Annotated in this window: 35 protein-coding genes (1 of these 35 cut by a window edge); 22 read left to right on the forward strand and 13 right to left on the reverse strand. The window is 63.5% G+C overall.

The window, feature by feature from the left end; translation table 11 throughout:
- The 7 genes from htpG to BN1118_RS08090 form a co-directional block, all read left to right on the forward strand.
- Positions 1–1,643 carry the 3' portion of a molecular chaperone HtpG gene (gene htpG, locus BN1118_RS08055; RefSeq protein ID WP_043555428.1) on the forward strand. Its footprint begins 271 nt before the window's first position, so the window shows 1,643 of its 1,914 coding nt (coding positions 272–1,914); its start codon lies off the left edge, out of view; its stop codon occupies positions 1,641–1,643.
- A gap of 257 nt (positions 1,644–1,900) precedes the next feature.
- A complete protein-coding gene (gene adk, locus BN1118_RS08065; RefSeq protein WP_043555429.1) occupies positions 1,901–2,545 on the forward strand; it encodes an adenylate kinase in 645 nt (214 codons plus the stop codon).
- Positions 2,546–2,658: 113 nt separating this feature from the next.
- Positions 2,659–3,633, forward strand: a complete 975-nt coding sequence (hemH, locus tag BN1118_RS08070) for a ferrochelatase (RefSeq protein WP_043555430.1) — start codon at positions 2,659–2,661, stop codon at positions 3,631–3,633.
- A 40-nt stretch (positions 3,634–3,673) separates the two neighbouring features.
- Positions 3,674–4,066: an MAPEG family protein gene (locus BN1118_RS08075; RefSeq protein WP_043555431.1), complete on the forward strand. Its 393-nt coding sequence runs from the start codon at positions 3,674–3,676 to the stop codon at positions 4,064–4,066.
- 185 nt (positions 4,067–4,251) lie between these two features.
- Complete coding sequence (locus BN1118_RS08080; protein WP_043138387.1) at positions 4,252–5,556, forward strand: inosine/guanosine kinase; 1,305 nt, start codon at positions 4,252–4,254, stop codon at positions 5,554–5,556.
- 182 nt (positions 5,557–5,738) lie between these two features.
- Positions 5,739–6,101 (forward strand): DUF2750 domain-containing protein, encoded by a 363-nt coding sequence (locus tag BN1118_RS08085; RefSeq protein WP_042034251.1) that lies wholly within the window; start codon positions 5,739–5,741, stop codon positions 6,099–6,101.
- Between the two features lie 170 nt (positions 6,102–6,271).
- On the forward strand, positions 6,272–6,766 hold the full coding sequence (locus tag BN1118_RS08090; RefSeq protein WP_043138390.1) for a hypothetical protein: 495 nt from the start codon (positions 6,272–6,274) through the stop codon (positions 6,764–6,766).
- Here BN1118_RS08090 and BN1118_RS08095 read toward each other — a convergent pair.
- Positions 6,729–8,369, reverse strand: a complete 1,641-nt coding sequence (locus tag BN1118_RS08095; RefSeq protein ID WP_043555433.1) for an EAL domain-containing protein — start codon at positions 8,367–8,369, stop codon at positions 6,729–6,731. The genes BN1118_RS08090 and BN1118_RS08095 overlap by 38 nt on opposite strands.
- Positions 8,370–8,557: 188 nt before the next feature.
- On the opposite strand from BN1118_RS08095, the gene glgC reads away from it, so the two are divergent.
- Entirely contained in the window at positions 8,558–9,832 is a 1,275-nt protein-coding gene (gene glgC / locus BN1118_RS08100; protein ID WP_043555434.1) for a glucose-1-phosphate adenylyltransferase, read from the forward strand.
- Between the two features lie 95 nt (positions 9,833–9,927).
- Here the strand turns inward: glgC and BN1118_RS08105 are convergent, their stop codons facing one another.
- Positions 9,928–11,928 carry a hypothetical protein gene (locus tag BN1118_RS08105; protein ID WP_043555435.1) on the reverse strand — a complete coding sequence of 667 codons (2,001 nt, stop codon included), beginning with the start codon at positions 11,926–11,928 and terminating at the stop codon, positions 9,928–9,930.
- Between the two features lie 134 nt (positions 11,929–12,062).
- Complete coding sequence (locus BN1118_RS08110) at positions 12,063–12,614, reverse strand: lipoprotein (protein ID WP_043138398.1); 552 nt, start codon at positions 12,612–12,614, stop codon at positions 12,063–12,065.
- A 325-nt stretch (positions 12,615–12,939) separates the two neighbouring features.
- Between BN1118_RS08110 and BN1118_RS08115 the strand changes: the two genes are divergently transcribed.
- The 7 genes from BN1118_RS08115 to BN1118_RS08145 are packed head-to-tail and all read left to right on the forward strand — an operon-like array spanning position 12,940 to position 28,440.
- A complete protein-coding gene (locus BN1118_RS08115) occupies positions 12,940–14,103 on the forward strand; it encodes an isochorismate synthase (protein WP_043555437.1) in 1,164 nt (387 codons plus the stop codon).
- A complete protein-coding gene (locus BN1118_RS08120) occupies positions 14,100–15,785 on the forward strand; it encodes a (2,3-dihydroxybenzoyl)adenylate synthase (protein ID WP_043555438.1) in 1,686 nt (561 codons plus the stop codon). The genes BN1118_RS08115 and BN1118_RS08120 overlap by 4 nt, the downstream gene beginning before the upstream one ends.
- Positions 15,786–15,789: 4 nt before the next feature.
- A complete protein-coding gene (locus BN1118_RS08125; RefSeq protein WP_043555440.1) occupies positions 15,790–16,704 on the forward strand; it encodes an isochorismatase family protein in 915 nt (304 codons plus the stop codon).
- The gene (gene amoF / locus BN1118_RS08130; protein ID WP_043555441.1) at positions 16,701–19,805 is read left to right on the forward strand and encodes an amonabactin biosynthesis non-ribosomal peptide synthetase AmoF; all 3,105 of its coding nucleotides are present in this window, start codon (positions 16,701–16,703) and stop codon (positions 19,803–19,805) included. Before BN1118_RS08125 ends, amoF begins: the two co-directional genes overlap by 4 nt.
- Positions 19,806–19,834: 29 nt before the next feature.
- Positions 19,835–20,584, forward strand: a complete 750-nt coding sequence (gene dhbA, locus BN1118_RS08135) for a 2,3-dihydro-2,3-dihydroxybenzoate dehydrogenase (RefSeq protein WP_043555848.1) — start codon at positions 19,835–19,837, stop codon at positions 20,582–20,584.
- Between the two features lie 21 nt (positions 20,585–20,605).
- Entirely contained in the window at positions 20,606–26,842 is a 6,237-nt protein-coding gene (gene amoG / locus BN1118_RS08140) for an amonabactin biosynthesis non-ribosomal peptide synthetase AmoG (RefSeq protein ID WP_043555443.1), read from the forward strand.
- Positions 26,839–28,440, forward strand: coding sequence for an amino acid adenylation domain-containing protein (locus BN1118_RS08145; RefSeq protein ID WP_043555445.1), 1,602 nt, complete (start codon positions 26,839–26,841; stop codon positions 28,438–28,440). The genes amoG and BN1118_RS08145 overlap by 4 nt, the downstream gene beginning before the upstream one ends.
- 77 nt (positions 28,441–28,517) lie before the next feature.
- Here BN1118_RS08145 and BN1118_RS08150 read toward each other — a convergent pair whose 3' ends face one another.
- Positions 28,518–29,462, reverse strand: coding sequence for an amonabactin ABC transporter substrate-binding protein (locus tag BN1118_RS08150; RefSeq protein ID WP_043555447.1), 945 nt, complete (start codon positions 29,460–29,462; stop codon positions 28,518–28,520).
- 158 nt (positions 29,463–29,620) lie between these two features.
- Between BN1118_RS08150 and amoD the strand changes: the two genes are divergently transcribed.
- Entirely contained in the window at positions 29,621–30,346 is a 726-nt protein-coding gene (amoD, locus tag BN1118_RS08155; protein WP_043555448.1) for an amonabactin biosynthesis phosphopantetheinyl transferase AmoD, read from the forward strand.
- 81 nt (positions 30,347–30,427) lie between these two features.
- Here the strand turns inward: amoD and BN1118_RS08160 are convergent, their stop codons facing one another.
- The 5 genes from BN1118_RS08160 to BN1118_RS08180 form a co-directional block, all read right to left on the reverse strand.
- Positions 30,428–31,231, reverse strand: coding sequence for an amonabactin ABC transporter ATP-binding protein (locus BN1118_RS08160; protein WP_043555449.1), 804 nt, complete (start codon positions 31,229–31,231; stop codon positions 30,428–30,430).
- Positions 31,231–32,298, reverse strand: a complete 1,068-nt coding sequence (locus BN1118_RS08165) for an amonabactin ABC transporter permease subunit 1 (RefSeq protein WP_043555451.1) — start codon at positions 32,296–32,298, stop codon at positions 31,231–31,233. Before BN1118_RS08165 ends, BN1118_RS08160 begins: the two co-directional genes overlap by 1 nt.
- A 13-nt stretch (positions 32,299–32,311) precedes the next feature.
- The gene (locus BN1118_RS08170; protein WP_005315288.1) at positions 32,312–33,328 is read right to left on the reverse strand and encodes an amonabactin ABC transporter permease subunit 2; all 1,017 of its coding nucleotides are present in this window, start codon (positions 33,326–33,328) and stop codon (positions 32,312–32,314) included.
- Between the two features lie 70 nt (positions 33,329–33,398).
- On the reverse strand, positions 33,399–35,372 hold the full coding sequence (locus BN1118_RS08175; protein ID WP_043555452.1) for a siderophore amonabactin TonB-dependent receptor: 1,974 nt from the start codon (positions 35,370–35,372) through the stop codon (positions 33,399–33,401).
- A gap of 57 nt (positions 35,373–35,429) precedes the next feature.
- Positions 35,430–36,665 (reverse strand): siderophore amonabactin export MFS transporter, encoded by a 1,236-nt coding sequence (locus tag BN1118_RS08180; RefSeq protein WP_043555453.1) that lies wholly within the window; start codon positions 36,663–36,665, stop codon positions 35,430–35,432.
- Between the two features lie 256 nt (positions 36,666–36,921).
- Between BN1118_RS08180 and BN1118_RS08185 the strand changes: the two genes are divergently transcribed.
- Positions 36,922–37,674 (forward strand): hypothetical protein, encoded by a 753-nt coding sequence (locus tag BN1118_RS08185; protein WP_043555455.1) that lies wholly within the window; start codon positions 36,922–36,924, stop codon positions 37,672–37,674.
- A gap of 15 nt (positions 37,675–37,689) precedes the next feature.
- On the opposite strand, the gene BN1118_RS08190 is transcribed toward BN1118_RS08185, so the two are convergent.
- The 3 genes from BN1118_RS08190 to BN1118_RS08200 all read right to left on the reverse strand — a co-directional run bounded on the left by BN1118_RS08190 (position 37,690) and on the right by BN1118_RS08200 (position 41,496).
- Positions 37,690–38,151, reverse strand: coding sequence for a DUF2919 domain-containing protein (locus tag BN1118_RS08190; protein WP_042871506.1), 462 nt, complete (start codon positions 38,149–38,151; stop codon positions 37,690–37,692).
- A 153-nt stretch (positions 38,152–38,304) separates the two neighbouring features.
- Positions 38,305–39,252, reverse strand: coding sequence for a magnesium/cobalt transporter CorA (gene corA, locus BN1118_RS08195; RefSeq protein WP_011705843.1), 948 nt, complete (start codon positions 39,250–39,252; stop codon positions 38,305–38,307).
- Between the two features lie 594 nt (positions 39,253–39,846).
- Entirely contained in the window at positions 39,847–41,496 is a 1,650-nt protein-coding gene (locus BN1118_RS08200; RefSeq protein WP_043555457.1) for an electron transfer flavoprotein-ubiquinone oxidoreductase, read from the reverse strand.
- Between the two features lie 126 nt (positions 41,497–41,622).
- On the opposite strand from BN1118_RS08200, the gene BN1118_RS08205 reads away from it, so the two are divergent.
- The 5 genes from BN1118_RS08205 (at position 41,623) to aroG (ending at position 47,426) form a co-directional block, all read left to right on the forward strand.
- Complete coding sequence (locus BN1118_RS08205) at positions 41,623–42,375, forward strand: electron transfer flavoprotein subunit beta/FixA family protein (protein WP_043555459.1); 753 nt, start codon at positions 41,623–41,625, stop codon at positions 42,373–42,375.
- Positions 42,376–42,469: 94 nt separating this feature from the next.
- Positions 42,470–43,399 (forward strand): electron transfer flavoprotein subunit alpha/FixB family protein, encoded by a 930-nt coding sequence (locus BN1118_RS08210; protein ID WP_043137068.1) that lies wholly within the window; start codon positions 42,470–42,472, stop codon positions 43,397–43,399.
- 224 nt (positions 43,400–43,623) lie between these two features.
- On the forward strand, positions 43,624–44,712 hold the full coding sequence (gene serC / locus BN1118_RS08215; protein WP_043555460.1) for a 3-phosphoserine/phosphohydroxythreonine transaminase: 1,089 nt from the start codon (positions 43,624–43,626) through the stop codon (positions 44,710–44,712).
- A 171-nt stretch (positions 44,713–44,883) separates the two neighbouring features.
- Complete coding sequence (gene aroA, locus BN1118_RS08220) at positions 44,884–46,167, forward strand: 3-phosphoshikimate 1-carboxyvinyltransferase (RefSeq protein ID WP_043555461.1); 1,284 nt, start codon at positions 44,884–44,886, stop codon at positions 46,165–46,167.
- 203 nt (positions 46,168–46,370) lie between these two features.
- The gene (gene aroG / locus BN1118_RS08225) at positions 46,371–47,426 is read left to right on the forward strand and encodes a 3-deoxy-7-phosphoheptulonate synthase AroG (RefSeq protein WP_043555462.1); all 1,056 of its coding nucleotides are present in this window, start codon (positions 46,371–46,373) and stop codon (positions 47,424–47,426) included.
- A 92-nt stretch (positions 47,427–47,518) separates the two neighbouring features.
- On the opposite strand, the gene BN1118_RS22245 is transcribed toward aroG, so the two are convergent.
- A partial coding sequence (locus tag BN1118_RS22245) for a methyl-accepting chemotaxis protein (protein ID WP_043555849.1) occupies positions 47,519–48,001 on the reverse strand: 483 nt, incomplete at its 5' end.

Below are 48,001 nucleotides of genomic sequence, written 5' to 3' on the forward strand. Positions count from 1 at the left end.
ATCAGGTGATCGAGCATCTGGGCACCATCGCCAAGTCCGGTACCGCCGAGTTCTTCAAGAACTTGTCCGGTGATCAGGGCCGCGACTCCCAGCTGATCGGTCAGTTTGGGGTGGGTTTCTACTCCGCCTTCATCGTTGCCGACAAGGTGACTGTGGTTTCTCGCGCCGCCGGCACCGAGCCTGATCAAGGGGTGCAGTGGGAATCGGAAGGGGAAGGCTCCTTCACCGTGGCCGATGTGACCAAGGAAGGCCGTGGTACCGACGTCATCCTGCACCTGCGTGCCGAAGAGGAAGAGTTCCTCGACGACTGGCGTCTGCGCGCCGTGGTCGCCAAGTATTCCGACCACATCAGCGTGCCGGTGGAAATGTTCAAAGAGGGCACCCCGGACCGTGAAGAGGATGGCGAGACCATCGTCGGCACGCCGGGCGAGTGGGAGCAGGTCAACCGCGCCACCGCACTCTGGACCCGCAATCCGAAAGAGATCAAGGACGAGGAGTATCAGGAGTTCTACAAGCATGTCGCCCACGATTTCGAAGATCCGCTCTTGTGGGGTCACAACCGGGTGGAAGGGGCGCAGGAGTACACCAGCCTGCTCTACGTGCCGGCCCGCGCCCCCTTTGATCTCTACAACCGGGATCAGAAACACGGTCTCAAGCTCTACGTGCAGCGCGTCTTCATCATGGACGACGCCGAGCAGTTCATGCCGGCCTACCTGCGCTTCGTGAAAGGGGTGCTGGACTCCAACGATCTGCCGCTCAACGTCAGCCGTGAAATTCTGCAAGACAACAAGGTGACCGTCTCCCTGCGCAAGGCCTGCTCCAAGCGGGTGCTGACCATGCTGGCCAAGCTGGCCAAGGATGACAGCGAGAAGTACGCCAAGTTCTGGAGCGAGTTCGGCAACGTGCTGAAAGAGGGTCCGGCCGAGGATCACGCCAACCGCGAAGAGATCGCGAAGCTCTTGCGCTTTGCCAGCACGGCGGGCGAGGGCGAAGCCCAGACCGTCTCTCTCGAGGATTACGTTGGCCGCATGAAGGAAGGCCAGCAGAAGATTTACTACATCACCGCCGACAGCTTCGCCGCCGCCAAGAACAGCCCGCACCTCGAGATCTTCCGCAAGAAGGGCGTCGAAGTGCTGCTGATGTGGGAGCGCGTTGACGAGTGGCTGATGAGCCACCTGACCGAGTTCGACGGCAAGCAGCTGGTCTCCGTCACCCGTGGCGAGCTGGATCTGGGGGATCTGGAGGACGAAGCGTCCAAGCTGGCGCAGGAGGAGGCTGAAAAAGCCAACGCCGGTCTGGTTGAGCGGGTCAAGCAGAGCCTGGCCGACGCGGTGAAAGAGGTGCGTGTCACCCACCGTCTGACCGATTCACCCTCCTGCATCGTCACCGACGACCACGGCATGAGCACCCAGATGATCAAGCTGATGCGTGCCGCCGGCCAGCCAGTGCCGGAGCAGAAGTACATTCTGGAGCTCAACCCCGACCATGCGCTGGTGAAGAAGCTCGACACCATCCAGGACGAGGCGCTGTTCGGCGAGTGGGTCACCCTGCTGCACGAACAGGCCCAGCTGGCAGAGCAGGGCGGGCTGAATGATCCGGCGAGCTTCGTCTCCCGTATCAACCGTCTGTTACTCCAGGCATGATGTTTGGGCCCACTGCATGCAGTGGGCCTTTTTTATGTGGCGCTTGCCCGACAAGGGGCAAGCGCCTCTCTTCGTTATTGGGGGGCGCTGCATTTTCACTCATTTTTTCAGGGTAGCGTTGCGGCTTGAGTCGCCTCGCCGCTGCGGGAACATGGTGAAAAATAAGCCACTCACACGGGGCAAGCTTGTGAAAATGAGCGAAACCGTGTAGTTTTTTGCCTTCTCAAGAATTGAATAACCAATCAATAGGAGCGTGTATGCGCATTGTTCTGTTGGGGGCTCCGGGTGCCGGCAAGGGTACTCAGGCTCAGTTCATCATGGAAAAACATGGTATTCCGCAGATCTCCACCGGCGACATGCTGCGTGCGGCGATCAAGGCGGGCACCGAGCTGGGCCTCAAGGCCAAAGCCGTGATGGACGCAGGTCAGCTCGTCTCTGACGACATCATCATAGGCCTGGTCAAAGAGCGTATCGCCCAACCGGATTGCGCCAACGGCTTCCTGCTGGATGGCTTCCCGCGCACCATTCCCCAGGCGCAAGCCATGAAGGATGCCGGTGTCGTGGTCGACTTCGTGCTGGAATTCGACGTGCCGGACGAAGAGATCGTCAAGCGCATGAGCGGTCGTCGCGTCCACTCCGGCTCCGGCCGTACCTACCACGTGGTGTTCAACCCGCCGAAAGTGGAAGGCAAGGATGACGTGACCGGCGAGGATCTGGTGATCCGTGCCGACGACGAAGAGACCACGGTGCGCAAGCGTCTGGACGTGTACCATCAGCAGACTGCGCCGCTGATCGGTTTCTACGGCAAAGAGGCGGACGCGGGCAACACCCGTTACGTCAAGATCGACGGCACCCAGCCGGTGGATCTGGTCAGCAAGCAGCTGGCCGCCATTCTGGGCTAAGCCTGCCGTTGCCAACCGCAATCGGTCGATAACGAGTCTGAGACAAGGGTCCATCCAGGGCCCTTTCTTGCATCATAACAAGAATGACAAAAACAGCATGACAGGAAGCTAACGTGACCACCAAAACCGGGATCTTGCTCGTCAATCTGGGGACGCCAGCGGCGCCGACCACCTCCGCCGTCAAGGCCTTCCTCAGCCAGTTCCTACAGGATCCGCGGGTGGTCGAGATACCTCGCCTGTTGTGGTCCCCCCTGCTCAACTTCGTCATATTGCCACTGCGTGCCCCCAGGGTGTCCAAGCTCTACCAGCAGATCTGGACCGAGCAGGGATCGCCGCTGATGGCCATCAGCCAGCGTCAGCGCGATGCCCTCGAGCAGGAGCTCAAGCGCGAAGGGGTGGATGTGCCCGTGGTGCTCGCCATGACCTATGGCAAGCCGTCACTGGCCGACGGTTGGCAGGCGCTCAAGGCGCAGGGGGTCAACCGGGTGATACTGTTGCCGCTCTATCCCCAATATGCCGCCAGCACCACGGCCGCGGTGTTCGACGGCTGGGCGCGGGTGATGAAAAACGAGCGCCACCTGCCGGTGATGCGGCTCATTCGCGACTATCACAATCACCCCGAATACATACAGGCGTTGGCCATGAGCGTGCGCCGCCAGTGGGAGCAGCAGGGCCAGGGTGAGCATCTGCTGATGTCGTTCCACGGCATCCCCCAACGCAGCGAGGACGAGGGTGATCCCTATGGTCATCAGTGCCGCCGCACCGCGACCCTGCTGGCCGAGGCCCTGGGTCTTGCGCCCGAGCAGTGGAGCGCCAGTTTCCAGTCTCGCTTCGGCAAGCAGGAGTGGCTCAAGCCTTATACCGATGCCACCATCACGGCGCTGGCGGGGCAGGGGATCAAGCGACTCGATGTGATCTGCCCGGCGTTTTCCGCCGACTGCCTCGAGACTCTGGAGGAGATCCAGGTCGAGAACCGCCACCTCTTCACCGAGGCGGGTGGCGAGCAGTTCCACTACATCCCGGCGCTCAACAGCGATCAGGCCCATATCCGCATGATGGTGTCATTGATCTGCCGCGAGCTGGCGTGACCACCCCGGGTTTCAACGTTCAACGATAAGGATTGTCTTCATGATGCATATCACGCTGATCTACGCCGGCCTGCTGGGGCTCTTGTTCCTGCTGCTCTCCTTCTGGGTGGTCAAGCGCCGTGCCCAGTTCAAGGTGATGATAGGGGAAGGGGAGGCGCCCGAGATGCGCTCCGCGATCCGTGCCCACGGCAACTTCGCCGAGTACGTGCCGCTGACCCTGTTGTTGATGGCCCTGTGTGAACTGGCGGGGGTCGGTGCGCTCTGGCTGCACCTCGGCGGCCTTTGCCTGCTGGTGGGGCGTATCCTGCACGCCATCGGTATCCAGATCCCCAAGGCCCCCAACATGCCAAGGCTGTTTGGTACCCTGTTGTTCTGGCTGGCACTGGGGCTTTTCTCCGTCCTGGCCCTGGTGCAGGGGCTCTCGTTCGGCTGATCACCTCATCGTTGCTGACTGAAAAACCACCTCCCTGCAAGGTGGTTTTTTTATGGGAGCGGGATAAACGTTTTCCTCTGCAGCCCTTGTCTATACTGACGCCATATTTTAATCAGGCGACTTTTCGGCGCGGCGGATTGTGTTAAAATCCCGCCCCTCTTTCCCCCAGAGCACAGAACATTGCCATGAAATTTCCCGGTCAGCGCAAGTCCAAACACTACTTCCCGGTCGACAGGCGCGATCCCCTGATCCCGCAAAACCCCCTGCTTACCGAACTTGGCAAAGCCTATGTGGTGGGAATCGATCAGACCCTGGTGGACATCGAAGCCCATGTGGATGAGGACTTCCTGAACCGTTATGGCCTGAGCAAGGGCCACTCGGTGGTGATCAGTGACGACGTGGCCGAACGGGTCTACGAAGAGCTCAAGACCAACAACATGGTGGTAAGCGAGTTTGCCGGTGGCACCATAGGCAACACCATGCACAACTACTCGGTGCTGGCGGACTCCCACTCCATCCTGCTCGGTGTCATGAGCCAGGACATCCGCATCGGCAGCTACGCCTACCGCTATCTGTGCAACACCTCTTCCCGCGTCAACCTCGATTACCTGCAGCCGGTGGATGGCCCGGTCGGTCGCTGCTTCACCTTCATCACAGAGTGCGGCGAGCGCAGCTTTGGCATCAACGCCGGCAAGATGAACCAGCTGGATGTGCACCATGTGCCGGAAGAGGTGATCAAGGGGGCCTCCGCCCTGGTGATCACCGCCTATCTGGTGCGCGGTGACGATGGCGATCCCATGAAAGAGGCCGCCATGGCCGCCGTACGTTACGCTCGCGAGGCCGGCGTGCCCGTGGTGCTGACCCTGGGTACCCGCTTCGTCATTGCCGACAATCCCCAGTGGTGGCGCGACTTCATCGCCGAGAACGTGACTGTGCTGGCGATGAATGAAGATGAGGCCGAGGCTTTGACCGGCATCGCCGATCCCCTCGGCGCCGCCGACAAGGCGCTGGACTGGGCCGACATGGTGCTCTGCACCGCCGGTCCCATCGGCCTCTACATGGCGAGCTACACCGAGGAAGATTACAAGCGCGAGACCACCCATACCCTGCTGCCCGGCGTCATCCCCGAGTTCAACATGTATGAGTTCAGCCGCCCCATGGCCCGCGCCAAGTGCCGCAAGCCTGCCCGCATCTACTCCCACATTTCCCCTTACATGGGTGGCCCGGAGAAGATCAAGAACACCAACGGGGCAGGGGATGGCGCGCTGTCTGCCGTGCTGCACGACATGGTGGCCAACGCCTATCACCGCATGAATGTGCCGAACTCCGCCAAGCACATGTCCGAGTTCCTGACCTACTCCTCCCTGGCCCAGGTGTGCAAGTACGCCAACCGGGTCAGCTATGAGGTGCTGGCCCAAAGCAGCCCGCGTCTCTCTCGCGGTCTGCCCGAGAAGGAAGACAGCCTGGAAGAGGTTTACTGGGAGCGTTGATCCCGGCCATGGCAAACGCCTACTTCGGGAGGCGTTTTATCAGGCAAAACACGGCATTGGGCAGTTTTTTGTGCGAATAACCCCAAGATGCTTGAGTCCATGTCACTTTTGCGACACCATTTGGCCACCGCATTGCCACTCGGCACTGCAGTGGCCGCAGCACCCGATAAAGAGAGAGCCCCATGAGTAAGTTAACTGACAATCTTGACGCCAATTTCCAACTGTTCATCGAAGAAGTCCGCGAGTCGGGTCAGGTGTGGGGCTTGCGTTACGGTGAAGACTGGGTCGTCTGCCGCTCTGCCGAATTTGAAGATGCCGATGTGATGCCGCTCTGGTCCGCCGAGGTAGATGCCCGACTGCATTGCGTGGACGAGTGGGCCGACTACGAGCCGGAAGTGATCGAGCTGGAAGAGTTCCTCGACATCTGGATCAACGATCTGGACGAGGACGATGTGCTGATCGGCCCGAACTGGAATGCCGATCTGGAAGGCCAGGAGCTCGAACCCATAGAGCTGGCCAAGGCACTGGTCGAACTGGACGCCTGAACCGTTCTGCATTGATGGCCACGGCCATCGGATGCCTGAAGAACCGATATCCGCTTAGGATGTCGGTTTTTTTATGGCCAGCTTGCAGAATACTGAATGAAAAGGCGATTTGGCTTTGCACCTGTGGGGGGTATGGTCCATCATCAACCTTTTGCCGAGCGGGAGGAGCCATGTTTGTATTCGACGTAACCGGCATTGCAGGGGAGCGCGCCGAGATCCGGGTCCAGGCGCTGGACTGGGGGCAGACAGGCCCAGTCACCTTCAGCTGTGATGACGACCAACTGGCCGTGCTGCTGTTGACCGAGTGCCGCTGCGATGCGGTGGGTTTCTTCAATCTGCTGGCGGGCAGCAAGCCGCTTTATCTCGAACAGTGGCTCGCCTATCTGCAGGAGACAGGCCGCATCGCCAAGCAGAGCAGCCAGCTGGAGAGCCCGGCCCAGAGCGACTACCTCGCCAGAGCCGGCTTCGAGCACGAAGAGCTCAATGCCCTGCTGGGCCAGATCTATCAGGTGGCGGGTTTCAACCGCCTGCAGATCAACCGCTACCTCAAGAATCGCCACAATCCCACCACACTGGCGACCCGTTACGATCAGAAGGAGCTGGAACGTTATCGCCAGCTCAACGACATCATTCTGACTCTGCTGAAGTTGAAGCGTCCTCAGTAAACAGGCCAAGCTGGCTGATATCCGGCCGCAACTGCTGGGGCTTGGCGATGAGATAGCCCTGCAAGCCGTCCACATACATGCCCTGCAGCAGCTGTTTCTGGCCAAGCTGCTCCACCCCCTCCGCTATCACCTGGCAGCCCATGCGATGTGATACGTCCACTATCATCCGCACGAACTGCTGATTGGTCAGATCCTGCTCCAGCCCCGTGATCAGGGCGGGATCCAGCTTGATGTAGTCGGGCTTGAGCTCGCGAAACAGGTTGAACGATCCTATCCCCTTGCCGAAGTTGCAGATGGCGGAGCGACTGCCGTTGCGCCTGAGCAGCTCGAACACCCGCTTGGCCCCCGTCATGTTGCGCTCCAGATGCTCCTCATCCAGTTCGAACACCAGGTTGGCGCTGGTGTTGGGATCCTTGAGCAATTGCCGGTCGAGCCAGATCAGGAAGGCGCTGTTTTGCAACAGGTTGCTGGAGAGGCTGATGCCCCAGCGACTCTGGTTGGAGCCAAATGCCCGGTACTGGCGCATGACGTGGATGACCAGCATCTGCTCCAGTCGCATCACCATGTCCAGTCGCTGGGCCATGGCAAACAAGGTGTCGGTCGGCAGCACTGTGCCATCGGCGCCGCTGAAGCGGGTGTAGATCTCGTTGTAGGCCAGCATGCTGCGGTGCATGGGCTGGATCGGCTGATAGGTAAAGCTGATGCGCTCCTGCTCCAGCAGATCATTGAGCACCAGCTTCCAGTGGTGCTGGCCCTGCAGTTCCACCACGTCATCGTCCTGTTGAATGGCCCAGCCGTTGACCGTTTCTGTCTGGGCACGGGCCAGCGCCAGATCCGCCCGCGCCAGTATGGCCTCTATCTTCTGCCCGCTGCTCAGGCGCGTCAGCCCCGAGTAGGCGGCGCTCTCCAGCTCGTGTTGTTGCTGATAGTGATCGAAGGCGATTTTCAGATCCCGGCCGAGCAGGGGCGGCGGTATGTTGGCCACCGGCTGCACCAGCACGGCGAAGTCGGCCCCCGAGATGCGATAGACCTGATGGCCCGGGAAGCGGCTGACCACCCGGGTGATGAGATTGGCGATATCCTTGATGTAGGCGTCCCCCGACTGGAAGCCGCGCTGGGCGTTGAGCTTGCCAAGTTCGGTGGCGCGGATCAGCACCAGGGTGGCGGTCTGGGTATCCTGATCCCGCTGAAGCAGCTCCGTCATGTCGCGCCGGAACGCATGGCGGTTCTGCAACTGGGTCAGCTCATCCTGGGTCGCCTGATTGTGCAGCTCGCTGATCTGACGATGGGCGTCGAGCTCGGCTTCATTGAACCGGGTCAGCAGTTGTTGCAATGCCTCCTGGGCTACCGGGCTCTCCAGACAGGCGGGATCGCGCAGTCGCAGTGCCTTGAGCCAGACTTGTTCCTGCTGTTCACGCTCGGCATTGCGGGTGCGATGGGCCAGCATGAACAGCAGGCCAAAGCCAAGCAGGGTAGTGCCGACGATGAGGATCAGGGTGAAGGGGGTTGCCTGTACGGCGAGCCAGATGCCTTGTAACAACAGCAGAGGAGCACAGGTGACGGCTGCGATCAGTAACAGGTTACTCCCGAGCTTGTTCAACATCTTGTCATCCTTGATGATGCGTGTGATGTTGAAATTCTAACCAAGCTCGGGATGTAAAGCATGGGATCCCGCTCAACTCCTGGAAAAGGGCCAATTGAAATCGGTTAAATGTGAGTGAAACCACTTTCATGGGCACTTAAAAAGGCGAAGATGGGTTGAAAATAGATCAAACAAGGCAGAGGTAAATCATGTTGTTAGAACCCGTAAATACTGCCAAAGCACGGCAACTATTGAATCAGAGTATGGCCTTGGTGCTCGCGGGGGGACGGGGCAGCCGCCTGAAGCAGTTGACGGACAACCGCGCCAAGCCTGCCGTCCATTTCGGCGGCAAGTTCCGCATCATCGACTTCGTGCTCTCCAACTGCATCAACTCGGGCATTCGCCGGGTGGGGGTGGTGACCCAGTACAAGTCCCACAGTCTGTTGCGCCACCTGCAATCGGGCTGGTCCTTCCTGCGCTACCAGATGAACGAATTCATCGATCTGCTGCCCGCCCAGCAACGGGTGGACGAGGTGCACTGGTATCGCGGCACCGCCGATGCCATCTATCAGAACGTCGACATCATTCGCGACTACGGCCCCAAATACATAGTGGTGCTGGCGGGGGATCACATCTACAAGATGGATTACGCCGCCATGCTGCTCGATCACGTGCGTCTCGGTGCCAAGGTGACTGTGGCCTGTATCGAGGTGCCACGGGCGGAGGCCTCTGCCTTCGGGGTCATGGACATAGACGAGCAACGCAAGATCCGCGCCTTCGTCGAAAAACCGGCCAACCCGCCGGCCATGCCGGGCCATGAGGACAGATCCCTGGCCTCCATGGGCATCTATATCTTCGAGGCGGAGTATCTCTATCAGCTGCTGGAAGAGGACATCCACAATCAGGAGTCCAAGCACGACTTCGGCATGGACGTGATCCCGCGCATCGTGGGAGAGGGCAAGGCCTTTGCCCATCCCTTCACCATGTCCTGTGTCGGGGCCAAGGAGGGGCAGAAACCCTACTGGCGCGATGTGGGGACCCTGGATTCGTTCTGGGAAGCCAACATGGATCTCGCCTCCGTGGTGCCCGAGCTCGACATCTATGACGAGAACTGGCCCATCTGGACCAGCCAGACCATGACGCCGCCCGCCAAGTTCGTGCAGGACAGAAACGGTCAGCACGGCATGACCATCAACTCCATGTTCGCGGGGGGATCCATCGTCAGCGGCTCCTTCGTGCTCAACTCTGTGCTGTTTACCCATGTGCGGGTGCACTCCTTCTGCACCCTGGATCAGGCCATCATATTCCCCGGGGTCGAGATAGGTGCCGGCTGCCGTCTGCGCCGGGTGGTGGTGGACAAGGGCTGCGTGCTGCCCGATGGACTGGTGGTGGGGGAGAATGCGGACGAGGATAGCCGCCGCTTCTACCGCTCCGAACAGGGGATCGTGCTGGTGACCAAGGAGATGCTGGCCAAGCTGGCGTGAGAGATAAGCGTGAAACTGTGTCAGACGTTGTAATGCAAAGGGAGCCGAATCGGCTCCCTTTCTTTATGGCGTGATCGTTGGATTTATCCGCTGACTCATTTCTCGCTGACAATGGCCTTGGCGGCCATCACCATGGCGGTGCCATGTTTGCCACCGGCGGCGGTGACTTGCGGCACGCCATCTTCGTCCGTGTCGCCACCGGCTCCTTCGATGACGTTCTCACCGGAGTCGCCGATCCACTCGGCCATCTGCATGCCGCCGTTGACCGTGCCACGGAACCAGCTCACGTAGCGCTGGGTCAGCTGGGCCAGTTCCAGCGCAGGGGCCTTCTCTGTCCCTTCGTTGCGCAGGTTCAGCATGGCGGAGCGCAGGGCGCCCGAGATGGCGGCCTGGGTCCAGGGGGTGTATTCGCCCTGCTTGGCCGCAAGCCAGGTGCCGGCCTTCTGGTTGAAGTAGGCCTTGTCGGTGGCGATGAAGAGCTCGCGCGCGGCAGTGCGGTACTTGGCATCCGAGGTGGCCAGGAAGGCGGCCGTCAGACCCCGCACGGCGGCAAATTGCGCGTCGATGGACTGACCTGCATCCAGCTTGCCCCCCAGGGTCAAACCGTCATGCACCAGACCGTTCTTGCCCTTGAGCTTGCCGAGGATGAAGTCGGCCTGCTGGCGAATGAGCACTAGCGCCTGCTGGCCTTGTGCGGTTTTCAGGTTCAGCTCGCCGTTGTCACCGGCGGCGTAGCCGACAGGCAGTGCATCCTGGGCACGCTGGAAGATCTGCAGGGCAACCAGGGCGTAAGCGGCGTCGAAGGTGCTGACGTGCTTGCCTTGTTTGCCTGCCTGCCAGCTGTCGACCAAAGTGCCGGCCTTGGGCTCGAAGTGCAGGGCGTTGAGGTTCTTGAACACCATGCCGGAGAGGTTCAGGGCCAGGGAGAAGGCGTCGTCGCCGACCACCTGCTTGGCGCTCTGACCCTGGGTGTTGGCGGCCGGGGCGGCAGCAAACGGGGCACCGTCAAACACGGCGTGGAAGGCCGGGTTCTGGTTGGTGTTGGCCGTGCGTTGATCGCTGAAGGCGTAGAACTCGGAGAGCGGCCACAGCATCATCCAGGCGTCGCGCAGCTGGGCTGAGCCATCCACCACCTCGAGCTTGCCGATGGCACCTACCTCATTCTTGCTGGTTTCGGTCACTTTCACCTGATGGGGGAAGTAGACGATACCCTTGGACGGATCGTATTGCGGTGTGATCTTGGCACCCAGCTGCTTGCCATCGAAACCGAGCTGGCCCTGCATGATGGCCAGCTTGTCGATGGACTGCTCGGTCAGCATCATGCCGTTGAAGCCGTCGGCGGCAGAGACGCCCAGCTTGTGCTTGCCGTCCTGATCCATGGTGGCGGACGCGGCTTCCACCTCTTCATCGGTGTCGGCCACGTGCATGCCGCCGAGGAAGTCCTGGGACCACATCACCTCTTTGAGCAGTATGCCGCCCACGGCTGCCGGGTTCAGCAGGTTGTCGGCACCGCTCCAGCGCAGGGTGGCGTAGTCGCGGAAGTAGGCCGGTACCTGGGTCTTGACGGTTTTCTCTGTGCCCTTGGCGGTCTTGATGGTGATCTGATCGCCGTTGACCGGGGTGGTGTTCACCGCTTGCGCAAATTCCGGATTGGCGGAGGCGTAGGGCAGGGAGAGGGGGTACATGCCTTGCGGCACTTCATCGGCCGGGAAGCCGACGGCCTCGGCCATGGCCAGCACCCGCTTGCCGAGGTCGGCCAGGGTGCCGCCGCGGGCCAGGTTTTGCGGACCGTTCACCAGATGGGGGCCCATGCCAGACTGATAGTTCAGCGCGTACATGGCCTCTTCGGAGTATTCATAGGATTCGATGCCGGCGGCGAAGTCGAACGGGGTCGGCTCATCGGCGCGGTTGGCATCCAGCACATCCAGATCCAGCCCCAGCGCTTCAGCCAGCGGCTCGCCGGAGAGCTCGAACTCGGTATAGGCCAGCATGTTGGCGGCGGTGTTGAATGTCTTGTCTTCCACCTTGACGGCAGCCTGTACGGCGCCACTGAGCAGTGCGCAGGCGATCGCCTGTACCAGTACGGTTTTTCTCATGTCCCTTCTCACCATATGTTTGATTTTATTATGACGCTTCTCATGAATCTAAATGAGAATGGTGTGCATTATGTACCAAGGCGATGGGCTTGAGAAGAGAAAAGCCGCGCTCCGAGAGGGGCGCGGCCTGAGGGTCACAGCAGCTTGAAGGGGATGACCAGTCGGCCCGGTTCCACCTTGAGCGCCTCGACCTTCTCCTTGATCCTGGCTTCGTTTTTGCGACTGCCATCCAGCCGATAGACGGGCGTCTGGGAGAGGAACAGCGAGAGCGACTGGTTGAAGGTGGGCAGCAGGGGGGTGAGGGCGGCGCCCACGTCGGCCGGCTCCGTCTTGACCGAGATGAGTTCGAGGTCACGCAGGTAGATGGCGCCCTGCTCGGCCACATAGTCGGGGCGGGCGCTGAGAGAGAAGCGGATCTTCATCTGCTGGCTGCCAAGGGGGCTGCTGACCTGCAGATCACCGGCAGCATCCAGCTCGACCCGATCGGCGCGGGCGCGGCCGATGCGGCTCTGCATCTCGTCCAGGCGGATCTTGCTCGACATGATGCCGGGGATCCCCAGCTGTTTCTCGAAGGCGACCCTCTCTTTGAGGTATTGGTTGATTTCGCCTTCGCTGACGTTGTACTGGGTGAGCGAACAGGCTGCCAGCAGCAGGCTGAGGGGGAGCAGAAGCAGGTGCTTTAACATCGACAGTTCCGTGAGTTGAGAGAAGTGACCAGAAAGATGGCGCCATCTTAGGGGGAAATGCCCCTGGCTGCCAGTCTGGGCACACAGCTGCCGTTTTTGTCGCAGCCTCATATGGGGTGTGGGCTGCGTCTTCATACGAGTAACCCCTTCGGTGCCTGGCATGGCAGGCCGCCAGTGGCGCGGCTTGCCCTATATCCACAGATAAGTTCCAGTTTTATCGATATAAAAATCCCATTGACCGGGTGATTTCAAAGCGAGTATTTTACCGCCGCACAAATACAAATTGATAATCATTATCATTTTGAATCATATTTGAGGGTGTAACGTGGATACTCTTGTGATGGAAAATAGCGCACCTGCCCAGGCTGCGTCTCCGCCTGATTTCTTGTTTACCTCAGGTCAGGGCACGATCAGCGCCTACGATCTGGGCCAGCCTATCACCACCCCCGCCTGCGAATGGCCCTTGCTGGAGCGACAGATAGCTCGGGCGCTGGCGGCGGCCGAGGCTGCAGGGCAAGCCAATCCGCTGCTGATCGGTGCCTTCGCCTTCGACCCGGCCGACGCCTCCTGCCTCTATGTGCCCGGCCGTTATGAGCGGGGAGAGCGAGCGCCTGCGGCGGAGCGTGCCGCCGAGGCCAATCAGGTCATCTCGGTGCAGAGCACGCCGGCGGCGGCCGAATTCAAGACCTCGGTCAGCTCGGCGCTGGATGCCTTCGCCCAGGGTCACCTCGCCAAGGTAGTGCTGTCGCGCAAGCTGATCCTCACGCTGCACAAGCCCGCCGATCCCGAGCAGGTGCTGGCCCGGCTGATGAGCCAGAATCCCCATGCCTTTCATTTCTCCCTGCCGCTTGGGCAAGATCGCCGCCTGCTCGGCGCCAGCCCCGAGTTGCTGTTGCGAGTCAGCGGGGGCGAGGTGTTCACCCACCCGCTGGCGGGCTCTGCCAAGCGCGGCGGCGAGCCGGCGCAGGACCGGCAGGTGGCACGGGATCTGCTGGCCTCCCGCAAGGATCAGCATGAACACCGTTTGGTGATCGACGAGATCCGCCGGGTGCTGACACCGCACTGCCGCGAGCTGGCCATTCCCGCCAATCCCACCCTGATGAGCACGGATACCCTCTGGCATCTGGGCACGCCCATCGCCGGCCAGCTGTATCCGGGGCAGGTTTCTGTGCTGTCCCTGGCCTGTCAACTGCATCCGACCCCGGCCCTGTGTGGTTACCCCACAGAGCTGGCGCGCCAGTTCATCCTCGAGCAGGAGCCCTTCCGGCGCGCCCTGTTCAGCGGCATCGTCGGCTGGTGCGACAGTCAGGGCAATGGCGAGTGGGCCGTGGTGATCCGCTGCGGCGTGCTCGATGGCCATCAGGTGGAACTGTTTGCCGGCGCCGGTATCGTCGCGGGCTCGGATCCCGCCATGGAGTGGGCCGAGACCGGCACCAAGCTTGGCACCATGCTCAAAGCCCTGGGCCTGAGTCCGGAGGTGGCACAATGACTCAGCCCAACCGCTTCCTGCCCTATACCCGCTGGCCCGCAGAGCTGGCGGATCAATACCGAGCCAAGGGCTATTGGCTCGGCGAGCCCTTGACCGCCATGCTGGTGCGCCAGTGCGAACTGGCGCCGGATGCCGAGGCCATCCTCTGCGGCGAGCGCAGCTTCAGTTATCGCGAGCTGGACGCCGCCTCGAGCCGATTGGCCGGGCGGCTCGCCCGCCATGGCCTGGGGGTGGGGGATACCGCCCTGGTGCAGCTCCCCAATGTGGCCGAATTCTATCTGGTGTTTTTTGCCCTGCTCAAAGTCGGCATAGCCCCGGTCAATGCCCTCTTTAGCCACAACCGGCTGGAGCTGGCCTCTTACGCCGAGCAGATAGCCCCCCGGCTCTTTATCGGCTCGCTCGCCCATGCGCTGTTTGCCAACGGGGATCGCCACAGTGACCTGCTGCGAGGCATAGGCGCCGAGCTGGTGTTGCTCGATGGGGAAGATGGCGAGCTGGGGCTGGCCCATTGGCTGAGTGATCTGGCAAAGACCGAAGGATTGGCCGTCCCCGCCTATGGCCCGAGTCCTGCGGACGAGGTGGCCTTCTTCCAGCTCTCCGGCGGCAGCACAGGTACTCCCAAGCTGATCCCCCGCACTCACGACGACTATCTCTACAGCGTGCGCCGCAGCAACGAGATCTGTGAATTGGGGCCCCACACCCGCTATCTGTGCGCCCTGCCGGCGCCTCACAACTTCCCCCTGAGCTCTCCCGGGGCGCTGGGGGTGTTCGAGGCGGGCGGCGCCGTGGTGCTGGCGCCGGATCCCGGCCCCATGAGCTGCTTCCCGCTGATCGCCCGCCACCAGGTCAACCTCACCTCTTTGGTGCCGCCGGCCGTCTCCCTCTGGTTGCAGGCGGCCGAGGCGGATCCGTCCGTCCGCCGTCAGATCGAGAGCCTGGCCTTGCTGCAGGTGGGCGGCGCCAAGCTGGCCGAGGCGGTGGCGCGCAAGATCACCCCGCTGCTCGGCTGCCGGCTGCAACAGGTGTTCGGCATGGCCGAAGGTCTGGTCAACTACACCCGGCTGGACGATAGCGATGACAAGATAATCCACACCCAGGGCCGCCCCATGAGCCCGGACGACGAGGTGCGGATCCTGGATGAGGAGGGCAACCCGGTCGCCCCGGGCCAGCCCGGCGCCCTGCATACCCGTGGCCCCTATACCTTCCGCGGTTACTACCAGAGCCCGGCCCACAACGCCCGGGTATTCGATGCCGAGGGCTTCTACTGCTCCGGCGATCTGGTGGTGCAAGACCAGGACGGCTACCTGACGGTGGTGGGGCGGCAGAAGGATCAGATCAACAGAGGCGGCGAAAAGATAGCGGCGGAAGAGGTGGAAAACCAGCTGCTGCACCACCCGGCCATCACCCATGCTGCCCTGGTCTCCATGCCCGACAGCGCCATGGGGGAGAAGAGCTGCGCCTTCATCGTCAGCACGGATCCCGCCTTGAAGCCGCTGGCCTTGCGCAAGTTTCTGCGCGAGCGCGGCGTGGCGGATTTCAAGCTGCCCGACCGTTTCGAAACCCTGGATGCCCTGCCCATGACGGCGGTGGGCAAGATAGACAAGCAGGGGCTGCGGGCGCGTATCGCGCACCTCATAGCCGCCGGCAATCCTCTACAGCTTAAAACTAAAAAGGAATCATGACGTTATGGCTATCCCAACCCTGAACAATTACGCCATGCCCAGCCAGTGGAAGGCCAACAAGGTCGACTGGACCCTGGATCCCAAACGCGCCGCCCTGCTGATCCACGACATGCAGGAGTACTTCACCGCCTTCTACGGCGAGAACAGCCCGTTGATCGCCGCACTGACCGAGCGGCTCGCCGCTGTGCGCAAACAGTGCAAGGCCCTCGGCATTCCGGTCTTCTACACCGCCCAGCCCAAGGATCAGGCCCCCGAGGACAGAGCCCTGCTCAACGACATGTGGGGCCCGGGTCTGAACAAGAGCCCCGAGCTGCAACAGGTGGTGGCAGCGCTGCGTCCGGAGCGTGACGATATTGTGTTGGTCAAGTGGCGCTACAGCGCCTTCCAGCGCTCCGAGCTGGAACAGATGCTTAAAGGTTTGGGGCGGGATCAGCTCATCATAGGCGGCATCTACGGCCACATCGGCTGCATGATGACCGCCTGCGACGCCTTCATGCGCGACATCCAGCCCTTCTTCCTGGCGGACGGGGTGGCGGACTTCTCCCAGGCGGATCACCAGATGGCGCTCGACTACGTGGCGACCCGCTGCGGCAAGGTGGTGCCCTGCGAGGAGGTGCTGGCGCTCGCCCCGGTTTCTGCGTCTGCCGCCCAGCCCACCAATCCGTTACTGACGTATGAGGGGCTCAAGGCGCGGCTGCTGAGCCATATCGACGAGGATGAAGAAGAGTTCGATGCGGACGAGAACCTGATCGACTACGGCCTGGATTCGGTGCGCATCATGTCCCTGCTCACCGAGTGGCGCGCCGCCGGGGTGGAGCTGGGCTTCGTGGACTTGGCCAAGCTGCCGACCCTCAACGGCTGGTGGCGCCTGATCGAGAAAAAGCTGGCCGAGCAAAACACCCTGGAGGTGGTGCAATGAGCCGCTTCCCCTTGACCATACCCCAGCAGGGGCTCTGGTCCGGTCATCTGCTCAACGACGACAAGGCGATGTTCAACACCGCCGAGTGCATCGCCTTCGATGGCAAGGTCGACACGGCCGTGCTGGTGGCTGCGCTCACCCGGGCTGTGGGTGAGTGCGAGGCGCTCAAGGGCCACTTCGAAGAGGATGGGGAGACGGTCTGCTTCGTCTCGGACGAGGCACAGCTCGCCTATGGTGAGGTGAACCTGGCGAGTGATGACGAGGCCGCTGCCCGCGCCTGGGCCTGGGCCGATCTGCGCCGCCCGTTCGAGTTGACCAAAGAAGCGCCCTGCCGCTTCGCCTTGCTGCGCGGCCCCGGTCGGGATTACCTCTACAGCTGCGTGCACCACATAGCGCTGGACGGCTTTGGCACCACCTTGCTGTTCCAGCGCATCGCCGAACTCTATGGCGAAGGGCTGGCAGGGGCTGTGCCGTCGCCATCGCCGTTTGGCCTGCTGGATGAGGTGCTGGCCGAAGAGCTGGCCCGCGAGGATAGCGGCAAGAACGCCGCCGCCCGCAGCTTCTGGCAGGAGCAATTGCAGGCCTGGCCCGAGGTGAAATCCTTTGGCGAGGCCCGCGCCCCCATCGCCGCCGAGTTTATTCGCGAGAGCCGCCCGCTGCCGGCAGCGCTGTGGCAGGCGCTGACCGGTTTTGCCGACGAGCACAAGCTGGGTTGGCCCGATCTGCTGCTGGCCGGCCTCTCGGCCCAGCTCTCCTTGGCGAGCGGCCAGAACCAGACCCTGCTTGGCCTGATGATGATGAACCGCATCGGCTCGGCCTCCCTGACCGTGCCCTGCATGCAGATGAACATTACCCCCCTGGCTCTTGAGCTTGGTGAAGAGCTGAGTCTGGCGGGGGCCGCCGGCGCCGTGGCCAAGGCCAAGCGCGGGGTGCGCAAGCACCAGCACTACCGCTACGAGCTGCTGCGCCGCGACCTTGGCCTGGTGGGGGGCGACAAGCGCCTGTTCGGCCCTCTGGTCAATATCATGCCGTTCGATCATGCCCGCCGGTTTGGCCCCCTCAATGCCCATATTCTCAACATCAGCGCCGGCCCTGTGGAGGATCTCACCATAGAGGTGCAAGTCGGCGCCGACGGTCAGCCCAGGCTGGATCTGGACGCCAATCCCGGTTGCTACCAGCAGGGGGATCTGGTGCGCATCGCCGATACCCTGTTCGCCCTGCTGGGCCGCTGGCTGGCCGAGCCCACCCTGACTCTGGGAAGCCTCAAGGCCGACTGGCTGGCCGAGCAGCGGCTGGCTGCGCTGATCTCGGGCCCTGACCATGAAGTGATCAAGGTGCGTCCCGTACTGGATGCGCTCTGCCACTTCGCGGCTCAGACCCCGCACAAGATCGCCCTGATACAAGGGGAGGTGAGTGTCAGCTACGAGGTGCTGCTGACCCGCTGCGAGCAGATGGCGGCGGCCCTGCAGGCGTCCGGTGTGCAGCCGGGGGACAGGGTCGGCGTCATGCTGGCCCGCACCCCCCAGGCCATCTTCGCCCAGCTGGCTGTACTCCTGGCGGGCGCCGTCTATGTGCCCCTCGACCCCGAGCAGCCGCTGGAGCGCCAGGGCCACATACTGCGGCTGGGGGAGGTCAAGACCCTGATCACCCAGGCCGAGTATCGCCACAAGCTGGTCAGCCTGTTCGAGGGCCGTACTCTCTTGGTTGGGGATCTGCTGGCGAGGGATCTGGTGAGCGGCGATCGGCTCAACCAGCCGGCCGCCGGTTGCGCCGTTGCCTACCTGATGTTCACCTCGGGCTCGACCGGCCTGCCCAAGGGGGTGGCGGTCAGCCACGGGGCGCTGGATCACTTCGCCGCCGCCGCCCGCTGCCGCTACCACCTGGACGAGGGGGCGCGGATGTTGCAATTCGCCCCCTTCAACTTCGACGCCAGCATAGAGGAGGTGTTCGCCACCCTGAGCGCCGGTGCCACCCTGGTGCTGCGCACTGACGCCCTGCTCGAATCCATCCCCGCCTTCGTGGCCGGGGTGGAGGAGCTGGGGATCACCCACCTCGACCTGCCCACCGCCTTCTGGAACGAGTGGGTGGTGTCGCTGGGCGCGGGTCAGGCCCATATCCCGGCCAATCTGGCCACCGTCATCATAGGCGGCGAGGCTGTCTACCCCGAGCAGCTCGCCCAGTGGCAGCGTCAGGGCCGCACTGATGTGCGTCTGTTCAACACCTACGGCCCCACCGAGACCACAGTGGTGGTGACCACTCAGGAGCTGCAGCAGGAAGATCCGAGCCAGGCCCAGCTGCCCATAGGTCTGCCGCTGCCCGGCATGCAGGCGCTTATCCTGGGGGCGGGGGAGCAACCCGCCAGCGAGGGTGAGCTGGTGCTGCTCGGCCCGCAACTGGCCAACGGCTATGTGGGCGGCGTACAGGGGAGCTTTGGCACCCTGCGGATCGGCGAAGAGGACCTGCCCGTCTATCGCACCGGCGATCGCGTGCGCTGGGTGGCCGGCCGGCTGGTCTACCTGGGCCGCCGCGACAACGAGTTCAAGATCAGCGGCTATCGCATCCAGCCCGGCGAGGTGGAGGCCCAGCTGCTGGCCCTGCCGGGGGTGGACGAGGCGTGCGTGCAGGGGGTGAGCATCGGCAGCGTGCGCCGGCTGGTGGCCTTCGTGGCCGGGTCCGAGCGCGACAGCCGGGTCATCAAGGCGCAGCTCGCCAAGGTGTTGCCCGCCGCCATGATCCCCACCGACTATCGCCACTTTGATCAGCTGCCCCGCACCGGCTCCAACAAGCTGGATCGCAAGGGGCTGCTGGCCCAATACCATGCGGGCGGGGAAGCCCTGACCCTCGGCAGCGAGACCGAGAACCGGGTCGGCGCCATCTGGCAGCAGATCCTGGGGCTCGCCACCATGGGGCCGGCGGACAACTTCTTCGAGCTGGGGGGCCAGTCCCTGCAGACCATCCAGATTGTCAACCGGCTCGGCGCCGAGTTCGGGGTGCTGGTGAAGGTCTCCGATGTCTTCGACCACCCTCGTCTCGACGACTTCTGCCGTTTCCTCGACGGCAAGCTGACCGAGGATGAAGAGAGCGTGGAGATGGTCTGGTGATGAGCAAGATGACGAAGGATCAGCAAAAAATGGCGTTTGATTTCACTGGCAAGCGGGTCTGGGTGACCGGGGCCGGGCGCGGCATCGGGCGCGAGGTGGCGGAGCAGTTCGTGGCCGCCGGCGCCGCCGTGGTGGGGCTGGATCTGGCGTTCCCCGAGGCAGACTACCCCTATGCCACCCGGCTGCTCGACATCGGTGATGCGGCGGCGGTGAACGCCTGCTGCGCAGCGCTGCTGGCAGACGGCGGGCTGGATGTGCTGGTCAACGGGGCCGGGGTGCTGCGCCTCGGCCCCACCGAAACCCTGACCGATGACGACTGGCACGACTGCATGACGGTCAACGCCAGCGGCGTTTTCTATCTTCTGAGGGCCCTGGTGCCCCACTTCAAGGCGCAGCAGCGCGGCGCCATCGTCACCATAGGCTCCAACGCGGCCCATGTGCCGCGCATGCAGATGGCGGCCTACTGCGCCTCCAAGGCGGCGGTCACCAGCCTGACCCAGACGGTAGGGCTGGAACTGGCCCCCTTCGGCGTGCGGGTCAACCTGGTGTCGCCGGGCTCGACGGATACCCCCATGCTGCGCGGCATGCTGCCCGATGAAGGGGCCATGGCCCGCACCATAGCCGGGCTGCCGGCCCAGTTCAAACTCGGCATCCCACTGAACAAGATCGCCACCCCCCGCGAGATCGCCAATACCGTCCTCTTCCTGGCCTCGAGCCTGGCCAGCCACATCACGCTGCAGGATCTGGTTGTCGACGGCGGCGCCACCCTGAGCGCCTGATCCAAGAGGCTGAGATAACTTATGAACAACATGATTGCGTTGCTCCAGCAGCTGGAGCGCCAGGGAGTCAAGCTGGCCCTGAACGACAAGGGCCAGCTCATCTCCCAGTCGAGCAAGGAGGCGGTGACCCCCGCCATCGGCGCCCAAATCAAGGCGCACAAGGATGAGCTGGTGCGCTGCCTGGCGGCCCGTGCCGCCTTCGAGGCGCCTATCGTCGCCCAGGGCGCCCTGCAGGGGCCGCTCTCGTCGTCCCAGAGCGGGCTCTGGTTTATCGAGCAGTACGAGGAGGCCTCCCACCTCTACAACATGCCGGTCTATTTTCGGGTGAGCGGCGAGCTCGACACAGTCGCCCTGGAGTTTGCCTTCGATCACCTGTTTGCCCGCCATCCCAGCATGCGCACCCGCTTCATCAAAGACGAGGCGGGCAGGGGGGCGCAGGAGATACTGCCCCACGTGCCCTTCAAGCTGCAGATAGAGGATGTCAGCGCAGAGCCCAAAGCCGAGCGCGAAGCCTATGTGGCGCGGCGGGTGCGCGAAGAGATAGGGCGCCCCTTCTCCCTGACCCAAGGGGACTTGAGCCGGGTGCACCTCATCCGGTTGGGGAGCCATGAGCACGTGCTGCTAATCACCCAGCACCACATCATCTCCGATGGCTGGTCGGTCAAGAATATGTTTGCCGACTTGAAGCGTGCCTTCCTGGCTCATCAGAACCGTGCGCCCTTGAGCGTGCCCGAGTTGCCGCTCACCTACCTCGACTACGCCCACTGGTTCAACTCGCCGCGTTTTCTGGATTATCACGCCGAGTTCAAACCGTTCTGGGTCGACCGCCTCGGTGGCAGCCCCGAGGTCCACGGCCTGCCGCTCGACAAGCCGCGTCCGGCCCATCAGGCCAGTGGCGGCGAGCTGGTCTTCTCCACCATAGACAACGCCTTGTGGGAGAGCTTCAAACGGCTGTGCCAGCGCCACAGCACCTCCAACTTCATCGGCCTGCACGCCCTGTTCGCCCTGCTGATGGTGCGCCAGAGCGGGGAGAAGGAAGTCGTCATAGGCACGCCGCTCGCCTACCGTGAGCGCCACGAGATAGAGTCGCTGGTGGGCTTTTTCGTCAATACCCTGGTGCTGCGCACCCAGCTGGCAGGGCGCCCCAGCTTTATCGACTACCTGCAACAGTGCCGGGAGGAGGATCTGGCGGCCTTCGATCACCAGCTCTACCGCTTCGAGGCGCTGGCCGAGGCCATAGGCGCCGATCGCACCACCGCCATCAACCCCATCTTCCAGATCATGCTGGTCTATCAGGCCAAGGTGGACTTCAACGATCTCATCCCCGGCTGCCAGCTGGTGGAGGAGACCTCCCCCGTGCTGCCCGCCAAGACCGACATCTCGGTCAAGGTGACCGAGCTGATGGATTCCGTCAGGGTGGACTGGCTGTTCGCCACCGCCCTGTTCGAGCGGGAAACGATTGAAAGTTATGCGGACAGGCTGCTGCACCTGATGCGCGCCGTGGTAGCGGCCCCCGAGACCGACATCTGGCAACTGCCGCTGGAGGCGGGCACAGACCAGACGGCGCTGGCCGCCGAGCTTGCCAGCCTGCCTCTGGATTACCCCAGCCGCGACACCCTGCTCTGCCATATCGAGCAGCGGGCCGGGCAGTTCCCGGGCGCGCTGGCGGTCAGCGATGGTGCGAACGCTCTGTCTTATGGCGAACTGGAGGCGAGCGCCAACCGGCTGGCCCACTGGCTGCAATCCTGCGGCGTGACCCCGGGCGCCGCCATCGGCATCCAGGCCAGACGCGATGTCGCCTTCGTCATCGCCCTGCTCGCCTGCTGGAAGGCGGGGGCGGCCTATGTACCGCTGGATCCTGCCTATCCCGCCGAGCGGCTGGCCCATATCCTGAGTGACGCCAGCATTGGGCTGGTGCTGGGGGGAGAGCCGGATGCCCGGCTCGCCGAGGCCATCAAGGGCACAGATGCCGGTTACCACAACCTGCATCGGCTGGCGCTGGATGGGTTGCCAACCAGCACTCCCGCCATCCCCCGGGACGCCGCCATGCTGGCCCAGGTCATCTATACCTCCGGCAGCACGGGCCTGCCCAAGGGGGTCATGGTGGAGCAGGGCAGCCTGGTCAACCTGATGGCGGATCATGGCGCGCGCATTGCCCTTGATCAGGATGGCGCCATGTTCAACTGCATGTCTCTGTCGTTTGATGCGGGCAATATGACCACCTTGCTGCCGCTCTACTGCGGCGCGGCCCTGCACTTTGGTGAGCCGGGCGAGGGGGCCATCACGGCCGCGATCAACTGTGGCGCCAGCCATATGATCCTGCCGACCGCCCTGCTGGCGAACCTGTTGCCACCGACCGATCTCGGTTCTCTGCGCGCCATCGGCTTTGGCGGTGAGGCCTGCCCGAGCAGCCTGGTGGAACGCTGGGGGGAGCGGGTAGCACTCTTTAATATGTACGGCCCGACCGAGTGCACAGTCACTGCGCTCTGCGCGCGGCTCGTGCCGGGTCAGCCCATCACCATAGGCCAGCCCATCAGCAATTTAAAAGCACTGATCCTGGACGAAGGGGGCAACCTCTGCCCCGTGGGTGTGCCCGGCGAGCTCTGCCTGAGTGGTCTGGGTCTTGCTCGTGGCTACCTCAATCTACCGGAGCGAACCCAAGAGGCTTTTATCGAGCTGGCTCTCGACGGTCGTACCCATCGCCTCTACCGCACAGGCGATCGGGCGCTCAGGCGCCGCGACGGCAACATCCAGTATCTGGGCCGGATTGACGAGCAGATCAAGCTGCGCGGCTATCGCATCGAGCCCGGCGAGATAGAGACGCAAGTCGCCGCGCTGTGCCCGGCCATCCGCCAGATCAAGGTGGTGGTGCAAGACGGCCGCCTGCTGGCGTACGCCTGCCTGCATGAGGGGGCGAGCGAGCCGGACGGCGAGGCCCTGCTGCAACGGGCCGGCGAATGCCTGCCCGAATACATGGTGCCGGTGCGGCTCTGCTGGCTGCCCGAGATGCCGCTCACCCCCAACGGCAAGCTGGACCTGCGCCGCCTGCCTGCCGTTGACTGGCAGGAGAGCAAGCGCGAGCCACAGAGCGAGCTGGAGCAGACGGTGCTCGTCATCTGGCAGGGGGTGCTCAAGCAGCCCCTCGGAGTGGAGGATGACTTCTTCCGCCTGGGGGGGGATTCCATCCTCAGCATCCAGCTCACCACAAGGCTGCGGGATGCGGGGCTGCACTGCAGCGTCAAGGACGTGTTCGAGGCCAAGACTGTGCGCCGCCTCTGCCGCCAGCTCGGCCAGCAGCAGGCGGTCAGCCACCTGACCGAACAGGGCAACCTGGTCGGCGACTTCCCGCTGCATCCCATCCAGCACTGGTTCTTCGAGCAGGGCTTTGCCAAGCCCGGCCACTGGAATCAGGGGGTGATATTGCGCCTGCCCGCGGGGATCTATGATGACACCCTGGCCGGCTGGCTGACCACACTGCGCCAGCATCATGATGCCCTGCGTCTGGCGGTGACCCCAACCGGCCAGCGCTATCTGGCCGAGCTGGCGCTGCCGCCGCTGCCGACCCTGGATGCAGGAACACTCGGCGGGGCTGAACTGCAGGCCCGCCTGACCGAGCTGCAGGGGGATCTCGATCCCGCCAGCGGCCACACCCTGGCCTGGGCCCGCCTGCGCAACCTGGCCATAGAGGGTGAGGCCGATCCTGTGGAGGGGCTTTTCCTCGCCTTCCACCATCTGGTCATCGATGCCGTCTCCTGGCGCATCCTGGCCGAGGATCTCGCCCGGGTGAGCAGGGGCGAGCCCCTGCCCGCCAAGGGCAGCAGCTATCGCCAGTGGGGCGAAGGGCTGGCCGCCTACGTCCTGCGCGAAGAGGATCAACTGGCGTTCTGGCTGGCCCAGGGGGAGGGCAGCCAGCAAGGCCTGCTGGAGGCCGAACGCGCCGAAGATGGCCGCGCCGCCGCCAGCCTGCTGCAACTGGACAAGGAGACCACGGCCCGCTTGATTGACCCGGCCAACCAGGCCTTCTTCACCCGGGTGCCCGACCTGCTGCTGGCCGCCCTGACTCGCACCCTGAGCGAGCTGGGTTATGGCGCCCGCCACTGCGTGATGCTGGAAGGGCACGGCCGTGAGGCCATCGATGCTGAACTCGATGTGAGCCGTACCCTGGGCTGGTTCACCAGCACCTATCCGCTGGCGCTGGCCGATGAGCCAGCGTGGGATGCGCTGGTGTGTGCCACCAAGGAGCGGCTGCGGGCCGTGCCGGACAAGGGGGTGGGCTTCAACGCCCTGCGTCTGCACCATCCCCGTGGCTGGGAGCTGCCCGAAGCCCTCATCGTCTTCAACTACCTGGGGGTCAGCCATCAGGGCGTTGCAGGTCAGCCCTGGCAACCCCTGCCCATGGCGCCGGGGGCGCCTTCCTCACCGGACAACTTGCCGCGGGAGCTCATCAGCCTGCACGGGGGCGTCTATGACGGCTGCCTCACCCTGCGCCAGGTCGGCGCCCTCAACCAGCAAGGGAGCGACGCCCTGATGGTGAGATTGGCGGCCAACCTGCGTGCCCTGGTGGATCACTGCTGTGGGGTGAGCGCCCCGCGCCACACCCCGAGCGACTTCCCGGGGCTTGGCCTCTCGCAAGCGGCGCTCGACCAGGTGCTGAGCGGGCGCGAGGTGGAGACACTGCTGCCCATGACGTCCTTGCAGCAGAGCATGCTCTATCACAGGGCGCTGGCGCCTCGTGACACGGCTTACCACCTGCAGACCGAGATGGAGTATCACCAGCCACTGGACCTGGCCGTCTATCGCCAGGCATGGCAGGCGCAGATCGCCCGCTGGCCGGCCCTGCGCAGCGAACTGGTGCTGGCGGATGGGGTGGCGCTGCAGCGCATCCTGCGCCATGCCGAGCTGCCGTTCCACCATCAGGATCTGGTGGGGGATGAGCAGGCCGAGGCGCGCATCGCAACCTATCGCCAGCAGGATCTGGCCCGCCCGATCCCGCTTGATCAGGCTCCCTTGTTGCGGGTCGCCTGCTTCAAACTGGCGCCCGATCACCACAAGGTTATCTTCAGCGCCCACCATGGCGTGCTGGATGGCTGGAGCGGCCCAGTGCTGCTGGGCTCCCTGCATCGCGGCTATCAAGCCCTGATGAACGGCCTGCTGCCGCAAGCCGAAGCGGATGGGGCCTGGCTCGAATTTGGCCGCCATATCGCGAGCCAAGCCCGCGTCAGCGAGGCCTATTGGCAGGGGCGCGCCGAGTTGCTGGCCCGACCCAACGATCTCTCCCGTCTGTTCGGGGTGGCGCTGGAGCCGCAGCTGACGCAGCACAGGCCTGCGGTGTGCGGCCAGACCCTGGCGCCGCAGGTGTCGGCTCAACTGGAGGCTCGCGCCCGCGAGCTGGGGGTGACCACGGGCTTGCTGGCCCAATACGCCTGGCATCGGTTGCTGGCCCGCCGCTGTGGCGACGAGATAACCCTGGTGGGCAACGTGACCCCGGGCCGGGATTTCCCCATCGAGGGGATCACCCAGAGTGTCGGCCTCTATATCAACAGCCTGCCGCTCATCCTGGATTGGCGCACCGAGGCGACCCTGGCCGAGCATATAGGCAGGCTGCAGTCGGACTCGATGGCACTCAACGAGCACGGCACCCAGTCGCTCGCGGCGCTGACGCAAGGCAGGGCGCGCCTGTTCCAGAGCCTGTTCGTGTTCGAGAACTACCCTGTGCCGGCACTGCCGGAGGAGCCGGAGCCCCATCAGCTGGTGCCGCGTTTTGGCGCCGTGGTGGAGAAGGTGGAACTGCCGCTCTCCCTGGTGGTGAACGCCCGCGGTGGCCGGCTCAATTTGCGCCTCGAGTTCGACGGGGATCTGATCCCCATGGCGAAGGCAGAAGCCGTGCTGGCCGCCTGGCTGGCCGAACTCGGCTGGCTGGCGGGGGCGAGCCTTGCGCTGCCGGCCAGACCCGATGAGATGAGCCTGCCTGCCCCCATGGCCGCGCGCGTCGCGGCGCCAGTCGCTGAGTCCTGCCCGCCCGCGGCCCGTCCGCTGGTGGCCCTGTGGGAGCGCCAGTGCGGCGTGCCCGGCGTCTGGCAACAGACCCTGTGCGAACTCGGGGTGGATTCGGTGCAGCAGCTCGCCCTGCTGGCGGCCCTCAATGCCGCCTTCGCTGGCGAGCGTGCGCCGCTCACTTTGCGGGACCTCAAGGCCCATTCATCCCCAAGCCGGCTCTATCAGCACTGGCTGGTGCGGCTGCCCGAGGAGGTGCTATGACGGTTCTGACCCAGATTGACCAGGCTCCCGTCAAACCGAGAGCCCATCGGGAGCTGAGCCCCCCGCAAGGCGGGCTGGCAACCGAACAGACCCTGGGCTCGCGTCTGGCCGATTGCCTCGCCGCCACCCCGCTGGCCCCCGCCATCGGCATGGGCGGGGTCGGTATGAGTGAGCAAGGCATGAGTGAGCACGGCACGGGCGAGGCCGGCCCCGGCGCCTGGCTCAACTATGGCGAGCTCAGCCTGCGGGTCGGTCAGATAGCCGCCCGCCTGCAGGGGCTGGCGGTGGGAGAGCGGGTCGGCCTCTATCTGGCGCGAGGACCGGATCTGGTGGCCAGCCTGCTCGCCTGCCTGCGGCTCGGGCTCACCTTTGTGCCGCTCGAGCCGGATTTCCCGGTGGAGCGGCTGCAGGGTATCGCCCGTCAGGCCCGGCTCTCGGCAGTGATCTGCGATGGAGATCGGGAGGTGCCTACCTTCGGCTGTCCGCTGCGCTCCCTCGCCTGTCCCGGTCACGCGGGGACTGCGGCCGTGCAGTGGCCCAAGGTGGACGATGCGCTGACGGCCTACATGATGTTCACCTCGGGCTCTACCGGCGAGCCCAAGGGGGTGGTCATCAGCCGGCGGGCCCTGCTCTGCTTCCTCGACGGGATCCGCGAGCGGCTCGGGTTATCACCTAACTGCCATTGGCTCTTTATCACCACCCCGGCCTTCGACATCTCCTTGCTGGAGATGCTGGGGCCGCTCTGGGGCGGGGGCCGCTTGACGGTGGCCGGCGGCGAGCACAACAAGGATCCGCTGGGAATGATGGCGCTGCTCGAGGCGGATCCTTCCATCAACTGGCTGCAGGCCACCCCGGCCTGCTGGCGCATGCTGCTCAAAGCGGGCTGGCAGGGGCGCGAGCGCCTCACCGCCCTGTGTGGCGGCGAGGCGCTGGACTCGGGATTGGCCGAGCAGCTCTGCAGTCGCACCCAGCGGCTGTGGAACTGCTACGGGCCGACCGAGGCCACCGTCTGGTCGCTGGTGAGCGAGGTGCGCTGGCCACCGGCGGAGGGGCAGATCACCATCAGCCACAGCCTGCCCGGCTATCGCCACTGGGTGCTGGACGAGACGGGGCAGCAGGTCGCAGAGGGGGAGTGCGGCGAGCTCTGCATCGAGAGCCCGGCCCTGTGTGAAGGCTACTGGCGCAAGCCCGGGCTGACGGCGGCGGCCTTCCTGCGGGTCTATGCCCATCGCCTCTATCGCACCGGCGATCGGGTGCGCCGACTGGGGGCGGATCGCTTCCTCTACCTGGGACGGCGCGACGATCAGGTCAAGCTGCGCGGTTTTCGCATCGAGCTCGGGGAGGTGGAGGCGGGCCTTCGTCGCCAACCCGGGGTGCAGGAGGCGGCGGTGCGCCTCTTTGGCGAGGGGGACGAGGCCATGCTGGTGGGCTATGTGGAGGCCAAGGCCGGGGTGATCCTCAATCGCCTCGCCCTGCGCAAGGGGCTTCAGGCCACGCTGCCGCACTACATGGTGCCGGCGCGCATCCTCCTGCTCGATGCGCTGCCCAAGACCGGCAGCGGCAAACTGGACAGAAAGGCGCTGCCACTGCCTGAATAGGTTCTGCCCGAGTGCCTTGATAAACAAAGAAGCCCGCATGATGCGGGCTTCTTTTTGGCTGTCATATGAGCGCGGGCTTATTGGGTGATGGGGGCGGCATCCGGCTTGCTCATCAGCTGCTCGACGTCGTCGATCACCTTGAGGGCCGCCTGGGGGCCGCCGGTGGAGGTCCAGAGCGAGCCGTCCACGGCGCCAAAGCGCTTGCCCTTGATGGCGTTCAGTTGCTGGAAGGCCGGGGTCTGCTCGGCCTGCTTCATGGCATCCACCGCATCGCCGCTGGCGCTCAGTGTGCCTATCACCAGCCAGTCACCGTCCAGCAGGTTGAGGGATTCGAGGCTCAGGGCCGGGGAGTGGGGGGTCTTGTCGCCGATCTGGTGGGTCGGACGGGCCAGCCCCATCTCTTCCACCACGCTGCTGGCGAAGGTGCCGCCGTGCATGTAGCTCGGGCCCTTCGGGTTCCAGCGCACTATGCTCAGGCGCTCGCCCTGATGCTTGGCAAGCTTGCTGCGGGCCTCCTGCAGGCGGGCGTCATACTGGGCGAGGAAGGCCTTGCCCTCGGCATCCCGGTTCAGCACGTGGGCGCTGCGATTGAAGATCTCCTTCCAGGAATCGCCCCAGTTGCCGGTGACCACTGTGGGGGCTATCTCTTGCAGCAGGGTCAGCAGCTCGGGCTTGGTCTGGCCGGTCAGGATGAGATCCGGCTCCAGATCGATCAGCCGCTCCAGATTGGGGTTGTCCAGATCGCCGACCACGGCGATATCCTTGCCCGCCTTGGTCAGCAGGTAACGGGGCAATGTGCCCTGGCCGCGCCCATTGACGGTGCCGACCGGCTGCAGTCCCAGGGTCAGGGCCGTATCCAGATCGATTTCGCTCAGCACCACCACTCGCTTGGGCTGGGCGGGCACGACCTGGGTCTTGCCATCGGCATCGGTCACCTGACGGGTCTCGGTGCCGGCCTGGGCCTGAAAACCGACCAGGCTGGCCAGCATGAGCGCGGCGGCCAGGGGGGAGGAGATCTTCATCGTTACATCCTTCTTGGTGAAATCAGCGAAAAACCGGGCCCCAAACGGGCGGCCTTATGCTATCACAAATTCAAATGATAAAAATTGTCATTTGCGTTTGTGGTGTCGGTAGGGGGTGATTTGCTACCATGGCCGCTCTCGAACCAAGGGCTTTTTCGATGCCAATCGCTCCCCTGGCTGCCGGATCCCGAGGCAGCTTTATCCTGCAGACCGACTGCCTGCCGCTGCCCGGTTTTGCGGAACTTGCGCTGCAGCGGGTCTGCTTCGATCCCGCCGCCTTCACCCCGGTCTGCTATGAGCAAACCCGGATCCTGCTGCCCGCCAGCTTGCAGCGCGCGGCCCCCAAGCGGCTGGGAGAGTTTCTGGCCGGTCGGTTGGCGGCCCGTGAGGCTCTGCGCCGCTTTGGGCTGGGTGATCATGTGGTGGCCATAGGATCGGCCCGCGAGCCGCGCTGGCCTGCGGGGTTTGAGGGCAGCATCAGCCACAGCCTGTTGCAGGGGCGCGGCATGGCCTTGTGTGCGGTGCGTCCGGGCCAGGCAGGGATGGGGCTGGATCTGGAAGCCTGGCTGGAGGATGAGCAGGCGTGCAATCTCTGGCCCGGCATTGTGAATGATGAAGAGTGGGGGCGGTTGCAGCGCTGTCCGCTCGGTCCGGCCCAGGGGTTGACCCTGGTGTTCTCCGCCAAGGAGAGCCTGTTCAAGGCGCTCTACCCCAGGGTGGGGCGCTATTTTGACTTTCTCGATGCTCGCTGGCTGGCCATGACGGAGCAGACCCTCACCCTAGAACTAAAAAGCGCGCTGACCCCGGAGCTGCCCGTCGGCTGGCACTGTACCCTGCACTGGCAAGGCTTGCCGGGGGGCGTGCTGACCACGCTTTTACTCTGAGAAAACCTCTGCCGCTCAACCCGCTGTCCGGTGTCATGGGATAAAAAAAACCGCCATCAAGGCGGTTTTTTTATCCTGTGTTCAGGCCCGCTGCTTCATGGCAAAGGCGTGCGGGCGGCGGCGCGGCACTATGATGGGGGCGCCATCGCCGGGGGCGTGCAGTATGTCCACGTCCGTCTGATAGAGGCGGTCGATGAGGGGCTTGGTCACCACCTCGCGAGCCGGGCCCATGGCCTGGATCTTGCCCTCGCCGATGGCGATCAGCTCGTCGCAGTAGCGGGCGGCGGTGGCGAGATCGTGGATGACGATGAGCACCGTCTTGCCTTCGGCGGTGATCTGGTGGATGGCCTCCATCACCTCCGTCTGGTGGCCTATGTCCAGCGCGCTGGTGGGTTCATCCAGCAAGATGATGTCCGCGTCCTGGGCCAGCACCATGGCCAGCCACACCCGCTGGGCCTGGCCGCCGGAGAGGGAGCTGGCGCTCTGCGCCAAGATGTCGCCAAGCTGCATCCGCTCGCAGGCCCAGCGCACCATGCGGGCATCCTCTTCACTCCACTGATTGAACCAGCCCTGATGGGGATGGCGGCCGTACTGCACCAGCTGTTCGACCTGAATGCCGACGGGCACCAGGGGGCGCTGGGGCAGGTAGGCGAGCTCCCGGGCCAGCGTCTTCATGCCGTAACTCTCCAGCGGTTTGCCCTTGAGCAGTATCTCACCGGATTGGGGCTGCTCCTGGCCCGCCAGCAGCTTGAGCAGGGTGGATTTGCCACCGCCATTGGGGCCGACTATGCCGACCAGCTTGCCCTTGGGAATGGTGAAGGAGATGTCGTTGAAGACGGGCTTTTGCTGATAGCCGAAGTGGAGGCGATTTAGGGTGAGGGTCATCAGTCGGTTCTCTGTCTGTCTTTGATCAGAATAAACAGCAGCAGTATGCCGCCAAGAATACGGGTCATGATGCCGGTGGCGACCTCATGGGGGCTGGCCAGCACCCGCACCAGAGTGTCGCTCGCCAGCAGCAGCAGGGCGCCGCACAGGGCGGCAATCCACAGCGGCACTATGCGATCCCGGCTCATCCAGGAGGCGAGTATGGGGGCCGCCATGGCGATGAACACCACTGGGCCGCCGATGGCGGTGCCAAGGGCTGCCACGATGATGGCCTGGGCCAGCACGCCGAGCTGCACCCGGTTGACGTTCACCCCCAGGCTCTGGGCCGTGATGGGGCCCAGACGCAGCACGCCCAGGGCGCGGGAGAGATAAATGATCCAGGGACAGACCAGCAGGATCAGGATCCCCACAGGCACCACTGTGCCGTAGCCCTGGCCGACGAAGTTGCCCATGTTCCACAGGTAGAGGCTGGTGAGGTGCACCAGCGACTGGGTGGACATCACGAACTGGCCGATGGCGTTCATCAGCTCGGAGACGCCGATGCCGATCACCACGAACAGATAGCCCTGCTCCCCCGGCTTGTTGCACAGGGCGTAGAGCACGGCGGCGGCAAACAGGGCGCCGAGGGGCGCGGCCCACCAGGGCCAGCTGCCCAGGGTGAGATAGAGGGAGAAGGCGATGATGGCGAGCGACGCCCCCTCGTTGACCCCTATCATGTCCGGGGTGGCGAGGCGGTTGCGAATGAGGGTCTGCACCAGGCAGCCGGAGAGGCCCATGGCGGCGCCTGCCACCAGCACGGCGACGATGCGCGGCAGCCGGATCTTGAAGACAGTCACTTCATCGAGCCGGCTCCCCTCGCCAAGCAGGGTCTGCACTACCCCCAGCATGGTGAGCTTGCTTGAACCCAGGGTCAGTGCCAGCAGGGAGAGCAGCACCAGGGCCACCAGGAGCCCCAGCGTGATGAGCCAGGCTCGGCGATGCAGCAGCAGGGTGCGCTCACCCAGTCGCAGGCAGAGGGTGCCGGAGGGGAGGGAAGCGTTCAGCGGTGTATTCATTGGATTGTTCATGAGGCAGGCGACCTTATTTGACGGCCAGCAGGGAGCGGAAGCCGCCGCTGCGCACCACCATGATGAGCACGGGGGCACCGATCAGCGCCAGGATCACCCCGTTGGGCAGCTCGAACGGCTGGATCAGCCAGCGGGCCAGTATGTCGGCCCCGAGCAGGAACAGCACGCCAAACAGGGCGGAGAAACGCACCTGGATGGCGAGACGCACCGGTTCGACCAGACGGGCGCAGTAGGCGGCCAGGAAGCCGACGAAGCCGATGGGGCCGGCGATGGCGATGGCGCAGGCGGTGAACAGGGTGGCGGCCAGCAGCACGCCGATCCGTACCCGAGTCGGCCGTATGCCGAGCGCCTGGGCCTGGTTGTCCCCCATCTGCATCAGGGTGAGCTGGCGGCACAGGGCCAGGGTCAGCAGCAGACCGGCCAGGGCGAAGGGCACCACGGTGAGCACGGCGTCGAGATCCGAGGCCGCCAGCGACCCCAGGTTCCAGAAGCGGAACTGTTCCAGCACCACCTTGTTGGAGAGCAGCAGGAAGTTGGAGAGGCCGCCGAAGGTGGCGGAGAGGGCGACCCCCACCAGGATGAGCTTGAGCGGATTGGAGCGACCCACCATCAGGCCCAGGCCCAGCACTATGAGGTTGCCAAGCAGGGCTCCCATGCCGGACCAGAGCAGATAACCGTAGGCCGATTCAACGCCGAAATAGGTCAGCCCTATCACCAGGGCGAAGACGGCGCCAGCGTTGACGCCGAGCAGGCCGGGCTCGGCCAGCGGATTGCGGGTAGCGCTTTGCAGCATGGAGGCCGCCAGCGCGAGACAGACGCCCACCACCAGGGCACACAGGGTGCGGGGCAGACGCAGGGTATGAATGATCATGGCGAGTTTTTCGTCGGCCATGAGGGCGGGATCGCCCAGCAGAAATCCGGCGACCTCGCGGCCACCATAGACACCGGCACCCGTGGCCAGTGACAGACAGATCAGCATGAACAGGAGAACAACTCCCAGCCAGAACAGCTGTGTTTGGTGTCTGAGCACCCGGATACTCCTTATTGTCGAGGCGATAAAAACGGAAAAAGGGAGCCCGCTTGGGCTCCCGAACAGGGGATTACAGCTTGTAATTCACCCCGGCATAGACGGTGCGACCTTCCAGAATGAAGTCGGCGTCGGTGGCGACCTGGTCACGCTGGGTGTTGGTCAGGTTGGTGATGCCGAGTTTGAAGTCGAGCGCCGGGGTGACTTTCCAGTTGGTGTTGAGGTCCAGGGTCTGATAGTGCTTGGACTTGAGCGCCTGGGAGTTGTGCATCGGCACCTTGATGAACTGGCTGCCCACGTATTGCCAGGCCAGGTTGGTGCTGACGATCTCGGTGGCTTGCCAATCCAGGCTGAGGTTGCCGGTGTGATCCGGGGTCTTGGCCAGATCCTCGCCCGTGCTCTTGTCTTCGGAATCCAGCAGACTCCAGTTGCCGGTCAGCTTGAGGTCGTCTCGCACGTCGACCCAGCCGTTCAGCTCCAGCCCTTTCACCCGCGCCTTCTTGACGTTGAGGTAGGTCATGACGGTCGGACGGTAGCCCGGGCCCCACTGATCGCTCTGGATCAGATCCTCGATGTCGTTGTGGAAGCCGGTCACACCGGCGCCGAAGCGAGCGCTCTCGTAGGCGGTGCCCAGCTCATAGCTGACGGCGGTTTCCGGTTTCAGGTTCGGGTTGCCGACCACCTTGCAGGCGCCACGGCAGGCGGTGGTGGCGAAGCCTTCGCTGGACTGGGCCAGGGTCGGTGCCTTGAACGCCTTGCCGGCGCCCCCCTTGATCACCCACTCGTCGCTCAGCTTGTAGAGGGCATAGGCACGCGGGCTGAACTCGTTGCCATAGGTTTCGTGGTGGTCGAGGCGGCCGGAGAGGGTCAGCGCCAGATCCCCCAGGCTGAATTCGTCCTGCAGATAGAGGGCGCTCTGGCTCGCATCCACGCTGCCGTTGGTGATGCTGCGGCTGTGCTCCAGCTCGGTCTTGCGCAGTTCGGCGCCCGAGGTCAGCAGGTGATCCCCCAGATAGCCGCTCAGCTGGCCATCGACCGTGTGGTTGGTCTGGGTGACATCGGCGGCGCCGCCATTGAGCTGGGAGTCATCCATCAGATCCGTCTGCTCGAAGTAGTAGCGGGCGCGGCTGTCGAAGTGCTCCCAACGGCCGTTGTGGGTGATTCCCAGGCTCAGGCGATCGAGCTTTTGCACGTTGTGCGGGGTGGCCGGTGCGGTCGGGGCACGGGGCACGTTGTTGAAGTAGCTGTCCATGTCGTTCTGGTTGTAGCCCAGATCGAAATCGATATCCTGGTTGTCGCTGACCAGCCACTTCAGGCTGGAGAGCATGTTGACCACTTCCCGTTTTTCCAGCGCATCGGCATCCGGGTTGTTGGACTGATCGCTGTGCCAGCGGTCGCGCTGATAGCCTTCCACCACCACGCTGCCCAGCAGCTTGTTGTCGATCAGGGCACCGGACACAAAGGCGCTGCCCTGGTTGGCATCGCCACCGTCGCCCTTGGTGGGCATGGTGTGGGTGTAGCCGAAGGCCGCTTCCGTCTTCTCCTTGGCCTGGCGCAGGATCACGTTGACCACGCCGCCGAGGGCATCGGCACCGTACAGGGAGGAGACGGGGCCACGGATCACCTCGATGCGCTCTATGGCCGCCATGGGGATGGAGCTCAAGTCGAAGTCATTGCCAAAGGAGCTGCCCAGGGTCTCGCGGGCGTTGACGCGCTTGCCGTTGATCAGCAGCAGTGTGTAGTCGCCGCCCATGCCGCGGATCTTGATCTCGCTGCGACCCGTGGGGTTGGTGCCTATGATGTTGACGCCAGGCACATGCTTGAGGGCATCGCCTATGTTGTTGGCGTTCATCTTGTCCAGATCGGCGCGGGTCACCACAGAGACGCTGGCCGGGGCGGACAGCTCGGTGTGCTGGGTCTGGGTGGCGGTGACCACCATGGTCTCGTTGGCCTTGACCGATTCGGCCTGGGCCAGGCCCGGCAGGGCAAACAGGCCGAGGGAGAGCAAAATCGGGTTCAAGCGAAATACGCCAGGCTGCAACTGCATAGTCAAAACTCCATGAATAAAACAGAGGTTATGGGGTCCGGCTCTGGGGCCGGTAGCTCACTGACTTCCTTGTCTGGCGGCGCCAGACTCGGGGTTATTGTTATTCCTTGTCTGCGCCAGCCCCTTGAGCAGGAGCCAGACACCGCCGCAGGCCAGCAGGCCGCAGCCGATATTGATCCAGGCGAGCCCCGCAAAGCCGTGCAGGGCGCCAGTGTCATCCGAGAAGAGATACCTGGCCGAGAGCAGGCTGCCGAGCCCGGCCGCCACATTGGTGACTGTGCCCTGGAAGGACATGAAGGCGGCGCGCTGATGGGGGGCCGGAATGGCCGCCGTGATGGCGAGCGTGGTGCTGGATCGGGCCGAGCTCAGCGCCATGAAGAGGGTAAACAGCAGGTAGACGGGCACGCCGACGGGGGCGGCGAAGCCGAGCAGGGTGATCAGTGCCAGCAACAGGCTGGTGATCAGGATGGCGGCCAGCGCCCGGCCCTGATCGATCCAGCCACCGCACAGCCGCATGGTCGCCATGCTGGCGAGGCCGCCACACAGGTAGAGGGCGGCGATCTGCTCGCGGGGGAAGGCGAGGTTGAACTGGAAGTAGTTAGCAAAATGCGGGATCAGCAGGAAATGACCGAACATCTGCAAACAGAGAATGAGCAGGGCGCCCTGGCAGAGCGGCGAGCCCAGCAGTTGGCGCAAGCCGCTGCCGTGAGGGGCACGGCTGACCGGCAGGGAGGGCAGCAGCCGGGCGCAGAGCAGGGCCAGCAGCAGGCCGCCAGCGCCAAACAGCAGGAAGGGGCTCTGCCAGCCGAGCCACTGGGCCAGCACCAGGGCGATGGGCACCACCAAAATGGCAGCCAGCGAGAACGCCATGCCCACGTAGGCTAGGCGGCGGCCCCGTTCGGCCGGGGGCACCAGGTCCAGCACGGCGGCCATCAGGATGGCGGAGAGGGGCCCGGCCATGCAGCCCGACAGAATGAACAGCATCAGCAGTTGCTGGCTGTTCTGCACCAGGGCGCAGGCCATCAGCAGCAGGAAACGCAGGGTCAGCAGCACCAGCAGGGCGGGTTTGCGGTTGACGCGATCGAGCCAGGGCGCGGCGATAAGCCCCATCAGAGCCGCGCCCAGGGTGGCGCCGCCGCTGAAATAACCTGTCTGTTCCGGTTGCATGCCGAGGCTGATGACCAGATCCGGCCCGAGCGGCATCACCATCATCATGCTGCCCATGGAGAGCATGTTGATCAGCATCGCCAGATGGATGATGGCAGGGGTGGTGGTGGCGGTAACAGGCTTCATCAGCGGCTGGCTCGAAAAAATGAGTCCGAATTGTATCCGAGCGATTTTTTCGTGACAACAAATGGTAATCATTTTTATTTGTATTATTTGATCTATCTCCGCCCTTTCGGCTCGCAGGCCGTCAAGGGAGGCGCTTCGGCCCATGCCGCCCTTGCCCCTGGGGTGCAAAGTCATTGAAATGCGAGGCAGATGGATCATGATGGTGATAGCCAGACTGGCAGAGACGGTGAGCCGGGCTCCCGGACAGGAGAGAGAGATGAAAAGGTGGCGTTGGAGCGGGATCTTGTTGTTGTGCGGGCTCTGGTGCCTGCCGCTGCGGGCCGAGGTCAAGGTGATCCCGGTATTCGAGGCCCAGGCGGCGGTGCAGACCCTCAAGGAGATCTACCCGGATCTCGGGGTGAGTGCCATGGGCAATCAGCTGGTGCTGAGCGGCAGTGCGGCCCAGTTGCAGGAGGCCGAAGCGACCCTGGCCAAACTCAACCAGCCGCCCCAGAGCCTGCTCGTCGAATGGCGGGTGGATGGCGCCTCAAGCGGTCAGCAGATAGAGGCGGGTATCGGTGGTGATGCGGCCAAACGGCAATGGCTGCTGGAGGGCAATGCCCGGCAATACCAGCGCAGCCAGAACGACAGCTGGCAGGTACGCGGCCTGTCGGGGCGGCCCGTGTTGCTGCAGATGGGCTCCTACCAGCCGGTCACCTTCTATCAGTGGCGCGGTGGCCAGGTGGTGGGCTTGATGCCGCTCATCAACGGTCTCTACGCCACCGCTACCCTGATAGGGGACAGGGTACAGATAGCGCTCAGCAGCGAACAGGCCAGGCTGGAGCAGGGCACCATCAGCACGGGGCAGAACGCCACCGAGGTGAGCGGTGCCCCGGGGCAGTGGCTGACGGTGGGGGAGCTCTCCACCAGTTCGGCCCAGCAAGGCAGCAGCCTGGGTACCCAGTTGCAGGGAGGCCGCGGTTCTCAGAGCGATCGCCAGACCCTGCAGATCCGGGTCACGCGTCAATGAGTGACCCCTATTTTCTCAGTGAGGTTGATCGGCGGCGTATTCGCGGATCTGGCGGCTGCGCAGCAGATACCAGAGCGCCCAGAGGCTGCCGATCAGCACCAGGGCGGTGGGCCAGCTGAACGACCATTTCTGCAGGTTGAGGCTATGCAGCTGCATCAGCAGGCCGCTGACGGTGGAGCAGAGCAAGAGGCCGCGGCTGTGGCGTCTGAGCCAGGCGCGCACGCTGTTGGTCTGCTGATAGGTGCCGCCAAAGGCGAGCAGCGCCAGCATGGCGGGCACGTCGGTCAGCAGGCTGATGTAGAGGCTGATCTTGTCCGGATAGAAGAGGGTCAGGATCTCGCTGCCGCTCTCGCGGGTGACCCCGGCCATCAGAAACAGCCAGACCGAGCGGGTCAGCAAGAGGGCGATGGGCCAAAACCAGAGGGGAGGGCGCAACTGGCCGTGATCGTCATATCTGTGTTCGGGGTAGAGGGTCATGGTCGCCCGTTATCCGCTTGGGTTGTGCAAATGATGAAGAGGATATGGGGCAGGCTGGTGCCCTTTGCAAGGCGTGCCGGGTGACACGAATTAATCGGGGGGTCAGTGCCCCCCAATCCATCGTCTCTTTGCTATCGCACTTTCTGGCGGCGTTTACAGCCAGCCTTTGCGCTTGAAGAAGAGGCCTGTGCCGAGCGATGACATCACCATCAACACCAGCGAGAGCGGATAGCCATACTCCCAGGCGAGCTCCGGCATGCGCCCAAAGTTCATGCCGTAGATGCTGGCGATAAGCGTCGGCGGCAGGAAGATGACAGCTGCCACCGAGAAGATTTTGATCACCTTGTTCTGCTCCAGATTGGTCACCCCCATGGAGGCCTCCAGCTGGAAGTTGATCTTGTCGAACAGGAACTGGGTGTGGGGCAACAGAGATTCCACGTCGTGCAGCATCTCGTCGATCCATTTGTTCTGCTCGTTGCTCATGCGCTGGCGCAGGCTGCGCTTGAGGAACCGCAGAGCGCGGCGGGTATCGTGCAGGGAGAGGCGGATCTGGCCGTTGGCCTCTTCCTGTGCCATCAACTCCTTGAGCATGGGATTGATCTGATCCGGCTCGAAGATCTGATCGGCGGTGTTCTCCAACGTCTTGTAGCCGTCTTCGATGAGATCCGAGAGGTACTCCACCTTGAGGTTTTGCACCTCCAGCAGGATATCGAGGGCATCCTCCACCTCCAGCCTGTCCTGGCGCATGTAGTGGCGCAGCAGGCGCACCAGACCGATGTCATCTTCGCGGATGCTGATCAGCAGGTTGTTGCGCAAGGTAAAGGAGACGTGGACACCCTTGGTGTCACGGCCGATCCGCTGGGGGAACAGGGAGTGAATGTGCAGACCATCGGTATCCCAGTAGAAACGGGCGGATGCTTCGATGTCATCCAGCTCTTCCTTGTCGGGAACCTCTTCCAGAAACAGGCCCGTCAACCATTCTCGCTCCGCCGTGTCCGGCTTGTAGGCATCCAGCCAGACGGTGTTGTCAGGCACTATGTCGTCAGGCCCGAGCGTGACTATGTCCAGTACCTTGTTATTGAGAATGTAGGCGGTGATCATCTGTCCCCCCTTAAGAAGTCATGGGTAATCAGGGATGGTTGCACAGGTCATGCGGCCTAGATCGCATAGAAAGCGATCCCGTGGACAAGCAAAACGGGCCGATGGAAAACCTGAATGCGGCGAACTATACAGGGGCGGGGCGCGCTTGTCAGGGCCTATTCATCCGGGGTTCAGCCTGTTCGCTCAAAAAAACAGCGAGGTCGGATCAGCGGATCCGGCCGTTAAAGTGGCAATGCTTGTTCGACCTCCTTGTTCACCTCTGTGCGAAAGATGACTCGGGTTTACCTGCCGGGATTGCGGGATCCTGAGCCCTCGCGGTGGCGTTCAGACGATGTGCTGGGACTGCTCATCTTTGCTGTTTCCGTAACGCAGCGGTCCTCCTATCACATATTGGGATAGTTGGGACCCGAGCCACCCTGTGGTTGCGTCCAGACGATGTTCTGGGGCTGCGCATCCTTGGTGTCGCCGCTGATCTGCATGGCCAGTCCCATCACATATTGGGATAGTTGGGGCCCGAACCTCCCTGCGGTGGCGTCCAGACGATGTTCTGGGGCTGCGCATCCTTGGTGTCGCCGTAGCGCTGCAGACCTTCCATCACATATTGGGATAGTTGGGGCCTGAACCTCCCTGCGGCGGCGTCCAGATGATGTTCTGGCTGGGATCCTTGATGTCGCAGGTCTTGCAGTGAATGCAGTTGGCCGCGTTGATCTGCAAGCGCGGCTGGTTCTCGCTTTCCACTATCTCGAACACCCCGGCCGGACAGTAGCGCTGGGCGGGCTCTGCCCAGGTGGGCAGGTTGACCGCCACCGGGATACTCGCGTCCTGCAATTTGAGGTGGCAAGGCTGATCCTCATCGTGACTGGTGTTGGCGAGATAAACAGAGGAGAGCTTGTCAAAGCTGAGCCTGCCGTCCGGCTTGGGATAATCGATGGGATCGCAGCGGCTGGCCATGCGCAGCTGACGGTAGTCCGGTTCCCGGTCCAGCAGGGTAAAAGAGCCCATCAGGGGTAAGGAGGAACCCCGCTGCTCCAGCCAGTTGAAGGCGCCACCAAGCAAGGGACCCCAGCGATGCAGGGCAGCGCCGAAGTTGCGGGCTGTCTTCAGCTCCTGCCCCAGCCAGCTCTGTTGCAACGCATCGCTGTACTCGGCCAGATCCCGGCCACCCTCATCGCCACCGCGCAGCGTCATGGCGACGGTTTTCGCCGCCAGCATGCCCGACTTCATGGCGGTGTGAATGCCCTTGATGCGGGAGAAGTCGAGTGTGCCGGCATCGCAGCCAATCAGCAGACCACCGGGAAAGTGCATGCGCGGCAGCGAGTGCCAGCCGCCCTTGGTGATGGCGCGGGCGCCGTAGCTGATGCGCTCGCCTCCCTGTAGGGTCTGCGCGATGAGGGGATGGTGCTTGAGGCGCTGGAACTCGTCGAACGGGCTGAGCCAGGGGTTGCTGTAGTTGAGATCGACGATGAGCCCGACCGCCACCTGATTGCCCTCCATATGATAGAGGTAGAAGCCGCCCTGGCTCTTGCTGGCTCGGCGCTCGACCAGCGGCCAGCCGCTGCCATGGAGCACCCGGCCCGGCTTGGCCTGATCCGCGGGCACCTGCCACAGCTCCTTGAAGCCGATGGCATAATGTTGCGGCTGGGCGCTGTTTTCCAGATTGAACTCGGCGATCAGCTGCTTGCCCAGATGGCCGCGAGCCCCTTCGGCAAACAGGGTGTAGCGGCCATAGAGTACCATGCCGGGCACGTGATCCGCCTTGGGATTGCCGGCTCTGTCCAGCCCGAGATCGCCGGTGATCACACCCCGCACCCGCCCCGCTTCCATGATGAGCTCGCTTGCGGTAAAACCCGGGTATATTTCGACTCCCAGCTGCTCGGCCTGCTGACCGAGCCAGCGGCAGAGGTTGCCCAGGCTGAGGATATGACTGCCATCGTTGTGCATGCGCGGCGGCACGGCCCAGTGGGGCAGTTGCAGGGCGCGGCTATCGTTTTGCAACAAATGAACCCGATCATCGTTGACGGGAATGCCAAGGGGCGCCTGCTGCCAGCGGTCCGGCAACAGCTCCTTGAGGGCTATGGGGTCGAACAGGGCGCCGGAGAGCAGATGGGCGCCAATTTCCGCTCCCTTCTCCAGCAGACAGACCGAGAGATCGGCATTGTGCTGCTTCAGGGCGATGGCGGCACTGAGCCCTGCCGGGCCGCCACCGACGATGACGACATCAAATTCCATTGCTTCGCGTTCCATCTTGCCTCTGCGCTTGACTTGGCCTAGGGTAGTGCTGGTAGTTTACGTAAACGTAAAGCAATTGTAAGCAAAAAAATGCGAGGGCTCGTCAATGGATTCACTCAACCGAAGCGAGGGATGCGCGTCATGAAGCTGCTGGTCGCGATCAAGCGGGTACTGGATTACAACGTCAAGATCCGGGTCAAGAGCGATGGCTCCGACGTGGAGCTCGCCAATGTGAAGATGGGGATCAACCCGTTTTGTGAAATTGCGGTGGAGGAGGGGGTGAGGCTGCGTGAAGCCGGCATCGCGACCGAGCTGGTGGTGGTGACCTTCGGGCCTGAGGCGGCGGTCGAGCAGTTGCGCCATGCCCTGGCGCTGGGGGCGGATCGGGCCCGCCATTATGTGACCGATGAGACGCTCACTCCGCTTACCGTCGCGCGCGCCCTGCAACAGGTGTGCGAGCTGGAGCAGCCCGATCTGGTGCTGCTCGGCAAGCAGTCCATCGATTCTGACAACAACCAGGCGGGCCAGATGCTCGCAGCCCTCACCGACTGGCCGCTGGCCACTTTCGCCTCCGCCATCAAGCTGGTGGACGGCGAGCTGCAGGTGACCCGCGAGATAGACGGCGGCCTGGAGACCCTCGGCATGCCGCTGCCTGCCGTGGTGACTGTGGATCTGCGCCTGAACGACCCCCGCTTTGCCTCGCTCCCCAACATCATGAAAGCCAAGCGCAAGCCGCTTGAGAGTGCCCCCTTCGCGACCCTAGGCGTAGAACCCGCCGGCCATACCCGGCTGCTTGGGGTGATGGCGCCAGCCGTGCGCCGCGCCGGCGTCAGGGTCGGCTCGGTGGACGAGCTGCTGGACAAACTCAGGCACGAAGCCAAGGTACTGCCATGAGCGCACCTGTGATGGTGAAACATATTGGGTGCCTGCCCCAGGCTGGGATGAGGGCTTGCACGATGAAACGCGTTGCTAACGATAGGGTGTTGTCATGAGCGTACTGGTTATTGCTGAACATCATCAGGGCAGGCTTGCCGACAACGTGGCCCAGCTGGTCACGGCGGCGGGCCAGCTTGGCGGCGAGGTGCATCTCCTGCTGCTGGGTCAGGGGCTGACCGAGGCGGGCGAACAGGCCGCCAGCCTGCAAGGGGTGGACAGGGTGCTGCTAGCCGAGCATCCCATGCTGGCGGAAGGACTCAATGACGGCGTCGATCCTCTGCTCGCCCACATAGCACGCGACTATCAGCACTGCCTGATGGCGGCCAGCACCCAGGGCAAGGATCTGCTGCCGCGGGTCGCGGCCAGGCTCGGGGTCGAGATGCTCTCCGAGGTGACCGGCATAGAGAGCGGTGATACCTTCCTGCGGCCCATCTACGCGGGCAATGCCGTTGCCCGGATGGCGAGCAGTGCCCCCATCAAGGTGCTCACCATCAGGCCGACCGCCTTTGCCAAGGCCGAATTCGGGGCTGGGCAGGCGGCTGTCGAGCGGCTGCCGGTGGCCGATGTGGCCTGCCGCACCCGGCTGGTCGAGCGGCGTGCCGTGCGATCCGCCAGACCCGAGCTTGCGGCGGCGCGGGTGGTGGTCTCCGGCGGACGGGCGCTTGGCTCCAAGGCGCAGTTTGCCCTGATCGAGGCGCTGGCCGACAAGCTGGGCGGCGCGGTCGGGGCGTCGCGGGCGGCGGTGGATGCGGGTTATGTGGCCAACGATCTGCAGGTGGGCCAGACCGGCAAGGTGGTCGCCCCCGAGCTCTACATAGCTGTCGGCATCTCGGGTGCCATTCAGCATCTGGCGGGCATGAAGGAGTCGAAGGTGATCGTCGCCATCAACAAGGATGGTGAGGCCCCCATCTTTCAGGTAGCCGACTACGGGCTGGTGGGGGATCTCTTCACCCTGCTGCCCGAGCTCACCGCCAAGCTGTGAATTTGTTGAAAAGGGGCCTTGCCTGTCATTGATGCGGCCTGTCCCCCATTTCCATGCATGTTCCCTGCAAGCCCTGACCCGTTCAGGGCTTTTTTCATCATGGCCTGAGCCGGGCCGGGCGACAAAAGGTTGAGCCAGCTCCCAAAAAGCCTTTGATCCTGGGGCGGCTCTTGTGTAAAACCAGACAAGTCATCGATTACTCTCATCCACTCACGGAAAGCGTCATGAGCAAACAGATTTACAACTTCTGCGCCGGCCCCGCCATGTTGCCGGTTGAAGTCATGGAGCGCGCCCAGCGCGAATTTTGTAACTTCCAGGGGCTGGGAGCCTCGGTCATGGAGCTCTCCCACCGCGGCAAGCCCTACATGGCGGTCGCCGCCAAGGCGGAAGCCGATCTGCGCGAACTGCTGGCGGTGCCGGACAACTACAAGGTGCTCTTCATGCACGGTGGTGGTCGTGGCCAGTTTTCCGCCGTGCCCATGAACCTGCTCGGCGGTGCCAACAAGAAGGCCGATTATCTGCTGACCGGTGTCTGGGCCCAGAGCGCCGTGGATGAAGCCCACAAGTACGGTGACATCCAGACCTTCCCCGGGGTCGCCAAGAACGCGCAGGGGATCTCCCACCTGCTGCCGACCCCGGCGTTTCGTGCCGATGCGGCCTTTGTGCATTACTGCCCGAACGAAACCATAGACGGCATAGAGATGTTCGACATCCCGGCCACCGGCGATGTGCCCCTGGTGGCGGATTTGTCCTCCACCATCCTCTCCCGCCCCATCGACGTGAGCCGCTTCGGCATCATCTACGCCGGTGCCCAGAAGAACATAGGCCCGTCGGGCCTGGCCATCGCCATAGTGCGCGATGACCTGTTGAACCAGGCCCGCGCCGACGTGCCCTCGATTTTTGACTACCAGCTCACCGCCAAGAACGACTCCATGTTCAACACCCCGCCCACCTACGCCTGGTATCTGGCCGGTCTGGTGTTCGAGTGGCTCAAAGAACAGGGCGGGCTCGCCGCCATGGAGGCGCGCAACAAGGAGAAGGCCGATTTCCTCTACGGCTACCTCGACCAGTCGAGCTTCTATGGCAACAAGGTGGATGCCAGCTGCCGCTCCCGCATGAATATCCCGTTCCAGCTGAAAAATGCCGAGCTGGACGCGCTCTTCCTGGCCGAGTCGGAAGCCGCCGGTCTGCTGGCGCTCAAGGGGCACCGCATCGTCGGTGGCATGCGTGCCAGCCTCTACAACGCCATGCCGCTGGAAGGGGTCAAGGCCCTGGTGAGCTTTATGGATGGCTTTGCCAAGCGTCACGGCTGAGGCGTTTTTCCCCAATTGCCGACGCCGGGGACTCCCCGGCGTCTGTTTTTTCAGTGGATCCTGATCGGCCGCGAGTCTGGCCCGCTTTTGTGCCACGCGCGGTCTTGCCGAGCAAGGCGCGGGCTGCTAACGTCCGGTCAGGTGAATTATTTGAGACAGTACAGGAAGTTTATGAATTCGTTGCGTTTGGAACCTATTTCTCGTGTGGCCGGTGAGGTCAATCTGCCCGGCTCCAAGAGCGTGTCCAACCGGGCGCTGCTGCTGGCAGCCTTGGCCCGTGGCACCACCCGGCTCACCAACCTGCTCGACAGCGATGACATTCGTCACATGCTGGCGGCACTGACCCAGCTCGGGGTCAAGTACAAGCTCTCCGCCGACAAGACAGAGTGCACAGTGCACGGTCTGGGCCGCAGCTTCGCGGTGAAGGAGCCGGTCAATCTGTTCCTCGGCAACGCTGGTACCGCCATGCGCCCGCTGTGCGCCGCGCTGTGTCTGGGCTCAGGCGAATATACCCTGGGCGGCGAGCCACGCATGGAAGAGCGTCCCATCGGCCATCTGGTGGATGCCCTGCGCGAAGCGGGTGCCCATATCCAGTATCTGAAAAAAGACGGCTACCCGCCGCTGGTGGTGGATGCCAAGGGCTTGTGGGGCGGTGATGTGCACGTCGACGGCTCCGTCTCCAGCCAGTTCCTGACGGCGTTTTTGATGGCGGCGCCCATGGCGGCCGGCGACACCCGCATCCACATCAAGGGGGAGCTGGTCTCCAAGCCCTACATCGACATCACGCTGCACATCATGAAGCAGTTCGGGGTGGTGATAGAGCACGACAACTACAAGCTGTTCTACATCAAGGGCAACCAGAGCTATGTCAGCCCGGGCGACTTCCTGGTGGAAGGGGATGCCTCCAGCGCCTCCTATTTCCTCGCGGCCGGGGCCATCAAGGGCAAGGTGCGGGTGACCGGCATCGGCAAGCACAGCATCCAGGGCGACATCCACTTCGCCGACGTGCTGGAGAAGATGGGTGCGCGCATCACCTGGGGTGATGACTTCATCGAGGCCGAGCAGGCCCCGCTGCACGGCATCGACATGGACATGAACCATATTCCCGATGCGGCCATGACCATAGCGGTTGCGGCGCTGTTTGCCGAGGGGCCCACCTCCATTCGCAACATCTACAACTGGCGGGTGAAGGAGACGGATCGTCTGCACGCCATGGCCACCGAGCTGCGCAAGCTGGGTGTGGAGGTGGAGGAGGGGCACGACTTCATCACGGTAACGCCGCCGGCCCAGCTCAAGCATGCGGCCATCGACACCTACAACGATCACCGCATCGCCATGTGCTTCTCGCTGGTGGCGCTGTCGGATACTGCCGTCACCATCAATGATCCGGGTTGTACCTCCAAGACCTTCCCGGACTACTTCGACAAATTGGCCAGCGTCAGTCAGGCCGTTTGAGCCAGTTTCGATTGCTCCAAGGCCCGCCTCAGTGCGGGCCTTGTTTTTTCAGCCCGCCAACCATCCGCTAGCAGTATTATTACAACTTGCAAGACAGCATTGCTAAATTCATTTCCTGAAGATGTAATTTTCTATTTACACCGCTGCGCGTGCGGGCTAGATTGAAGTTTCTTTATCGCAGTCATCTAGCAGGAAGCCTTGTCATGAAGCATCAAACCGACGACGTTCGTATCAGTGAAATCAAAGAGTTATTACCCCCGGTTGCGGTGCTTGAGAAGTTTCCGGCCACCGAGACTGCATCAAGTACCGTCTTCGAATCCCGCCAGGCCATTCATCAGATCCTGGCCGGTGAAGATCAGCGCCTGCTGGTGGTGATCGGTCCCTGCTCCATCCACGACCCCGCCGCCGCACTGGAATATGGCAAGCGCCTCAAGACCTTGCGTGACGAGCTCAAGGGGCAGCTGGAAATCGTGATGCGGGTCTACTTCGAGAAGCCGCGCACCACGGTCGGCTGGAAGGGGCTGATCAACGACCCCCACCTCGACAATACCTGCCAGATCAACGACGGCCTGCGCATCGGTCGCAAGCTGCTGCTGGATCTCAACGACATGGGGCTGCCGACCGCCTCCGAGTTCCTCGACATGATCACCCCGCAATACGTGGCGGATCTGATGAGCTGGGGCGCCATCGGGGCCCGTACCACCGAATCCCAGGTGCACCGTGAGCTGGCCTCCGGTCTCTCCTGCCCGGTCGGCTTCAAGAACGGCACCGACGGCACCATCAAGGTGGCCATCGATGCCATCGGTGCCGCCAGCGCGCCGCACCACTTCCTGTCGGTCACCAAGTATGGCCACTCCGCCATCGTTGCCACCCGGGGCAACCCGGACTGTCACATCATACTGCGTGGCGGCCGCGAGCCGAACTACAGCGGCGCGCACGTTGACGAGGTGGTGAAGGGGCTGGACAAGGCCGGTCTGCCGCAGAAGGTGATGATAGATTTCAGTCACGCCAACAGCAGCAAGCAGTTCAAGAACCAGATGCTGGTGGCCGAGGACGTGGCCGGTCAGCTGCGCGCCGGCAGCCGGGCTGTGTTCGGCGTCATGGTGGAGAGCCACCTGGTGGAAGGGCGCCAGGATCTGGTGGACGGCTGCGAGCTCACCGTCGGTCAGAGCATCACGGATGCCTGCATCGGTTGGGCCGATACCGAAGTGCTGCTGCGCAATCTGGCCGATGCGGTGGCCACTCGCAACGCGGGCTGATCCTGATCTGTCCCGGCTGACTGCCTGCGGCAGCAGCAAGGCAATAAAAAGCGCGACCTCGGGTCGCGCTTTTTTGTTGGGGGCGTTGCGCCTTACCAGCGGTAGGTCTTGAGCAACTGCTCCAGCTTCTGGCACTGCTCCACCAGCTGGATGCTGGCGAGGTTGGCGGCGTGGGCCTGGCCCAGGGTATCGTTGGAGGTGTTGCGAATGTCGCTCACCGAGCTGTCCACCTCGCTGCAGACCCTGTCCTGCTCCTCGGCGGATTGTGCCATCTGGGCGTTGAGATCGTTGATGCTGGCGATGCGACCTATGATGTTCTGCATGGCGGCCAGGGTCGCCTCCGTCTTGTGGATGCTCTCGTCCGCCTTGGATTTTGCATCCCCGATCACCGCAACGGCGCTCTGGGCCTCTTTTTGCAGGGCGGCGATCATCTGGGAGATCTCCTCGCTGGCGGCGCGGCTGCGGTTGGATAGGGCACGTACCTCGTCGGCCACCACCGCAAACCCGCGACCCTGCTCGCCGGCACGGGCCGCCTCTATGGCGGCGTTGAGGGCCAGCAGGTTGGTCTGATCCGC

It is taken from the genome of Aeromonas bestiarum (genome assembly GCF_000819745.1).
GTDB lineage: Bacteria > Pseudomonadota > Gammaproteobacteria > Enterobacterales > Aeromonadaceae > Aeromonas > Aeromonas bestiarum.

Bases quoted from the DNA above. Each gene is read 5' to 3' on its own strand.
- adk (WP_043555429.1), top strand. From the start codon at position 1,901: ATGCGCATTGTTCTGTTGGGGGCTCCGGGTGCCGGCAAGGGTACTCAG.
- BN1118_RS08075 (WP_043555431.1), top strand. From the start codon at position 3,674: ATGATGCATATCACGCTGATCTACGCCGGCCTGCTGGGGCTCTTGTTC.
- BN1118_RS08080 (WP_043138387.1), top strand. From the start codon at position 4,252: ATGAAATTTCCCGGTCAGCGCAAGTCCAAACACTACTTCCCGGTCGAC.
- BN1118_RS08085 (WP_042034251.1), top strand. From the start codon at position 5,739: ATGAGTAAGTTAACTGACAATCTTGACGCCAATTTCCAACTGTTCATC.
- BN1118_RS08090 (WP_043138390.1), top strand. From the start codon at position 6,272: ATGTTTGTATTCGACGTAACCGGCATTGCAGGGGAGCGCGCCGAGATC.
- BN1118_RS08095 (WP_043555433.1), bottom strand. From the start codon at position 8,369: ATGTTGAACAAGCTCGGGAGTAACCTGTTACTGATCGCAGCCGTCACC.
- glgC (WP_043555434.1), top strand. From the start codon at position 8,558: ATGTTGTTAGAACCCGTAAATACTGCCAAAGCACGGCAACTATTGAAT.
- BN1118_RS08105 (WP_043555435.1), bottom strand. From the start codon at position 11,928: ATGAGAAAAACCGTACTGGTACAGGCGATCGCCTGCGCACTGCTCAGT.
- BN1118_RS08110 (WP_043138398.1), bottom strand. From the start codon at position 12,614: ATGTTAAAGCACCTGCTTCTGCTCCCCCTCAGCCTGCTGCTGGCAGCC.
- BN1118_RS08120 (WP_043555438.1), top strand. From the start codon at position 14,100: ATGACTCAGCCCAACCGCTTCCTGCCCTATACCCGCTGGCCCGCAGAG.
- BN1118_RS08125 (WP_043555440.1), top strand. From the start codon at position 15,790: ATGGCTATCCCAACCCTGAACAATTACGCCATGCCCAGCCAGTGGAAG.
- amoF (WP_043555441.1), top strand. From the start codon at position 16,701: ATGAGCCGCTTCCCCTTGACCATACCCCAGCAGGGGCTCTGGTCCGGT.
- dhbA (WP_043555848.1), top strand. From the start codon at position 19,835: ATGGCGTTTGATTTCACTGGCAAGCGGGTCTGGGTGACCGGGGCCGGG.
- amoG (WP_043555443.1), top strand. From the start codon at position 20,606: ATGAACAACATGATTGCGTTGCTCCAGCAGCTGGAGCGCCAGGGAGTC.
- BN1118_RS08145 (WP_043555445.1), top strand. From the start codon at position 26,839: ATGACGGTTCTGACCCAGATTGACCAGGCTCCCGTCAAACCGAGAGCC.
- BN1118_RS08150 (WP_043555447.1), bottom strand. From the start codon at position 29,462: ATGAAGATCTCCTCCCCCCTGGCCGCCGCGCTCATGCTGGCCAGCCTG.
- amoD (WP_043555448.1), top strand. From the start codon at position 29,621: ATGCCAATCGCTCCCCTGGCTGCCGGATCCCGAGGCAGCTTTATCCTG.
- BN1118_RS08160 (WP_043555449.1), bottom strand. From the start codon at position 31,231: ATGACCCTCACCCTAAATCGCCTCCACTTCGGCTATCAGCAAAAGCCC.
- BN1118_RS08165 (WP_043555451.1), bottom strand. From the start codon at position 32,298: ATGAACAATCCAATGAATACACCGCTGAACGCTTCCCTCCCCTCCGGC.
- BN1118_RS08175 (WP_043555452.1), bottom strand. From the start codon at position 35,372: ATGCAGTTGCAGCCTGGCGTATTTCGCTTGAACCCGATTTTGCTCTCC.
- BN1118_RS08180 (WP_043555453.1), bottom strand. From the start codon at position 36,665: ATGAAGCCTGTTACCGCCACCACCACCCCTGCCATCATCCATCTGGCG.
- BN1118_RS08185 (WP_043555455.1), top strand. From the start codon at position 36,922: ATGAAAAGGTGGCGTTGGAGCGGGATCTTGTTGTTGTGCGGGCTCTGG.
- BN1118_RS08190 (WP_042871506.1), bottom strand. From the start codon at position 38,151: ATGACCCTCTACCCCGAACACAGATATGACGATCACGGCCAGTTGCGC.
- corA (WP_011705843.1), bottom strand. From the start codon at position 39,252: ATGATCACCGCCTACATTCTCAATAACAAGGTACTGGACATAGTCACG.
- BN1118_RS08200 (WP_043555457.1), bottom strand. From the start codon at position 41,496: ATGGAACGCGAAGCAATGGAATTTGATGTCGTCATCGTCGGTGGCGGC.
- BN1118_RS08205 (WP_043555459.1), top strand. From the start codon at position 41,623: ATGAAGCTGCTGGTCGCGATCAAGCGGGTACTGGATTACAACGTCAAG.
- BN1118_RS08210 (WP_043137068.1), top strand. From the start codon at position 42,470: ATGAGCGTACTGGTTATTGCTGAACATCATCAGGGCAGGCTTGCCGAC.
- serC (WP_043555460.1), top strand. From the start codon at position 43,624: ATGAGCAAACAGATTTACAACTTCTGCGCCGGCCCCGCCATGTTGCCG.
- aroA (WP_043555461.1), top strand. From the start codon at position 44,884: ATGAATTCGTTGCGTTTGGAACCTATTTCTCGTGTGGCCGGTGAGGTC.
- aroG (WP_043555462.1), top strand. From the start codon at position 46,371: ATGAAGCATCAAACCGACGACGTTCGTATCAGTGAAATCAAAGAGTTA.